45 protein-coding genes (1 of these 45 only partly in view) are annotated in these 57,671 nt (G+C 62.7%); 29 read left to right on the forward strand and 16 right to left on the reverse strand.

Annotation, left to right across the window (positions count from 1 at the left end; all coding sequences use genetic code 11):
* Positions 1–52: 52 nt before the first annotated feature.
* Positions 53–2,680 (reverse strand): sensor histidine kinase KdpD, encoded by a 2,628-nt coding sequence (locus tag V7E00_RS17805; RefSeq protein WP_333573993.1) that lies wholly within the window; start codon positions 2,678–2,680, stop codon positions 53–55.
* A gap of 253 nt (positions 2,681–2,933) precedes the next feature.
* On the opposite strand from V7E00_RS17805, the gene kdpF reads away from it, so the two are divergent.
* From kdpF to V7E00_RS17845, 8 genes are all read left to right on the forward strand, one after another.
* Positions 2,934–3,023, forward strand: coding sequence for a K(+)-transporting ATPase subunit F (gene kdpF / locus V7E00_RS17810; protein ID WP_333573994.1), 90 nt, complete (start codon positions 2,934–2,936; stop codon positions 3,021–3,023).
* Between the two features lie 10 nt (positions 3,024–3,033).
* Positions 3,034–4,737 carry a potassium-transporting ATPase subunit KdpA gene (gene kdpA / locus V7E00_RS17815; protein ID WP_333573995.1) on the forward strand — a complete coding sequence of 568 codons (1,704 nt, stop codon included), beginning with the start codon at positions 3,034–3,036 and terminating at the stop codon, positions 4,735–4,737.
* 12 nt (positions 4,738–4,749) lie between these two features.
* On the forward strand, positions 4,750–6,768 hold the full coding sequence (gene kdpB, locus V7E00_RS17820; RefSeq protein ID WP_333573996.1) for a potassium-transporting ATPase subunit KdpB: 2,019 nt from the start codon (positions 4,750–4,752) through the stop codon (positions 6,766–6,768).
* Between the two features lie 13 nt (positions 6,769–6,781).
* Positions 6,782–7,600, forward strand: a complete 819-nt coding sequence (locus V7E00_RS17825; RefSeq protein ID WP_333573997.1) for a transporter — start codon at positions 6,782–6,784, stop codon at positions 7,598–7,600.
* A 13-nt stretch (positions 7,601–7,613) separates the two neighbouring features.
* Positions 7,614–8,186, forward strand: a complete 573-nt coding sequence (kdpC, locus tag V7E00_RS17830; protein ID WP_333573998.1) for a potassium-transporting ATPase subunit KdpC — start codon at positions 7,614–7,616, stop codon at positions 8,184–8,186.
* Positions 8,187–8,194: 8 nt separating this feature from the next.
* Complete coding sequence (locus V7E00_RS17835) at positions 8,195–8,881, forward strand: response regulator (protein WP_333573999.1); 687 nt, start codon at positions 8,195–8,197, stop codon at positions 8,879–8,881.
* Positions 8,878–9,351, forward strand: a complete 474-nt coding sequence (locus V7E00_RS17840) for an IS5 family transposase (protein WP_443019222.1) — start codon at positions 8,878–8,880, stop codon at positions 9,349–9,351. Before V7E00_RS17835 ends, V7E00_RS17840 begins: the two co-directional genes overlap by 4 nt.
* Before the next feature lie 354 nt (positions 9,352–9,705).
* Complete coding sequence (locus tag V7E00_RS17845; RefSeq protein WP_333574000.1) at positions 9,706–10,497, forward strand: PEPxxWA-CTERM sorting domain-containing protein; 792 nt, start codon at positions 9,706–9,708, stop codon at positions 10,495–10,497.
* 193 nt (positions 10,498–10,690) lie between these two features.
* On the opposite strand, the gene V7E00_RS20115 is transcribed toward V7E00_RS17845, so the two are convergent.
* The 4 genes from V7E00_RS20115 to V7E00_RS17855 form a co-directional block, all read right to left on the reverse strand.
* Entirely contained in the window at positions 10,691–10,801 is a 111-nt protein-coding gene (locus V7E00_RS20115; protein WP_443019217.1) for a hypothetical protein, read from the reverse strand.
* A gap of 24 nt (positions 10,802–10,825) precedes the next feature.
* On the reverse strand, positions 10,826–11,200 hold the full coding sequence (locus V7E00_RS20120) for a transposase (protein ID WP_443019218.1): 375 nt from the start codon (positions 11,198–11,200) through the stop codon (positions 10,826–10,828).
* Positions 11,164–11,475, reverse strand: a complete 312-nt coding sequence (locus V7E00_RS20125) for a transposase (RefSeq protein WP_443019219.1) — start codon at positions 11,473–11,475, stop codon at positions 11,164–11,166. Before V7E00_RS20125 ends, V7E00_RS20120 begins: the two co-directional genes overlap by 37 nt.
* Positions 11,476–11,676: 201 nt before the next feature.
* Positions 11,677–12,714 (reverse strand): potassium channel family protein, encoded by a 1,038-nt coding sequence (locus V7E00_RS17855; RefSeq protein ID WP_333574001.1) that lies wholly within the window; start codon positions 12,712–12,714, stop codon positions 11,677–11,679.
* A gap of 599 nt (positions 12,715–13,313) precedes the next feature.
* On the opposite strand from V7E00_RS17855, the gene V7E00_RS17860 reads away from it, so the two are divergent.
* Together V7E00_RS17860 and V7E00_RS17865 are read left to right on the forward strand one after the other, a co-directional pair.
* Positions 13,314–13,559 (forward strand): AbrB/MazE/SpoVT family DNA-binding domain-containing protein, encoded by a 246-nt coding sequence (locus V7E00_RS17860; RefSeq protein WP_333574002.1) that lies wholly within the window; start codon positions 13,314–13,316, stop codon positions 13,557–13,559.
* On the forward strand, positions 13,556–13,942 hold the full coding sequence (locus tag V7E00_RS17865; RefSeq protein ID WP_333574003.1) for a type II toxin-antitoxin system VapC family toxin: 387 nt from the start codon (positions 13,556–13,558) through the stop codon (positions 13,940–13,942). Before V7E00_RS17860 ends, V7E00_RS17865 begins: the two co-directional genes overlap by 4 nt.
* A gap of 369 nt (positions 13,943–14,311) precedes the next feature.
* On the opposite strand, the gene V7E00_RS17870 is transcribed toward V7E00_RS17865, so the two are convergent.
* Positions 14,312–15,439 (reverse strand): acyltransferase family protein, encoded by a 1,128-nt coding sequence (locus V7E00_RS17870; protein WP_333574004.1) that lies wholly within the window; start codon positions 15,437–15,439, stop codon positions 14,312–14,314.
* Positions 15,440–15,596: 157 nt separating this feature from the next.
* Between V7E00_RS17870 and V7E00_RS17875 the strand changes: the two genes are divergently transcribed.
* Positions 15,597–16,433 carry a LytTR family DNA-binding domain-containing protein gene (locus V7E00_RS17875; protein ID WP_333574005.1) on the forward strand — a complete coding sequence of 279 codons (837 nt, stop codon included), beginning with the start codon at positions 15,597–15,599 and terminating at the stop codon, positions 16,431–16,433.
* A gap of 421 nt (positions 16,434–16,854) precedes the next feature.
* Here V7E00_RS17875 and V7E00_RS17880 read toward each other — a convergent pair whose 3' ends face one another.
* Together V7E00_RS17880 and V7E00_RS17885 are read right to left on the reverse strand one after the other, a co-directional pair.
* Positions 16,855–21,384 carry a putative Ig domain-containing protein gene (locus tag V7E00_RS17880; RefSeq protein WP_333574006.1) on the reverse strand — a complete coding sequence of 1,510 codons (4,530 nt, stop codon included), beginning with the start codon at positions 21,382–21,384 and terminating at the stop codon, positions 16,855–16,857.
* A 538-nt stretch (positions 21,385–21,922) separates the two neighbouring features.
* Positions 21,923–22,834 (reverse strand): LysR family transcriptional regulator, encoded by a 912-nt coding sequence (locus V7E00_RS17885; protein ID WP_333574007.1) that lies wholly within the window; start codon positions 22,832–22,834, stop codon positions 21,923–21,925.
* Positions 22,835–22,928: 94 nt separating this feature from the next.
* Here V7E00_RS17885 and V7E00_RS17890 point away from each other — a divergent pair, with 94 nt between their 5' ends.
* Both V7E00_RS17890 and V7E00_RS17895 read left to right on the forward strand, forming a co-directional pair.
* On the forward strand, positions 22,929–23,720 hold the full coding sequence (locus V7E00_RS17890; protein ID WP_333574008.1) for an SDR family NAD(P)-dependent oxidoreductase: 792 nt from the start codon (positions 22,929–22,931) through the stop codon (positions 23,718–23,720).
* Between the two features lie 7 nt (positions 23,721–23,727).
* The gene (locus tag V7E00_RS17895) at positions 23,728–24,033 is read left to right on the forward strand and encodes a putative quinol monooxygenase (RefSeq protein ID WP_333574009.1); all 306 of its coding nucleotides are present in this window, start codon (positions 23,728–23,730) and stop codon (positions 24,031–24,033) included.
* Positions 24,034–24,604: 571 nt separating this feature from the next.
* Here V7E00_RS17895 and V7E00_RS17900 read toward each other — a convergent pair.
* The gene (locus V7E00_RS17900; protein WP_333574010.1) at positions 24,605–24,832 is read right to left on the reverse strand and encodes a hypothetical protein; all 228 of its coding nucleotides are present in this window, start codon (positions 24,830–24,832) and stop codon (positions 24,605–24,607) included.
* A gap of 794 nt (positions 24,833–25,626) precedes the next feature.
* Here V7E00_RS17900 and V7E00_RS17905 point away from each other — a divergent pair.
* Positions 25,627–26,085 (forward strand): hypothetical protein, encoded by a 459-nt coding sequence (locus V7E00_RS17905; RefSeq protein WP_333574011.1) that lies wholly within the window; start codon positions 25,627–25,629, stop codon positions 26,083–26,085.
* Positions 26,086–26,813: 728 nt separating this feature from the next.
* Here the strand turns inward: V7E00_RS17905 and V7E00_RS17910 are convergent.
* Complete coding sequence (locus tag V7E00_RS17910) at positions 26,814–29,279, reverse strand: PAS domain-containing protein (RefSeq protein ID WP_333574012.1); 2,466 nt, start codon at positions 29,277–29,279, stop codon at positions 26,814–26,816.
* Between the two features lie 784 nt (positions 29,280–30,063).
* Between V7E00_RS17910 and V7E00_RS17915 the strand changes: the two genes are divergently transcribed.
* From V7E00_RS17915 to V7E00_RS17940, 6 genes are all read left to right on the forward strand, one after another.
* Positions 30,064–32,049: a hybrid sensor histidine kinase/response regulator gene (locus V7E00_RS17915; RefSeq protein WP_333574013.1), complete on the forward strand. Its 1,986-nt coding sequence runs from the start codon at positions 30,064–30,066 to the stop codon at positions 32,047–32,049.
* 432 nt (positions 32,050–32,481) lie between these two features.
* Entirely contained in the window at positions 32,482–33,036 is a 555-nt protein-coding gene (locus V7E00_RS17920) for a recombinase family protein (protein ID WP_333574014.1), read from the forward strand.
* Between the two features lie 469 nt (positions 33,037–33,505).
* The gene (locus tag V7E00_RS17925; RefSeq protein ID WP_333574015.1) at positions 33,506–37,006 is read left to right on the forward strand and encodes a GAF domain-containing protein; all 3,501 of its coding nucleotides are present in this window, start codon (positions 33,506–33,508) and stop codon (positions 37,004–37,006) included.
* A gap of 202 nt (positions 37,007–37,208) precedes the next feature.
* Positions 37,209–38,585, forward strand: coding sequence for a methyl-accepting chemotaxis protein (locus tag V7E00_RS17930; RefSeq protein ID WP_333574016.1), 1,377 nt, complete (start codon positions 37,209–37,211; stop codon positions 38,583–38,585).
* 620 nt (positions 38,586–39,205) lie between these two features.
* Positions 39,206–39,673, forward strand: a complete 468-nt coding sequence (locus tag V7E00_RS17935; RefSeq protein WP_333574017.1) for a Crp/Fnr family transcriptional regulator — start codon at positions 39,206–39,208, stop codon at positions 39,671–39,673.
* Entirely contained in the window at positions 39,633–39,935 is a 303-nt protein-coding gene (locus V7E00_RS17940; protein ID WP_333574160.1) for a Crp/Fnr family transcriptional regulator, read from the forward strand. The genes V7E00_RS17935 and V7E00_RS17940 overlap by 41 nt, the downstream gene beginning before the upstream one ends.
* A gap of 93 nt (positions 39,936–40,028) precedes the next feature.
* Here V7E00_RS17940 and V7E00_RS17945 read toward each other — a convergent pair whose 3' ends face one another.
* Positions 40,029–40,307: an HU family DNA-binding protein gene (locus V7E00_RS17945; protein ID WP_333574018.1), complete on the reverse strand. Its 279-nt coding sequence runs from the start codon at positions 40,305–40,307 to the stop codon at positions 40,029–40,031.
* Between the two features lie 295 nt (positions 40,308–40,602).
* Here V7E00_RS17945 and V7E00_RS17950 point away from each other — a divergent pair, with 295 nt between their 5' ends.
* Both V7E00_RS17950 and V7E00_RS17955 read left to right on the forward strand, forming a co-directional pair.
* Positions 40,603–42,843: a putative bifunctional diguanylate cyclase/phosphodiesterase gene (locus tag V7E00_RS17950; protein WP_333574019.1), complete on the forward strand. Its 2,241-nt coding sequence runs from the start codon at positions 40,603–40,605 to the stop codon at positions 42,841–42,843.
* A gap of 540 nt (positions 42,844–43,383) precedes the next feature.
* Positions 43,384–44,364, forward strand: coding sequence for an Abi family protein (locus tag V7E00_RS17955; RefSeq protein ID WP_333574020.1), 981 nt, complete (start codon positions 43,384–43,386; stop codon positions 44,362–44,364).
* Positions 44,365–44,712: 348 nt separating this feature from the next.
* On the opposite strand, the gene V7E00_RS20130 is transcribed toward V7E00_RS17955, so the two are convergent.
* Positions 44,713–45,114: a GFA family protein gene (locus tag V7E00_RS20130; protein WP_443019220.1), complete on the reverse strand. Its 402-nt coding sequence runs from the start codon at positions 45,112–45,114 to the stop codon at positions 44,713–44,715.
* Between the two features lie 280 nt (positions 45,115–45,394).
* On the opposite strand from V7E00_RS20130, the gene V7E00_RS17960 reads away from it, so the two are divergent.
* Positions 45,395–46,588: an alpha/beta fold hydrolase gene (locus V7E00_RS17960; RefSeq protein WP_333574021.1), complete on the forward strand. Its 1,194-nt coding sequence runs from the start codon at positions 45,395–45,397 to the stop codon at positions 46,586–46,588.
* A 969-nt stretch (positions 46,589–47,557) separates the two neighbouring features.
* A complete protein-coding gene (locus tag V7E00_RS17965; protein ID WP_333574022.1) occupies positions 47,558–47,758 on the forward strand; it encodes a hypothetical protein in 201 nt (66 codons plus the stop codon).
* 678 nt (positions 47,759–48,436) lie between these two features.
* Here the strand turns inward: V7E00_RS17965 and V7E00_RS17970 are convergent.
* On the reverse strand, positions 48,437–49,204 hold the full coding sequence (locus V7E00_RS17970; RefSeq protein WP_333574023.1) for an N-acyl amino acid synthase FeeM domain-containing protein: 768 nt from the start codon (positions 49,202–49,204) through the stop codon (positions 48,437–48,439).
* Positions 49,205–49,477: 273 nt separating this feature from the next.
* On the opposite strand from V7E00_RS17970, the gene V7E00_RS17975 reads away from it, so the two are divergent.
* The 3 genes from V7E00_RS17975 (at position 49,478) to V7E00_RS17985 (ending at position 52,878) form a co-directional block, all read left to right on the forward strand.
* Positions 49,478–50,104, forward strand: coding sequence for an FxDxF family PEP-CTERM protein (locus tag V7E00_RS17975; protein WP_333574024.1), 627 nt, complete (start codon positions 49,478–49,480; stop codon positions 50,102–50,104).
* 689 nt (positions 50,105–50,793) lie between these two features.
* Positions 50,794–51,420 (forward strand): FxDxF family PEP-CTERM protein, encoded by a 627-nt coding sequence (locus V7E00_RS17980; RefSeq protein WP_333574025.1) that lies wholly within the window; start codon positions 50,794–50,796, stop codon positions 51,418–51,420.
* Between the two features lie 942 nt (positions 51,421–52,362).
* Complete coding sequence (locus V7E00_RS17985; protein WP_333574026.1) at positions 52,363–52,878, forward strand: hypothetical protein; 516 nt, start codon at positions 52,363–52,365, stop codon at positions 52,876–52,878.
* A 397-nt stretch (positions 52,879–53,275) separates the two neighbouring features.
* Here V7E00_RS17985 and V7E00_RS17990 read toward each other — a convergent pair whose 3' ends face one another.
* Positions 53,276–54,166, reverse strand: a complete 891-nt coding sequence (locus tag V7E00_RS17990) for a DMT family transporter (RefSeq protein ID WP_333574027.1) — start codon at positions 54,164–54,166, stop codon at positions 53,276–53,278.
* An 88-nt stretch (positions 54,167–54,254) separates the two neighbouring features.
* Positions 54,255–55,199, reverse strand: a complete 945-nt coding sequence (locus V7E00_RS17995; RefSeq protein ID WP_333574028.1) for an NAD-dependent epimerase/dehydratase family protein — start codon at positions 55,197–55,199, stop codon at positions 54,255–54,257.
* Positions 55,200–55,289: 90 nt separating this feature from the next.
* Between V7E00_RS17995 and V7E00_RS18000 the strand changes: the two genes are divergently transcribed.
* Positions 55,290–56,183, forward strand: coding sequence for a LysR family transcriptional regulator (locus V7E00_RS18000; RefSeq protein WP_333574161.1), 894 nt, complete (start codon positions 55,290–55,292; stop codon positions 56,181–56,183).
* 242 nt (positions 56,184–56,425) lie between these two features.
* Here V7E00_RS18000 and V7E00_RS18005 read toward each other — a convergent pair whose 3' ends face one another.
* Positions 56,426–57,331: a LysR family transcriptional regulator gene (locus V7E00_RS18005; protein WP_333574029.1), complete on the reverse strand. Its 906-nt coding sequence runs from the start codon at positions 57,329–57,331 to the stop codon at positions 56,426–56,428.
* Between the two features lie 86 nt (positions 57,332–57,417).
* Between V7E00_RS18005 and V7E00_RS18010 the strand changes: the two genes are divergently transcribed.
* Positions 57,418–57,671: the beginning of an aldo/keto reductase gene (locus tag V7E00_RS18010; RefSeq protein ID WP_333574030.1), read on the forward strand. It continues 781 nt past the right edge of the window; 254 of the gene's 1,035 nt are visible here — the first part of the coding sequence; it begins with the start codon at positions 57,418–57,420; the stop codon falls past the right edge of the window.

A 57,671-nucleotide genomic window follows, 5' to 3' on the forward strand; every position in this document is an offset into this window, starting at 1 on the left:
CGTGCTCCTTCCCTAGAACACCGCCGGACTGGAGTATAAGTGCTTCGGTTGCTCATCCCGCGGCAAACGGCGCTAAATCGAGGGAAAAAATCGCGCCGCCGTCTTCCGCATTTGCAGCTTGAATCGGCACGTGCATCGCGCCCGCGAAACCTTTCGCGATCGCCAGCCCTAGGCCACTACCCACAGTGCGGTCGCTGCCGACCCCGCGCGCGAAGGTTTCAAACAAGATGGCTTCTTCGCCGGACGGAAGCCCAGGCCCATGATCACGCACGCTCAGCCGCACTGCTCCGGGTCGGCGCTGGCCGACGATCTCGATCGCCCCGTCGCCGCCATGCACCGCCGCGTTGGAAAGCAGGTTCAGTAGTATGTGGTGCAGCAATCGCGGGTCGGCATTGACCAACGACAAGTCCGGCGGCACGCGCAGCACCAATTCGCGCCCGGCCAGCACATGGCGAAGGTCATGGACTGCCGCGGCTGCGGCATCGGTGAGGTCGATTGGCTCGAGGGTGACCGCCACCGCGCCGGAATCGATCCGCACCATGTCGACTAGATTGTCCAGGAAGCGCCGCAGCCGGGCGACTTCGGCGCGGGCGATCGCGGTCGCCGGCTCGTCTGGATGGGCATGGGCAAGAGCGTCCACTGCCGCTGCGACTGAGGTTAGTGGGGTACGCAGGTCATGGCCGACCGAGGAGAGCAGGGCGACGCGCAGCCGGTCTCGCTCGCGCAACACCGATACTTCCCGCACGTCGTGTTCCAGCCGCAGCCGCTCATGGGCGAGCGCGGCCTGGCCGAGGAGGGTGGAAAGCAGCAGCGCGCGATCGGCGGTGATCGGCTCGCGGCCATCGGATGCGGCGAGGCCGATCACCGCCAGCACACCCAGGCTGGTGCGCAAAGGGTGGAACTGCCAGTCGGCGGCAATCAACGTGCCGGTGCCGACTCCACCGGCCTCGCCGCTGCTCCACGCCCATTCGGCTGCGGCATGATCGACCGCGCCCATTGGCGGCGCGTCTTCCGGGTAGGCTGCTACCCGTTCCAGCGTGCCGTCGCGGCGGACGAGCAGCAGCACCGACACGTCGAGCAGCTGCGCGATCTCCTCGCACACCACGCGGCTGGTCGTCTCCGGGTCGGACGCGCGCGCCAGCGCCTGGCCGAAGGCGGCCACGGCGGCATTCTCCTGCGCGCTGCGCGTGCCGAGCGTGGCGCGGGCGCGCAGCCGGCCTGTCAGGTTGGCGGTGAACAGCGCGATGCCGGTCAGCACGAAGAAGGTGAGCACGCTCTGGGGCTCGCCGATGGTGAAGGTGTAGAGCGGCGGCAGGAAGAAGAAGTTGTAGGCCAGGCCGCCGATCATCGCGGTCGACACGCCCGGGCCGAACCCGGAGCGGAAGGCGATCAGGATCACCGGCAGTAGGAACAGCAGGTCGGTGCCCCCCGCGCCGATCAGCGGCAACGTTACGCGGCCGAGGATCACCGTCAGCGCGACGGCGAGCATGCCCACCAGATGCTCCTGCCAGCGGCCGAGCGCGGGCAGGGCCGGGGTTCGGCGCTCGCCCACCCGCGCCTCGGCGGCGGGCAGAACATGCACCGCCACGCCCTGGCTTGCGCGCAGCATCGATTCGACCACCGAGCCGTGGCGCAGCTCGAACCACCAGCTGCGGCGCGAGCGGCCGATCACCAGTTGCGTTGCGCGCATACCGGCAAGATGGGTACGCAGCCCGTCGATCACGGTGGCGGCAGGCACGGTGGCGACGGTGGCGCCCAGGCTGCTCGCCAGTTGCAGCGTCTCGGCGATGCGGTGGCGCTGCTCGGGGCGGAAGCGTTCCGCGCGCGGTGTTTCTACGAACACCACCTGCCAGGGTGCGCGGAGCGCGTCGGCGAGGCGCTTGCCGGCCCGGACCAGCCCGTCGCCGCCGGGCAGTTCGCTCACTGCCACCAGCACGCGCTCGCCGGCCGCGAAGGTGCCGGGCACCGCCAGCGCGTCGAGATGGTCGAGCATCGCCCGGTCGACGCTGAGCGCCGCGCGGCGAAGCGCCATTTCGCGCAGCGCCGACAGATTCGCCTTGGAAAAGAAATGGGCGAGCGCGCGGCTCGCCTCGGCGGGCACATAGACCTTGCCCTCCTTCAGCCGGTCGATCAGCTCGTCGGGCGGCAGGTCGACCAGCTCGATCTCGGCATCGTCGAAGATCGCGTCGGGCACCGTCTCGCGCACCCGCACCCGGGTCACGCTCGCGACCACGTCGTTGAGGCTCTCGACATGCTGGACGTTGAGCGTGGTGTAGACGTGGATGCCCGCGTCGCGCAGCTCCTCCACGTCCTGCCAGCGCTTGGGGTGGCGGCTGCCGGGGGCGTTGGTGTGGGCGAGCTCGTCGACCAGCACCAGCGCCGGGCGGCGGGCGAGGATCGCGTCGAGGTCCATTTCCTCCAGCCGATGACCCTGATGCTCCACAGGCTTGCCTGGCAGGACCTCGAACGGGGTAACCAGCGCTTCAGTCTCGGCGCGGCCATGTGTCTCGACCACGCCGATGACGACGTCCCTGCCGCCGTGCAGCCTCTCGGCGCCTTCGTGGAGCATCTCGAACGTCTTGCCCACGCCAGGTGCCGCGCCGAGGAAGATCTTCAGCCGGCCACGCGCCTCGCGCCGGGCTTCGCGCAGCAATGCTTCGGGGGAGGGGCGGTCGTTCATCACTGCCTTTGGTAGTGCGGCGGGCCGGCCGGCGCCACGGCCGAGCGCCCGACTATATGGAATCTTAATGCCGGCGGCCCGCTTTCGCCGTCGAAGCTTAACGCCCTGCGGACCTAGATCGCACCCAAGCCGCCACCGGGCGGTGCCATGACAAGGGCCAACCTCATGTCCGACATTCTCTGGCTTGCCGCGCTCGGCGGGCTGTTCCTGCTGACGCTCGCCTTCATCCAGCTGTGTGTGAAGGCCTGAGCGCATGGGCCTGCACCTGATGCTCGCCGGCGTGACCGCGCTTGCCTTGCTCGTCTACCTCGTCGCCGTGCTGCTGCGGCCCGAGCGATTCTGAGGAGGCCCGCATGACACTTCAAGGCTGGGCGTTCATCGCCCTCTTCGTCGCCACCCTCGCGGCCGCCGCCAAGCCGATGGGCCTTTGGCTCTTCGCGCTGTACGAAGGCCGCAGCACCCCACTCCATCGCGTACTCGGCTCCGTGGAGCGTGGCATCTACCGCGCCGGCGGCATCGATCCGGAAGCCGAGCAGGGGTGGCGCACCTATGCGCTGCACCTGGTCCTGTTCAACCTCGCGCTGGCGTTGCTCACCTATGCGGTGCTGCGCCTGCAGCCGGTGCTGCCGTGGAACCCGCGCGGCCTTACCGGCATGGGAGCGGACGGAGCGTTCAACACCGCGATCAGCTTCGCCACCAACACCAATTGGCAGGGCTATGCGGGGGAATCGACGCTCTCCAACCTCTCGCAAGCGCTAGGGCTGGCGGTCCACAACTTCACCTCGGCGGCGACCGGTATCGCCATCGCCTTCGCACTGTTCCGGGGCTTCGCGCGGCGCGAGGCGCGCGGCATCGGCAATTTCTGGGCCGACTTCACCCGCGTGACGCTGTACCTGCTACTGCCGATCTGCATGGTTTACGCGCTGTTCCTGGTTGCGAGCGGCGTGCCGCAAACGCTGGCCAGCAGCGTGGACGCGACGACGCTGGAAGGCGCGCGCCAGACGATCGTGCTGGGACCGGTTGCCAGCCAGGAAGCGATCAAGATGCTCGGCACCAATGGTGGCGGCTTCTTCAACGCCAACTCGGCGCATCCGTTCGAGAACCCGACCGCGCTGACCAACCTGGTGCAGATGCTGTCGATTTTCCTCGTCGGCGTCGGCCTGACCTGGACCTTCGGCAGAGCGGTGGGAGACACGCGCCAGGGCTGGGCGATCCTCGCCGCGATGGCGGTGCTGTTCCTCGGCGGCGTCGCGGTGACCTATGCGGCGGAATCGGCCGGCAACCCGGCGCTGTACGCACTCGATGTCGCGGGCGGCAATCTGGAGGGGAAGGAGACCCGCTTCGGCGTGGTCGGCAGCGCGCTGTTCTCGGTGGTCACCACCGCAGCCTCGTGCGGCGCGGTCAACGCGATGCATGACAGCTTCACCGCGTTGGGTGGCCTGATCCCGCTGTTCAACATCCAGCTGGGCGAGATCGTCGTCGGCGGCGTCGGCGCCGGTATCTACGGCTTCCTGCTGTTCGCCATCTTGTCGGTGTTCGTCGCCGGGCTGATGGTGGGCCGCACCCCTGAATATGTCGGCAAGAAGATCGAGGCGCGCGAAGTGAAGCTGGCGGTGCTCGCCATCGCCGTGCTGCCGCTGTGCATCCTGGGCGGCGCTGCGCTCGCCTCGGTGCTGCCGGCCGGCCTCGCGGGGATCGCCAACAACGGCCCGCACGGCTTCTCGGAGATCCTCTACGCTTTCACGTCTGCGACCGGCAACAACGGCTCGGCCTTCGCCGGCCTGTCCGCCAACACGCCTTTCTACAACGCCATGCTGGGTATCGCGATGTGGCTCGGCCGCTTCTTCGTGATCGTGCCGGTGCTGGCGATCGCCGGCAGCCTCGCCGCCAAGAAGCACGTCGCGGGCGGGGTCGGCGCTTTCCCGACTACCGGCGTGCTGTGGGTGGGGCTGCTCGTCGGCATCATCCTGATCCTGGGCGGGCTCACCTTCCTGCCGAGCCTGGCACTGGGCCCAATTGCCGATCACGTCACGCTGCTCCGCGGCCAGCTGTTCTGAGGACGACAAGCAATGTCTGCACCCAAGTCCATCTTCGCGGCCGAGCTGATCGGCCCGGCCATCGAAGATGCCTTCCGCAAGCTTTCCCCGCGCCAATTGATCCGAAACCCGATACTGTTCACCACCGCGGTGGCGGCGCTGCTGCTAACCCTGCTGCTGGTGCTCGGCGGCGAGCCGCTGCCGCTGGGCTTCCAGGTCCAGCTGATCGTCTGGCTATGGCTCACGGTATTGTTCGGCACCTTTGCCGAAGCACTGGCTGAGGGCAGGGGCCGTGCCCAGGCGGCTTCCCTGCGCGCCACCAAGTCCGGGCTTGAGGCCAAGAAGCTCACCGACGTCGGTGAGACCTGGCACAAGGTCGACGCGCATCTGCTCGAGCGCGGCGACCTGGTGCTGGTCGAAACCGGCGACCTGATCCCGGCCGATGGCGAAGTCGTCGAGGGCGTCGCCTCGGTCAACGAGGCGGCGATCACCGGCGAAAGCGCGCCGGTGATCCGCGAGGCGGGCGGCGACCGCTCGGCCGTCACGGCGGGCACGCGGGTCATTTCCGACCGGATCATCCTCCGCGTGACGCAGGATCCCGGCAAGGGCTTCCTGGACCGGATGATCGCGCTGGTCGAGGGGGCCGAGCGGCAGAAGACACCCAACGAGATCGCGCTGACCATCCTGCTCGTTGGACTGACGATCATCTTCCTGATCGCGGTTGGCACGGTCCCCGCCTTCGCCACCTATGCCGGCGGGGCGATCCCGGTGGCGGTGCTGGCGGCGCTGCTGATTACGCTGATCCCGACCACCATCGCCGCATTGCTCTCCGCTATCGGCATTGCGGGCATGGACCGGCTGGTGCGTTTCAGCGTGCTCGCCAAGTCCGGTCGCGCGGTGGAGGCCGCGGGCGACGTCGATGTGCTGCTGCTCGACAAGACCGGCACCATCACCATAGGCGATCGGCAGGCGAGTGCCTTCCACCCGCTGGCCGGCGTGGAGGAGCGCATGCTGGCCGAGGCTGCGCTGACCGCCAGCCTCGCCGACGAGACGCCCGAGGGGCGCTCGATCGTGACGCTGGGCCGCGAGAAATTTGCCTTCGATGCGGTGCTCGATTGCCCGGCCGAGGTGATCCCGTTCACTGCGCAGACCCGCAGCTCGGGCGTGCGCCAGGGCGACACGGTGATCCTGAAGGGCGCGGTGGATTCGATCCTCAAGATGGATCCGGACGCTGCCGGTGCTGCCGAGCTCAAGCGCATCACCGACGGCATCGCCCGCGGCGGCATGACCCCGCTGGCAGTGACCCGCAACGGACGCCTGCTCGGCGCGGTCGCGCTGAAGGACGTGGTGAAGGCCGGCGTCCGCGAGCGCTTCGCCGAGCTGCGCCGGATGGGCATTCGCACGGTGATGATCACTGGCGACAACCCGCTCACCGCCGCCGCCATCGCCGCCGAGGCGGGCGTGGACGACTTCCTCGCGGAGGCCACGCCCGAGGACAAGCTGGCGCTGATCCGCCAGGAACAGCAGGGCGGCAAGCTGGTCGCGATGTGCGGGGACGGCACCAACGACGCGCCCGCGCTGGCGCAGGCCGATGTCGGCGTGGCGATGAACACCGGCACCCAGGCGGCGCGCGAGGCCGGCAACATGGTCGATCTCGACAGCGATCCGACCAAGCTGATTGAGGTGGTGGGGCTCGGCAAGCAGCTGCTGATGACGCGTGGCGCGCTGACCACCTTCTCGATCGCCAACGATGTCGCGAAATACTTCGCCATCATCCCGGCGATGTTCGTCGCGCTCTATCCCGGTCTCGGCATTCTCAATGTGATGGGCCTGTCCAGTCCGAACAGCGCGATCCTGTCGGCCGTGATCTTCAACGCGATCATCATCCCGTTCCTGGTGCCGCTCGCGCTGAAGGGCGTGACCTACAAACCGATGGGTGCGGGGCAGTTGCTCGCCCGCAATCTCGCCATCTACGGCCTGGGCGGCCTGATCGCTCCGTTCATCGGCATCAAGCTCATCGATCTGGCCGTCGCCGGCCTTCACCTCGCCTGAGGATCTGGACCCAATGTTCCGTAGTTTTCTCTTGCTGGCGGTGCTGAGCGTCCTGGCCGCTCCCGTCTTTGCGCAGGACAGCGTGCCTGCCGCCGCGGCACCGGCCGCACAGCCGCTGTGCACCGATCGCCCGACCAAGTCGAACTTCGCCTGCACTGTGCCGGAAGGCACGGTGCAGCTGGAGACCGATGTCGGCAACTGGACCCGCGCCGACAGCGGCGGCACTCGCGTCGACACGATCCTCTACACCAGCCCGACGCTGAAAGCTGGTCTCACCGGATCAACCGATATCGAGCTGAGCATCGCGCCCCATGAGACCGTGCGCACCCGCACGGCAGAGGGCATCCAGACGCTGCACGGCGTCGGTGACCTGACGATACGGCTGAAGCAGCGGCTTACCGATCCCGCGGGGCAGGTGCAGATCGCGGTGCTGCCCTTCGTAAAGATCCCCACGGCGAAGATGGGCATCGGCGATGGCCGGACCGAGGGCGGGGTGATCGTGCCGGTCAACATCTCGCTCCCCAAAGGCTTCATGCTCACCTTCGGCCCCGAGGCCGACGTGCTCGCCGACGGCGACGGGCATGGCCATCATGCGCAGCTGGTCGGCACTGCCAATCTCGGGAAGGCGGTCACCTCCAGGTTCACGCTGATCGGCGAGTTCTGGGTCGCGCGGAACTTCGATCCGGCGGCCACGATGACGCAAACCTCGGCCGACATCGCCGCGACCTATCTGCTCCGCCCGACGCTGCAGGTCGATCTCGGCGCCAATCTCGGCCTGAACCAGGCCACTCCAGCTGCCCAGGTCTATCTGGGCGTCTCCACCCGCTTTTGAAGAGGGATACGCCATGCATTCCGATCTCGTTTCCGGCCTCCGTCCGGCCTTCCTGTTCACCCTGATCTTCGCGGCGTTGCTCGGGATCGCCTATCCGCTGGTGATCACCGGGGCCGGCCAGCTGCTCTTCCCGGCACAGGCCAATGGCTCGCTGGTTCGCGACGGCGCCGGCCAGCTGCGCGGATCGGCGCTGCTCGGCCAGAACTTCGCCGCTGCCCGCTATTTCCAGGGCCGTCCTTCGGCTGCCGGCAACGGTTATGACCCGCTCGCCTCCGGCGGGTCGAACATGGGCCCCGCGAGCAAGAAGCTGATCGACCGCGTGCGTGCCGACCAGACGCGGCTGGGTGCGAATGCCCCGGCGGACCTGCTGCTCGCTTCGGGCTCCGGGCTCGATCCCGACATCAGCCCGGCGGCCGCTCGCTTCCAGGTGGCGCGTGTAGCCAAAGTGCGCGGGATTGCGGCCGAGCGCATCCGCCAGCTGGTTGAGGCGAACGTACGGCCCCCCCTGCTTGGCATCATCGGTGCGCCGCGGGTCAACGTACTCGCGCTCAATCTTGCGCTCGACCGCCAGGGCGGCGCCCGCTAAGCGGATATATGGCGAGCGCAACCAAGGTCCTGATCGTCGAGGACGACACCCATATCCGGCGGCTGCTGCGCGGTGCACTTGCCCGGGCAGAGCATCAGGTGATCGAGGCGGCCACGGCTCGCGAAGCCATTACCGCTCTTGGAATTGACAAACCCGATGCGGTGTTGCTCGATCTCGGCCTGCCCGACCGTGACGGGATCGAGCTGATCCAGCTGGCCAAGGCCGGCGGGGCCGCGGTGATCGTCGTCTCCGCGCGTACTGACACGAGCGAGAAGGTCGCCGCGCTGGACCTTGGCGCCGACGACTATTGCAACAAGCCTTTCGATACCGAGGAACTGCTTGCCCGGCTGCGCACCGCGCTGCGCCACCGCCTTGCGGGTAACGTCGAGCGCGAGCAGGTGATCGCCGGGACGGTGCAGATCGATCTCCTTCACCGCCGGGTTCGTCGCGCTGGCGAGCCGGTGCATCTCACGCCGAAAGAGTATGGCGTGCTTGCGCTGCTCGCCGGTCATCCGGACCGGGTCATCGCCCATGGCCAGCTGCTTCGCGAAGTCTGGGGGCCGGCGCATGTCCAACAACTCGATTATCTGCGCATCGCTGTGCGCAGCCTTCGGCAGAAGCTGGAGGACGATCCGAGCCGGCCCCGAAAGATCGTCAATGAGCCTGGGGTGGGGTACCGGCTTGTGATATCATAGCACTCGGCTTCGCGAATGCCGCGCTCAGAAAATCGGGTGTCTCTCAAGGGGGCGCGGGCGGCATCAGCCGCGGCGGGCGCAACACCAAGATCCACGCCATCGCCGACGCCGAAGGCAAGCCGCTTGCCTTCCACCTGACGCCGGGTCAGGCCGCCGATTGCCGGGCAGCCGAGGCGTTGCTGTATGGCCTGCCGGCCCGCTGCATCGTCCATGCCGACCGCGCCTATGACACCAACCGCATTCGCAACTTGATCGAGCAACAGGGGGGGGCTGTCCCCAACATCCCGCCCAAGGCCAACCGGCGCTGGAAAAGCTGCTTCAGCCGCAGCCTCTACAAGGAGCGCAACGCCATCGAGCGCATGTTCTGCCGCCTCAAGGACTGCCGGCGTCTCGCTACGCGCTATGACCGCACCGCTGCCGTCTTCCTCGGCAGCATCCATCTCGCCGCCACCGTCATGTGGCTTTTGTGAGTCCCAGCCCTAAGTCGCCAAAACGAATTTATCCCGCGCCGCCTGGGTAGTTCTTGAGGAGGGGTCTCGTGCGATATGATGAGATTAATTCGCCGTTGTAGCCGGGCGCGTCCCCAAATGAGACGATTCCCCCTCATTGATTTGCTAAGTTGTAGCAGACTCTACATTAGTTTGCAAAATTCGGTGGGGAAAAGCTTACAATTCGTGACGTTACTTCTAACGTTTGTGTTGACGGTTTTCCGATCGGGTGGGAAAGTATCTGTCCAGCCCCCCCAGCAGTCGAGAGGGGCGAAAATCGCGGTCGCGACTCGCTCTCAAGATAACCAGGGGATTATCTATATGCTTAAATGGAAAATGGCATCGCTTGCGATCGCCTTGGCGACTCCGGCGATACCGGGCGTTGCGCACGCCGGAACCGTCGCCGTTTTTGGCGACGAGCTAGCCGGCTTCAGCAAAACCACGATCAACAATTTCTACAACAGCTATGGCGGCCACACCTCGACGATCCTGACGGGCCAGCTAGACGCGAACAACCTGAACGGGATCAACCTGTTGTGGGTGACCCAGCCTGCAGATAGCTACACGTCGGCGGAACTTGCCGCGATGGCAGGGTTTCTTACCGACGGCGGGCGGATTGCGTTCATGGGGGAACACGGAACTTTCGCCCCTGCGCAGAACAACCGTATCAATGCGGCACTGAGCTATCTCGGCGTGTCGATGACGATCAACAACCAGTTGGTCGATCCCGGCTTTCGCTCCGCCAGCGTCGCTGATTTCCAGATCAAGAGCCACCCACTCACCGCAGGTGTGTCCACCTACCAATATGCCGCGTTCGCGCCGATCGTAGTTTCGGGCAGCGCCCAGGTCCTGATGACGGGGGAAGTTAACCCGAGCAACGTGATGATGGCCTATCAGAATGTCGGTGCTGGCAGCGTATTCCTAATTACCGACCAGAATGTTTGGGATAACGCACCCAATTTGTGGAACGATTTTGATAACGAAGTGATGTTCGACAATCTGGTGTCGGCTTCCACTGTGCCGACCGGCGTTCCCGAACCTGCATCCTGGGCGTTGCTGATCGGCGGCTTCGGCCTTGCCGGCAGCGCGCTGCGCCGTCGTCGCAGCACGACCGTCCGCTTCGCCTGATCAATCCAGACACGAAGCCGCCGCTCGAAAGACTGGCGGCTTCGTTCCTGCGGCCTTGAATCCGCCCACCAGCAGACGCACCAGTCACCAAACGAAGCGGCGTCCCGCACCAGCGGGTGAAGTAAGCCCCCGGCTCGTTACCACGAATTGCCGCTTCAGTGCGGCGCTCATCAAAGAGGCCTAGGGCTGGGACTCACAAAAACCACATGACGCTGGCGGCGAGGTGGAAGCTGCCGAGGAAGATGGCGGCGGTGCGGTCATAGCGCGTGGCGAGGCGTCGGCAGTCCTTGGGGCAGCAGAACATGCGTTCGATGGCGTTGCGTCCCTTTTAGAGGCTGCGGCTGAAGCAGTTTTTGCAGCGTCGGTTAGCCTTGGGCGGGATGCTGGGAACAGCACCCTGCCGCTCGATGAGGTCGCGGATGCGGTTGGTGTCATAGGCGCGGTCGGCATGGACGATACAGCGGGCCGGCGGGCCGTCGAGCAACGTCTCCGCTGCCCGACAGTCCGCCGCCTGGCCAGGCGTCAGGAAGAAGGCGAGCTGCCTTGGGCGTCGGCGATGCATAGATCTTCGTGTTGCGCCCGCGTCGACTGATGCCGATTGCCTGGGCGTACGCCCCCCTTTCCAGCCAGCTGCCGACCGATGGGCCTTCACATGCGTGCTGTCGATCAGAACCTCAGCCGGTGGCCCACCTGCGGCGGCCATTGCTTCGAATACCGCCTGCCAGACACCCTTTTCCGACCAACGCTTATCCCGATTATACAGCGTCTTGTACGACCATAGGCGCTCGACGCATCCTTCCAACGGCAGCCTGCCTGCAGCACATGGACGATGCCACTGATCACCCCACGGTCGTCCGACCGCGGCACACCTCGCGGCTTGTTTGGCAGCAGCGGTCGCAGCCGATCCCACTGCTCGTCGTTCAGCCAGAACTCTCCCGGCAACTCACCCTCCACACCAATGTGTAGGGTGAAACACATCTCTCCCGCCGAGGGAATCCCATTTATGGGTCCAACCCTAGAGTACCGATGCGGCACCGATCAGCATACCGGCTACGACCGTTATACAGAAATAGCCGCGCACCTGTTCGGGGGTCGCAACCGCAGTAATGCGCAAATCCAGGCAGAAGTCCCGGTTTAGCGCATGCCAGTGAAGTGGGCGAAGATGGAAGGCCACTCAGCTTAAGCTCCGTCTGAAGGGACGACCTCGATGATCGTGTCACCGGACTGGAGCGACCGTGCCTCGGGTTCCCAAAATCCGTAGCGCTGGCCGCCGCGATAAAGGCGCAGACCTGCGCCGGTGGTGATGGCGGACAGCGGCGACCCGAGCTCGCCCGCGGCCACCGCACGTTCGCGGAGCGAAACGGCGCCGTGGAGCCCGGCCAGGTCCATCATATACTCGGCCAAGTGCGGACCGGTCGTCGATCCCGCCAGCAGCAATCCGGCGAAGCTCGCCGGATTGATGACCGTAGTGGCGCCGGCTTGCGCGGCCAGCGCTTCATTGTCCTCTGATCGGATGACGACGCTGATCGGAAGCGTGGGGGCCAGACGACGGGCGGTCAGCACGATCAGGATGGACGTGTCGTCGCGGCCCGCCGCGACGATCATGGCGCTTGCCTTTGCCACCTTCACGGCATCGAGCGTGGCGTTGCGGCTGGCATCGCCTTCGAAGACCATCACGCCTTCGACTTCGGCGCGCGCCACCGCATCGGCGTGCGGATCGATTACCACGATGGCATCGTGCGGCTTTCCCCGCCGGAGCAGCTCCACCACCGCTTCCGTGCCGCTCGTCCCATGGCCGGCGACGATGACATGGCCGTTCAGATCCCGCTGCAGGCTTCGCATTCGCCACTTCTCCCACACGCGCCGCAGCACGAAATCATAAGCCGTGCCGAGAAAAATTAGCCAGACGAACAGCCGCACCGGGGTGACGACGAACGTGTCGAACATGCGCGCTCGGTCCGTCACCGGCACAATGTCGCCATAGCCCACGGTCGTCACCGTGATCATGGTGAAGTACACCACATCGACGAAGCTGACCTTGCCGTCGGTAATGTCGCGCAACCCGTTGCGATCCATCCAGTGGCCGGCAAGCGCGATCCCGATCAGCGCGAGCGCCAGCGCCATGCGCCAGCCGAGCGACACCCAGGCAGGCGTGCGCCCTCGGCGGCGCAGGACGGGCGCTTCTCCGATCCATCGACGAGGATTGCGCCGGGCCATCGGCCGGGGTGTAGCGTGGTCGCGCATCGGGTGGCAACCGCAGCGATGCTGGGCATTTTCGACTGTTACAGAACATTGCTGCAGAGAATTCGCCTGGGGTCTGAACCTGATGCCTTTGCAGGCCAAACGGTTGCGCCGCGGTCGTCCTGCGCTCTCGGGAGAGCTCTTGATACCCGACGTCCCTTCAAGCAGCCGCGCTCTCTTTGGCGGACCGCCCCATCCGACTTGGACCGGGCGGGTGGTCGGTGCGGTGCTGGCGTTGATCGGGCGACTACGATGTTTTTCCCGACACCTCTCGCCATCCGGATCTAAGTGGTCTGCTATACCTGGTCCTCGAAGGCTTAGTCTGTTTTGAGTGGTTTCGAAACGCTTGAAGCACCGGCTCCAGCCCAGTGCTCGAAAGGCATACCCAAACGGCACCAGCCGACGACGGCGAGCTTGATGAGCCAACCCGCCAAGCAGGGCAGCGGAGGGCATCCCGGCAAAGTCAGCAGATTGTGCCACAGGAAAGATTTTGTGTACCGAGCAACGTTCCTTGCCGCTTTAGCCGCAATTCCCTATGTGAGGTTGATCGTGGCAATCTTCCTCCGAGGCGCCCTATGACACTGCAGATCAACATAACTGCTAACGGGCGCATGAGCCTGCCAGCTGACGTTCGCAAGCGCTTGGGACTTACAGGCGGCGGAGCGGTGTATCTGGACGAAACCGAAGATGGCGTCGTGTTGCGGACCGCCAGCCAGGCTGTGGCTCGAGCCCAAGCCTTGGCCAAGCGGTACACCGGCGACAATCCCGATGCGTCAGTGGAAGCTTTCCTAGCGCGGCGCCGGGAGGAGAGCGGGGAGTGAGCATCGTACTCGACGCAAGTGCCATCATCGCCATGCTTCGAGGCGAGCGTGGCGCTGCCAAGGTTGCAGCCGCCATTGCCGAGGCCCGGGTTAGCAGCGTGAACTACGCTGAAGTCGTCACTCACTTCATCCATGCGGGCATGCCAGAGCGAGAGGTTGACGCCATGCTCGACCCGCTCCCAATGACCATCGTTCCCGCCGACAAGGCGCTCGCGCAAATAGCTGGCAGGCTTCGTGGGCTCACAGCGGAAGCGGGCTTGAGCTTGGGTGATCGGTTCTGTCTCGCACTGGCGAGGCGGGATGGCCTACCAGCTTGGACAAGTGACCAGAACTGGAAGAGGGTCGCGGACGCTGTCGACGTCAAGGTTGTAGCTATCCGCTGAGGCACGGAACGGTAGGGCAGGGGAGGGGCCTCTTGCCTGGCGTGAGCGGGCGGAACGCGGGAGGGCAGGGGGAATCTGGGCAGATGCAATCCCCTTCAGCCATTCAGCAGGCAGATGGTTCGCGATCGCTCCCGCGGGGGACCGGAAATGGGACAAACCCGCCGTTCCCCATTCGCTCTTCCAAGGACGGCTTTTGCCAAGAGCGGACGGCCAAGGTCAGGTCGATCTCATTGTCCCATCGAGCCAAGCATGAGCCGCCAGAGCACTTCCGGACGCGAACAGGCGCTCTGTGACCTTGCGCATTCGGAGCTTCCTTTCACGCGCACCTGCTTCATGAGGCTTCGGCGTTGGTCGGAGGTGCGGATACTCTCACCCGCGTCGGCCTAACAGCGTTAAGCCGATCAAGGGCCGTAGCCATCGCACCTTCCTGCCGACGAGGTAGAATATCCAGCAGCCGCCCGCGGTGGCGGCGATCAAGATAGCAAAGCGGCTGAGCGCTCCCGTGGTTGTGCCCAGCAGGCAATATCCGACGACGATGATGATCGTCTGGTGGATGATGTAGAAGGGAAACACCGCCTCCGCCAACAGGGGCCGCCAACGGTGATCGGCATTCCAATACCGGTCGGCGATGCCGATCAGTGCCACGATCGCGCACCAGCACTCTACCGCTCGCGCCGCGTCATAGGGCAGCCACACCCAGTGCGGGGCGACCGTATCACCAGGCCAGGTGAGTTCGACACCCGCCAGGATGAGCCATCCCCCGACAGCTGCGCCGGCAGCCACCGGCCACCAGTGGCTGATGGCACTCCGGAGCGGCTCCGAGGATCGTAGCGCGAGGCCGAACAGGAAGGCGGGCACGTAATTGGCGTGCGCGGTCCAATCTCCGACCAACGCATGGCTCTCCTCCCAGCCACCGCCGAGTAAGTTGCGCGTTCCGTACACCCAAAGGATCCCGATCGGGAGAAGCATCGGGCCGGCTAGGATCCGCTCTGCCGCGGCGAGGCTCGCCTGGCGCCAGCGTATCGGTATCACCAGCAGCAAACCGCAAAGAAGCAAGGTGTAGACCAACAGGTAGGCAACGAACCACAGGTGCATCCAGGTCGGCATCACGACGCCGTCGATCGAATGAAAGCGATAATAGTCGTGGACGAGGAAATAGCCGAAGCTGTGCGGGTAGTCGAAATGCGTCACCAGCCACACCCAGGGCTGCGGCACCACCACCACGGCCATGCCGAACAGCAGGGGGACGGCGAGACGGAGCAGGCGCGATCGCAAGAACGTCGATACCTTAGCCTGCCTCACCAGGAGCGCGGCACTGGCGTATCCCGAAACCACGAACAGCAGTGAAAGCCGCCAAGGGTTGGTCAGGAACATTGGAATGGTCGCCCAGGAGAGACCCGGCGTGACCATCTTCACCTGATAGTCCCATGGCACGAACGCCATGCCGACATGATAGAGAATGAGCAGCTGGAACGCGCCGATGCGCAGCCAGTCCATCCCAAAATGCCGTTGCGGCATAAGCGTACTATCCTTTGTGCTTGTGATCCACCGCTGGCTAGCGACGCCGGAGCCCCTCTGATAAGCGCCGAGGGGTAGAGCGCGGGGCAGCGGGGACATCGTGACGGGCGTGAGGACGAGCGGCGGCGTATGCGGGATGAACGGCGGCCAGCGCAGACTGGCCGCGATCTTGGCTGCCGGCTTTTTGCTGATCCTGGCGACGGTGACGATCGGCAATGCAGAGTCGATGATCAGCGATTTCGCTGCTGCAGGCCTCCACGAGACTCGCGTGCACATCTGGACCTGGGAGCTTACCAGCGTGACCGGATGGCTCGCGGTGGCGCCGCTTCTCTGGTGGAGTGCTGCACGGTTTCGACCGCCTCGGACCGATTGGCGGATAGCCCTGGCGATTGCCCTCGCAGGCCTGCCGCTGGCGTCCGTGTTGCATGTCGCGGCGATGATCGGGCTCCGCCATGTCGCCTACGCTGCCATGGGCGAACATTACACGTTCGCGGGCAGCCTCGCCGATCCGTACCTCTATGAGTTTCGGAAGGACGCCGCGACCTATCTCCAGTTCCTGGGGACGGCCGCGGTGGCGCAATGGCTGCTCGAGCGTGTCCGTAATCCTGGCGGGCAGGATATCGCGCCATCGCCGCCGCACGCACCGGCCATGTTCACCGTGAACGATGGGTCGAAGCGCTTCCTCGTGCCGGTGAGCACGATCGAGCACGTTTCGGCCGCAGGCAACTATGTCGAACTGCACGCGGATGGCAGAACGCTGACGCACCGGGCAACCTTGAGTGGGGTCGAGAAGGAACTCGGTGAAACCTTCGTCCGCATTCACCGCAGTCGCCTCGTGCAACGTGCGGCAATCCGTAGCATCGAGACGGACCGCAGCGGCGATTTCCTCGTCGAATTAGATAGCGGGCTCTCGCTGAGCGGCAGCAGACGGTATCGAGATCTCGTCGTCGGGCAGCCCGTGCCGAGCCAGTAAACGGGTCCGACAGCGCGATCCGTGCGCCTTTCACATCAGACGGCCCCGCCCCGGCTTGGCAGTTTCGAATAACTTGATCGGCAGCTCCCGCCGCGAGCAGACGTTCATTTTAGAAAATCTGAACGGCGCATTCTGGTCGGCAACTGCCTCACTGGTGCCGTCTATGAACGACACCGAGGCGTGAGGCCTTTCTGCCATCTGGGCTGTAAATTCGCCTACGCCCAGATGTCTGCAGCGCCCACCATGCTAAGCCCCGCTCGCGTCCGCTTTCGGGTAGGCCGAGGAACCTGTTGAACATCTGGAAGTGGGCGCGCAGTGGGCGGCCTTCAGCCTGCGACGCCCGAGTTTCTCCGCCCCCGCTGTCATCGAATCTTCCTCGACCTCACGGTTTTCTAGAACGCTGCTGATCACGGCGCTGGGATCAGAATTGCTTGCGCGCCCGAACGCTCGTGGACATCGCCCTCTCGTCCATTGCCCCGCGGAAGCCGAGATTGATCGAGAACTGCCAATCCGCGGGCAGATCTAGATCAATGCCCGGAGCCAACACGAACTGTTCGCGCCCCCAGTTTTGCGCACGCAGCCGGTAAGCGGAGGGGCCGACGATGTCGGCATAATCGACCCCTTGCAGCGACCCGCCCTGGAACTCGTGCTGCCACTCGCCGCGCAGGTTGACCGTCATCGAGCCGCCCGGAAGGAGGGCGTGGCGAAGCGCCGTGCGAACACCAAGCGTTCCCGTGGTGGAGCGGATGGCACGAGAGTCGAAGCGGAGATCGTAGACGCCGGCGCCCTGCTCCACATAGCCGTGAAGCCTGCCGTTGCTCGTAGCCGCCCTCCCATAGATCGACCAGCCCAACGGCCCGCTCGCGCGGTCAATTCCCATGGATAGCGCCACGCTTGTGAGGCGGCCCGAGCGTTCACCCGAAGCGAGCGCTCCCGTCGTCGCGTCGGTGCGGCGCGTGCGGAAGGTCATCCAACTGGTGCTGGCCACGCCGTCGACAAAAAGCCCAGGCACGGGTGCGGCGCTGCCGTAAAGCGCAATCGTTGTGCCCTTGGAGAAAAGGCGCCCCTTGCCTCCATTGATTCGGCTGATGTCCCGGCTGAGACCGGCACCGGCGCCGAGGTACAGCCCGTCGCTCACCTTTGCATCGACACCGCCGCTGAGCCCGCTCGTCGCAGCGGTGATCTTCGCGCGGCCGGTAGCGGCGTCGCGTGTACCCAGTTCCACCGTACCGCCGCTCCAGACGGCCACGCTGCGGCAACCCGTCTCCACGCCATGCTTTGCGTTGGCGCGCTGCTGTTGTTGCGCTCCCTCGGCACGATCACCGCGGCGCATCTCGACTGGATCGTCGCTACGGGGCCTCGCTTCAGGCGGCGCGCCGTCGTGCGAAGCCACGCGCACGCCGTTGAAGGAGTGCCCGCAATCACCGTGCAGCGTTTCGGCACGCCGCAGGAAGTTGGAGACCTGCGCCTGAGAGAAGCGACGCGCAGCTTCGGCTTGCCCGTCGCTGATTGCCTGTACCACCGGATCGGCAGACGGATCGGGTCGGCGGGTGACATTGACCGTCACCATCGCCGGCGCGGACGTTCCGAACGCGTTGGTGAGGGTGTACTGAACCAAGACGGCACCGCTGAAGCGCGCCTTGGGCGTGACACGAACCTTGAAACTCCGGCTGGTGCCGCTGCCGCCAAGCACGATCTCGGCGGTCGCCTGCTGGGCCGGCGAGACGCTGATGATGGCGGCTTCGACGAACGGACCCTCGGTAGCACCCGCAGTAAGGTCGACCAGCACCGGCTGCCCGTCCAGCGTGTTCGCCGTCAGCGCCTGCGCCGTCGGGATCCTTCCAACGACGTTGATGACGACCGAAGCCGGAGCCGATATGCCGCCGGGGCCCACCGCAGCGAACTGGAAGCTGTCTGGGCCATGGTAATTCGGATCGGGCGTATAGATCGCGATTACCTGGCTGGGCAGTTCGAGCATGCCGAACACGGCAAGCGCCGCCATCATGCCCGGAGTACCGCTGGCCCGCATGGCAACCGTGCGGATGATTGCCACCGACCCGTGCTGCGGCTGACGCATGATTCGGATTTCGGTGTACTCGCCGGACACCAGGCTGGTCAGGTTGATCGCGACATTCTGGCCCGCTTTGGTTTCGGTGTTCGCCGGAACGCTTGCGGATGTCGAGTCGGCGGCCACCGGCGGGGGCGGCGGTGCAATTACGATCGAGTAGCGTTGCGCGAGCACTGCACCGTAGGCATCGGTCGCCGTTACGCTGGCTTCAAAGCTGCCTTCCGTCGCAGGCGTGCCGGTGATCGCGCCGGTCGTGGCGTTGAGGCTCAAGCCTGCCGGCAGTCCGGTTGCGGTGAAGCTGTACGGGGCCGTGCCACCGGAAGCGGTGATGGTCTGAGTATAGGCCGCACCCACAGTGCCATTCGGCAAGCCTCCCGGTGCCGGGCTGAACACCAAGGTAGGTGATGAGACCGTCACCGTGACGGTTGCTGGTGCACTCGTGCCGGCAGCGTTGGTGGCCGTATAGGTAAAGCTGTCGGTACCGGAGAACCCGGCATTGGGCGCATAGCTGATCGCGGTACCGGTGACGCTCGCAGTGCCATGGGCAGGCGCGATTGCAACTGCCACGCTCGTGGTAGCGCCGCCAGCAAGACTGAGCGGGACGGCGGTCGCGCTGCTGTTCGCTGCAACCGCGACGGTGGAGGCACCGGCCACGGGCGCCTGAACGCCGATCGCGATCGTGTAAGTCGCGGCCCCCGTCGTACCATGCCCGTCCGTAACGGAGATCGTCACGTTGTAGCTGCCGGCCATCGTCGGCGCGCCGCTGATCACGCCCGTCGCGGCGTTGATAGTGAGGCCTGCGGGCAGCCCCGCCGCGGTGAAGCTATACGGAGAGGTGCCGCCCGTGACCGTGACGGTCTGATTGTAGGCGGTTCCGACGGTGCCGTTGGGCAGCCCACCAGGTGCGGGTGCGAAGCTTAGGGTCGGCGTAGAGACCGTCACTGCCACTGTGGCAGGCGCACTGGTGCCAGCGGCGTTCGAGGCCGTGTAGGTGAAGCTGTCACTACCGAAGAAGCCGGCGTTTGGCGCATAGCTGATCGCCGTGCCCGACACGGTGGCAATACCATGGGCGGGAGCCGCGGCGACTGCAACGCTGGTGGCAGTGCCGCCGGAGAGGCTGAGCGATACGGCAGTCGCAGCGCTATTCGCGACGACGGCGAGGCTCGTAGATCCCGCCACTGGCGCCTGGGTACCGATGTTCAAGACATAGGTTGCGGACCCGCCGGCACCATACGTGTCCGTGGCGGTGATCGCGATGGTATAGTTCCCTGGCGTCGTCGGGGTGCCCATAATCGCGCCGGTGGTAGCGTTGAGCGTCAATCCTGTGGGCAGCCCCGTCGCGCTGAAGCTGTACGGGGCAGTGCCGCCGGTGACCGTGAAGGTCTGAGTATAGGCGGCGGCGACGGTGCCGTTCGGCAAGCCGCCGGGTGCGGGACTGAATACCAGCGTGGGTGCCGATACCGTGACGGTCACCGTTGCCGGTGCGCTCGTTCCGGCGGAGTTCGTGGCGGTGTAGGTGAAGCTGTCACCTCCCGAGAAGCCAGCGTTGGGCGTGTAGCTGATAGCGGTGCCCGAAGCGGTTGCCGTTCCATGGGAAGGGGCTGTCGCGACGGCCACGCTGGTCGCGGCGCCGCCGGCGAGGCTCAGCGGCACGGTAGTTGAGCTACTGTTCGCTGCCACAGTCACGGCAGAGGCACCCGCCACTGGCGCCTGGATGCCGATCGCGACGGTGTAGGTCGCCGACCCCGTCGCGCCATGCCCGTCCGTCACGGAGACGGCCACGGTGTAACTGCCAGCGGTCGTCGGCGTGCCGCTGATCGTACCCGTCGCGGCGTTGAGGGTCAGGCCTGTCGGCAGGCCCGTTGCGGTGAAGCTATACGGAGCCGTGCCGCCCGTGACCGTGATGATCTGGCTATACGCAGTGCCGGCCGTGCCGTTGGGCAGGCCTCCAGGTGCAGGTGCGAAGCTCAGCGTGGGTGCGGCCACGAGGCTCGTGTAGGGCGAGCCGCTGATATTGGTGCCGTCGAGCCTGATGCTCACAGCGTCGGTACCCGCGATCATGGGCGTGTAGCTGAAGCCGTAACTGCCGCCGCCACGATCGGTGATGGCTGAAACCGAGGCGCCGGCGTTGCTGCCTCCTATGCTCGCCGACAATGCTGCTGCCGCACCGCTGATTGGATTGCCGCTGCTGTCTCGAACAGTGATGGTGACGAGGGTGGGAAGACCTGCGCTGCCATTTGGAACTACGGCGCTGGACTGTGCCGGGCTTCGCACGCCCACGGACGCGACGGTCACCGTGGCGGTGCTCGTGAAGGTGGAGCCGTTTGCGGACGCGGTGGCGCTGTAAGTGACGCTGCCCGCGGCACTTGATTGGACGGAGAAGGTCGCCTGACCGCTGCTGTTTGTTACGGCAGAGGCTGGCGAGATGGCCGTGTTCGCCAACGGATTCGCATTCAAGGTGACGTTGGCACCCGCCAGCCCAGCTCCGCTGGACAGCTTCACCGTCACCAGAATCGTAGCCGTTTGCCCGACAGAGACGGTAGCCGACGAAGCGCCGTTCACGCTGAGGGTGGTCTGGCCGGCGTCCGGAGCGGTGGCGTCCAGATACTCGTTCAGCTTTGCGACAACCGAATTGGAGCTGCCATTATAACTGGCGCTAGCGGTGTAGCTGCCGCCAAGGACAAGCAGTCGGTCTCCGCCCGAGTTTGCAGTGAACGCTACCGCGTCGATGACCGTGTTGCCGCCCGGATAACGAGAGTTCAGCACACCGGTTTCTGCGTACTGAACGCCGTTCACGGTATAGTACAGCGTGCCGCTGGTGTTCTGGAACGCACGTTGCGTACCCCCATCGGCAAACCGGATCGAGCCGGGATCCGCGTTCAAGAGAGTGGTCGTAGCGAACGTTTGGCCAGTCAACGTTCCAACGTACGCCCGGTTGAAGCGCAATTCAGCTGCATGCGAGGAGCCCGCCCACCCAAACGTGAGCAGCAGCGATGTCAATAGCGCGGAAAGTGCGAGCTTCAGGAGCTGGCGACCTTCTTCAAACCGCAGGTACGTCATGCACGCCTCAAAACTGAAAACCGTGCGATTGCATAAGCTTGTCTGGTTAATAGGAGTGGCTTGATCGCCCTCCGTTCAAGCACGTAGCGAGGTCAAAAGAACAAGGGTGCTGGTTCATCGAAGCCCCTTTCCGCGTCCCACCATTCGTGCAGAGACCGGCGCATTGAAGACGATTGCGCGCCGAATCACCGCGATGCCCGCTTTTGACATGCTCGCGAGCCCCTTCGAGCGCCAGGAAGTGGGCGCCTTGCTCTAGCCTCCTTTAGAGCACCCAATTGGCAGCTATTGTCAGGAGCTGACTTTCGCGAGGGCTGATCTGAACGACCGACTCTGGTCGGTAGCCGTCGATCACACCCGGCGATCAACTGAACAATGCCGACGCCCTGACGCTCGCTGCCAAATGATCGATGAACGCCTTCACCCGTTGGGGTGGTGGACCACCTCGCACGTATATGGCGTGCACGGGTTCCACGTCTCCAGGGTTGTACTGTTCCAGTAGGGAGACGAGGGCGCCGCGAGCAAGGTCCTCCTCGACATGGAACCGGCCGAGCCGTGCAATCCCAACACCTTCCAGCGCCATCTGGCGCAAGGTCTCGCCATTGTTGACGAGTACCGATCCCGAGACGGGCTGCTCTATGATCTGGGTCCCGACCTTCATGGGCCAGCCGGTGTGCGCCTTGCGGAAATTGAATCCAAGGCAGTCATGCTCTCGGAGGTCTGATGGTTGCGACGGCGTTCCCTTGCGCGCGAGATAGGAGGGTGCGGCACAGACCAGGCGTCGGCTCTCTCCAAGCTTGCGGGCAACCAATGCGCTGTCCGCGAGGTTTCCCATCCGGACGGCAATATCGGCTTTCTGTGTTACCAGGTCCACGATGTCGTCGGTGAAGCTGAGGCTAATCGTCAGTTCCGGGTGCTTGTTCAGGAACGAGCCGATCGCCGGCGCTACCAAGAGACGCCCGAAGGGCAGCGAGGCGTTAATCGACAGTCGGCCGCGAACTGCTCCTCCGGACGCGGTATCATCAGCAACGGCAATTTCCCGCAGAATGCGCTGCACGGCCTCAAAATAGGCCGCTCCCTCCTCCGTGAGTCCGAGAGCGCGAGTGGTGCGCACCAGAAGGCGCGTTCCCAGTCTGCTCTCTAAGCGCGCGACGAGCTTGGAGACGGCGGAGGGCGTGAGTTCCAAGCTCCTCGCTGCGGCCGAGAAGCCGCCCTCGAGCACGACCCGCGCGAAAACCTCCATTTCGCCCGATCGCTCCATCGCTATGCGCGGCATTCGGTCCCTCTGTTCACAAATATTGTTCCTTCAAGGGACATAGCGAGCGAAGCGGCCTGAGCCTAGCTGCTGGGGAGGCAATTGGAGAACACAGATGGACCTCAAGCTCACCAACAAGAAAGCCCTGGTGTCGGGATCTACAGCCGGGATCGGCCTGGAGATTGCACGCAAACTCGCGCATGAGGGCGCAGACGTCGTTCTAACCGGGCGCGATCCAGCCAAGCTCAACGCGGCCGTCGCCGACATCGGCACCGCGCCGGGCACCAAGGTCGCAGGCGTGCTCGCCGACGTCACCACCACCGAAGGTGCCGCGAAGGTCATCACGCAACATGCGCAAGTCGATATCCTCGTTAACAATCTGGGCATCTACGAGAGTAAGCCGTTCGCCGAGATAACAGACGACGATTGGCTGCACTATTTCGACATTAACGTTATGAGCGGAGTTCGGCTCAGCCGCCACTATTTCCCGCGAATGCTAGAAAAGAAGTCGGGCCGGGTAATCTTCGTCTCGAGCGAAACCGGACTCGCCGTCGACCCGGCGATGATACACTATGCGATGACCAAGACGGCGCAGCTGTCGATCGCGCGCGGCATGGCGGGCCTCACCCGCGGCACCGCAGTGACCGTCAATTCGGTGATGCCCGGGCCGACGCGGTCCGAAGGAATCGTTGAGTTCCTGAAGAGCGTGGCGAGCAAATCCGACGCCACCGCGCAGGAAGCCGAGGCCGAGTTCTTCGCGGGCGCTCGCTCGGGTTCGCTGCTTCAGCGGATGATCGAGGCTGAAGAGATCGCCAACCTCGTCGCTTATCTCGCCAGTCCAATTTCGGCCGCTACCAACGGCGCGGCGATCCGTGTTGAGGGCGGGCTCATCAATTCGCTGGCTTGAGGCTGACATGACCGATCCGATCACCATCATCGCCGTGACCGTCGCCGCCGAGGGTCAGGAAACCAGGGTGCGCGAGGCACAGGAACGTCTTGTTATCGAGACCCTGAGCGAGCCTGGGTGCCTACGCTACGAGCTCAACCAGTCAATCGACGATCCGCGCGTGCTGATCTTTACCGAGACTTGGGCGACCGAGGCTGCGTGGCGCGCGCACATGGACGGTGCAGCCATGCAGCGGTTCCAGGCAAGCGGCGCCAGCCGCTTGCTCTCCGACTTCACTCTATTTCGAGCCCGGCGCGTCGCCGGGGCCGGATGACTTGGTTCTACCAGGACAAGCGGCGACCCTCGGGTGGCTGGTAGACCTACCATTTGAAGCGTCGCCTGTGGTCAAGAAGGTGGGAGCTACGGCCTCAGGAGGATGATCGCGGCTTGCCTCGCGGCGAATTGCGCTCAACGGCAGCTTTGCCCATTTTCTTCCCGCGAGCGGGCATGGCCGCATTCCACCCCCTACTTGGCCACCAGGGGCGCCGCGCCCGCACGTCCACGTCCGCTTTAGGGAGGTTAATTGACGGTCTGGATGTCTAAAGGTGGGCGCATCACTGCCACACAGGTACGCACCGAGCGATGATGGGTTTTGGCAGAGGCTGCCGTTCCAAGCGTGACCGACAAACGACGTATTCTGGTCGCAAGCTGCCGGGAGCGCGATCGACCTGTGTTGGGACGAAGCTGCCGTTCCCAACTACTCGGCGGAGCGACGGCTGTCGGAAGGAGCAGACACTGCAGCCGGGCAAAGCGCCGAACTGTCGAGCCCTCGCGGGGAGGCGGTCGTTCACCGGGATTTGGGATGCTTGCCCCGGAGGGACCCGTGCGACTGTCCAGCTGCTCGGTTAAGCCTTCCGCCTTGCCAGCACTCCGAGGGCAAGGAGGCTGGCAATCGCGATAGCCGGCATGCCGATCAGCCAGAAGCGGTCATCTGTCGTCAGGTCCCACGGCGCTCCGCTGCAGCTCGTCGCGCCGGGGGCGTAGCCGCAGGCTAGTTGGACGAGATACCCATAGACGAGCATCGCGCACACGCCCGTCAGCGCCGCAAGCGCGAAAAGGACATTGGATAGCATTCGCATCATCCGGTCGACCGTCCTGGGCTCACCTCCGCGAGCGACATACCCCGCGGCAGGCCAACGCCTCTAGCCGATCCGCAGCGACGTGCAATCGGGGCCGCCGCGAGATATCTGGAGGCAGAGTGAGGCGAAATGGTCCGCCGGTCCGCGCTAGATGCGGTGGCTTTTCGGCCTTGCCAAAGGCGTAGGAACCAGCTGTCTGCCAGACCTGTCCCGCGACACGGAGAAGAATGCTGTTAGTTCGTGCAGTCTTGGTCAGCGCAGCCGCAGTGACCTTAGCCGCGGCGACGCCGCCACAGCAGAGCGCCGTCCAGGCAAGTGCGAAGCGGATGCCCCTTGTGCCGCTGAGCGACGAGGACGCGCAGTCGACGCAGGAGACAGGCTGCACGTTCACGTTCACTGGGGCAGGCCACGACTATCTCCAGCTTGTCGGCAGCGAGCTCATGCTCCGGGATCAGCAGGGCCTACGCTCGTGTCGGTTGACCGAGAAAGAGGGTGAGGACCTGGAGACAGGACGGGGCACCGCTTCCTGTTCGGGTTACCGTCTGCACATTCAGCCCACCGGCCGCTCCACATCGAATGCAGCGACAGATAGCAGCAGCGGTCGCGCGGTTCTTACGGTGGACCAAGGCGGCGTTACCACCAGCATGCGTGGCATTTGGGGAGTCGCTTGCTGAACCCGACGTGCCATCTTGCAAGACGGACCTCGTCTCCGAACGCCACCTGTGATCCCACTTCATCCGCATCGGATCCTGTTCAAGAGCGTTCCCTCGCCGGCCAAGGAGGGTTGGATGCGTACATTTTATCTCAAGCGCATGGTCGGGGTTGCGCTCGGAACGGCTTCCGTTTGCAGTCTGCAGGCACAGGACCTGCCTTCCGATGAACAGCTTCAAAGGGCATTTGGCGCGACCTACAATCGCTTGGGCCTTATTGAATATTGCGTCGCCAAGGGTTTCGCGAACACAGGCGATGTGGCGAACGCGCGGAGGATCGTGGCTGCGACCTTGAGCGGAATGACTGCCACGCCCGCCGCGCGTGCGCAGCAAGAGGTTGGCCGGCGCGGCACCATAGTTGGGCCGCAGGTCATTGGGTTGATGAACCCGGCTGATCCTGCGCATCCCGAGGAGGTCGGCGAGGGCCAGGCGATGTTGCTCGCCGAGAATGCTCGGGCACAGAAACTGTCTGAACGCACGCTCTGCAAGCAGATGACCGAACAAGCATCCGCTGCCGTTGGAGCTGCCGAAAGATAGGTGACTACCCAGCGGCGCGGGGCTGATCATTCCGCCCGCTTTGAACAGCAGGCCGATCCGTGCGGTACGACGCTACTTCCCGTGTTCGGGTAAGCTGCTGTGCGAATTGAGGGCGCTGATGTGGCCGCTTTCTGTGCCGTCAGCAGGGTCTATCAAGCAGTTGACCAGCGCAGGCTTATCGGTCTTGGCACGCGACGGTGTCTCCCGCTACGTTGGCCGGCGTAGCCGAAGCAACGCTGCACGCGTGGCCCAGGCGGGCCGCTGCAATGCGCCAACCGGTCCAATCGGGCTACGGCGCGAAATCGCAGATTCCCGAAATCAGGGTTCTATGCGCGTTTTTGGAGGTGGCTGCGTGCATTCGGTCTACTCATGAACGCGAGAATGGCGAATGCGGGCAAGAGCAGCCGTACGGGCGCTGATCGGCGAACGTCTTGAGTTGGTCGTAAACAGTCGAAGGACCAAGAGTGGGAGCTAAGGAAGCTAGAAGGGTAGGGACGCGATGCCCGATAGCACGAGGCGGTCGCCAGAGCCGATGTCCGCTTGCGCGTCTTCACGATCAAGAGCGGTCTACGGCTCAAGAACCTCCCTCGTCTGCGTCCATGTTGCCGTTCAGGTGAGAGGGCGAGCAACGAACGCTGCAGTCGCGCCGAGTCCGTCCTGATCTGGCTGGTTGCGGGCGACAAGGGTAGATCAATGACGCGCTACCCTATAGGGAACTTTAGAGTGGTTTAGCTTGCCGACCACTTGAGGATGTCGGCGACCTTTATAGACAAAGCCTCCAATGTGAACGGCTTCGTCAACAACTCCATGCCGGGCTCGAGATGGCCGTTGCCGACTGCCGCATTCTCGGCAAAGCCCGTTATGAAAAGCACTCTAAGGCCAGGGCGCAATCGCCGCGCTTCATCGGCGACCTGTCGGCCGTTCATGCCGTTCGGCAGACCTACGTCGGTGATGAGGAGGTCAATCCTGGCGCTCGATTGCAGCACCTTGATCCCGGCCGCTCCATCGCCGGCTCCGATGACGGTGTAGCCGAGATAGTCAAGCACCTCATCAATGAGGTGGCGAATTGTTGCCTCGTCGTCCACGACGAGCACGGTCTGTCTTTCGGTGCTGGAAGCCAAAGCTTTCATGTCCTGCAGTCCGGCATTCTCAGCGTCGCCGTGATAGCGCGGCAGGTACAAGCGTACGGTCGTGCCTTGCCCAAGCTCGGAATGGATACGGACTTGGCCACCCGACTGGCGGGAAAAACCGTATATCATCGATAGGCCAAGTCCCGTCCCCTGACCGATCGGCTTAGTCGTGTAGAAAGGCTCGAATGCTCGCTCGATCGTGGTCGGGGACATGCCCGTGCCATTGTCGGAGACAGCGATCGAGATATATTGACCGGGCGGCAAATCACGTTCGCGGCCAGCACGCTCGTCGATCCACTCGTTGGCGGTCTGGATGGTGAGCTTGCCTCCTTCAGGCATGGCGTCGCGACCGTTGATGCACAGGTTGATGATGGCGTTTTCAAGCTGGCTCGCGTCTATGTTCGCTGCCCAGAGCCCGACTGCCCCGACAATCTCGATCTGAGCCGTGGAGCCGACCGTCCGGTGCAGCATCTCCTCGAGACCGGTGATCAGCTGGTTGACGTCGGTGGGCTTAGGATCAAGCGTCTGCCGGCGAGAAAAGGCGAGCAGGCGCTGTGTTAGAGCGGCCGCGCGGCGACCAGCACCTTGTGCCGCTGTGATAAAGCGGTCGAGATCGTCTAAGCGGCCGCGGGCGACCCGCATTTGAAGAAGCTCGAGATTGCCCATCACCCCAGTGAGTAGGTTGTTGAAGTCATGGGCCAGCCCGCCCGTGAGCTGGCCGACCGCCTCCATCTTCTGTGACTGCCGCAGGGCGTCCTGCGTCAACGCCAGCTCGGCCGCAGCCTGCACCTCAGCTGTGATATCTTTGGCATGATGGAAAGCGCCTACGATTTTACCGGACGCGTCGCAAAGCGGGCTATAAACGATATCCCAAGACGGCCTCTCCAGCGCGGGGTCACCGAACTCTTCGCGGACATTGAACCTCTCGCCCGCAAGCGCGCGCTCCATGAAGCTTTTTAGGATGACGGCCTGCTCGGGCACGAACTGCTCGGTCAGGGAATCACCGACCTGCTGCTCAATGCCGTAGACCCTTAGATAAGCCTCACTGTGCGCCTTGTTGAACGCGATCAGTCTCAGGTCTTTGCCCCAGGCAACGACCGGCGAGGTGTCGGACTCGACGATGTCTCGATAAAGTCGGAGAGCAGCCGCCAGCTCTATCTCATCGGTTACATCTCGGGCGACGCAGTAGAAGCGCTCACCGTCAAGGACGGCCGTCCAGGAAAATGAACGGTACTGCCCGTCTCTACTCCGCAGGCGTTGAACAAACTGGCGGGTACTGCCGCCGCTCGCCACCTCCCTGACCTCAGCCCGGCTCTTCACGACATCGTCGGGATGCTCCATCCACTGGGATGTACGCCCGATCAGCTCCTCCCGGCTGTAGCCAAGCAGATCCTCCCACACCGGGCTAGTGTCGACCCAGCGCCCATCCAGATCGCAGATCACGAAGGGGTCGCGGGAAACCTGCCAGAGCCGATCACGCTCGGCAGCGATGGCGATTATCCGTTCCTGGAGAGTGTCGTTCAGTCCCAGGAGCTCAGCCTCGCTTGCTTCCAAAGCGCGTAATGCGCGTACCCGCTCGGTGATCTCGACCCCTTGGTTGAGCAGACCAACGATGCGACCATCTTCGCCGCGGATTGCTGAGGCGGTGAAGTCCCAGATGGTCTGCTTCAGCGTACCGTCGCGAATGATGCCGATCTGAACGTTCTCGCTGGCGAAACCCTCGCCTGTCTCCATCGCCAAGAGAAAAGGCGGTGCAACCTGTTCCCATGATTCTCCCCAAACTTCAGAAACCGGTCGACCGAGAGCAGCGGGGTGCCGGTCCTGCAACGAGGGAATATACGCGTCGTTGTAAAGGAACAGCAGATCGGGTCCCCAGAGGACCGTACCGAGCAATGGAGAATTCAGGCAGGCTGACAACACCGCCTTCAGCGATAACGGCCAATCTGCGGGAGGGCCTAACGGCGTTGCGGCCCAATCGTGCGATCGCATCAGTGCACCCATCTCGCCGCCCCCGGTGAGGAATGCGGTTGCGGGATCGAACGCAGGATCGAATTCAAGTGGCATGCCCGGTATTTAGCGCCTGGCCGCGAAAACGTCAGTCGGAATGATGCCTCCGAGGCTTTCCGTTCGCCACCCAATCTCGGCGGTCGCCCGTGGCAGGCGGCTCACGTCGCCTGAGGTTTCAAGACGCGATTACGTATCAGCACGTTGGAGCTCTTCGTTGGCAGCAGTCAAGGCCTCAGAGGTGCCGTCTGAGTAGGCGCCGTATGGTCCTCTTCGGCTCAGACTTCAGGAGGACCAAGCCCCCGTTGCCCAAATTTTGTCGCTCGGATTTCGATGCAAAAGCATCGGCCAGAAGTACCGGCATAGGATCGATCGGCGTCGCGGTGCAGGCTGGAGTAAGGGAGGCGGCAAGGGAAGGGGGCGACCGCACCTCGAAAGCGGACCTTCCGCTATCGCTCAACCCAGACGTTCAGACCGGCGCGCTGGCTACCTGCAACGGCTATTACTTAAGCGCGGTTTTTCCCGCAACTCCGTCTCCGACAGACCATGTTGGCAAACGCATTTGGGAACGGATTTTAGGAACCAGGTTACCCGAACGACAGCTGGCGCGGCCGCAGGGGCGACTTTCCAGGTGTGGGTTCGTTTGCGGGAGCAATCGGCAAGGCCGATCACACGGCCCGGTGCTGAGTATGGTCGTCTCGGCCAGCTCAGTCGCTGCCGCCGAGCAACGCGTGCCCTCAAGCGAGGTTGGCCTTAACAATCAGGCTTTTTGGTGCGACCAGGACGTTGCGCATGAGGCCACGGCGGTACAGAAACATAAGCTGTTCAGCGCGTTGAGGACTTTATGCCGGATCAGACTGAAACCGCAGCCGACGTTGAGCAGCGTCTACGGGAAAGCGAATCCCGCCTTGCCCTGCTTACTAAGGCGAGTTCGGACGTCCTGTACCGGATGAGCCCTGATTGGGGCGAGATGAAGGAGCTTGACGGGGGCGGCTTCCTCCCCACCACGCCATCATCCCATCCCAATCGATCGTGGTTGCTGGCCTACATTCCAGAGAGTGACCAGGAAGCGGTCACGGCGGCCATCGAAGACGCGATCCGGGAAAAGAAGACGTTCGATCTGGAACATCGCGTCATTCGTGGGGATGGCACGGTGGGCTGGACGCTGTCCCGTGCGGTGCCGTTACTCGATAATGCAGGCGAGATCGTCGAGTGGTTCGGCGCCGCCAGTAACATCAGCGCACGCCGCGAGATAGAAGCGGCACTGCGCGAAAGTGAGGCACGTCTTCGCGACCTTAATGAAAGTTTGGAACAGCAGGTCGTCGAGCGCACAGCAGAGTTTAATCGATCATGGCAGCTTGCTCAGGAACTGCTAGCGATCACCTCGCCAGACGGACTGTTTCAGAACGTCAACCCGATGTGGACGTCAGTTTTGGGCTGGAAGCGGCACGAACTGATCGGCAAGCCGTTCACGGACTACGTGCATCCCGACGATCTTGAACGTTCGCTCGTCGCGTTCGGCGATATCATGGCGCGCCCGATGGTGATCCCGTACGAAAACCGCTATCGGCATAAGGACGGATCATATCGTTGGTTCGGCTGGACGGCTACGTTCGAGAGCGGCAAGGTCTACTGCTCGGGACGACACGTCACGGTCGAGCGGGAACAGGGTGAGGCGCTGCGCCAGTCGCAGAAAATGGAGGCGGTCGGGCAGCTCACGGGCGGGCTGGCCCACGACTTCAACAACCTGCTGACCGGCATGATGGGCAATCTCGAACTGCTCCAGTCTCGCGTTGCACGCGGCCGGATCGATGACCTGGATCGCTTCATCACCGCGGCACAAGGCGCCGGGCGGCGTGCCGCCAACCTCACGCAGCGTCTGCTCGCCTTCTCTCGCCGGCAAACGCTCGATCCCAAGCCAACCGACGTGAACCGGCTAATCATGGGGCTAGAGGAGATGTTGCGCCGCACAGTCGGAGCGACAGCCGATATCGAGATCGTCGGAGCGGCAGGACTCTGGCCAGCAGAAATCGATGCGGGCCAGCTTGAGAACGCCGTGCTGAACCTGTGCATCAACGCTCGCGACGCCATGCCCGAAGGAGGGCGGATCGTCATCGAAACCGCAAACAAGTGGATCGACGGGCTCACCTCCAAGACACGCGATCTGCCACCCGGGCAATATATCTCGGTGTGTGTGACCGACACCGGCGTAGGCATGACGCCGGAGGTGATCGCCCGAGCATTCGACCCGTTCTACACGACCAAGCCTATTGGGCAGGGCACAGGGCTCGGCCTGTCCATGATCTATGGCTTTGCCCAGCAATCGGGTGGTCAGGTGCGCATCTACTCGGAGGTCGGGCAGGGCACGACCGTCTGCATCTACCTACCGCGGCATCATGGAGAAGCGGACCATGACGAATTCGATTTTAAGGCCGCGGCGATGGAAAGCGCTTCGGGCCAAACCGTTCTGGTGGTCGATGACGAGGCCACAATCCGGCACCTGATCGACGAGGTGCTTGATGGTCTCGGCTACACCGTGATTGGAGCGGCTGATGGCGCGGCCGGCATAAAGGTTCTGCAATCCGGGGCTCGCATTGAACTGCTGATTACGGACGTGGGTCTACCCAATGGTATGAACGGTCGACAGGTGGCCGACGAGGCGCGCCGGCTTCGCCCAGGGTTGAAGGTGCTGTTTATCACCGGCTTCGCCGAGAACGCAGCGGTTGGAAACGGTCACTTGGAACCAGGCATGGAGCTGCTGACGAAGCCTTTCACGCTCGAAGCTCTCACAAACAAAGTTGGGGACATGATGAAAGCGGTGGCTGCCTAAGTGATCAGGTACCAAATGGCTTTCCTGCTTCACCATCCTATTGAAAAGAAACAGGAGGGCAGGTCAAACGGTGTGAGCCGCATGTAGCCCGTAGGTAGCAGCAGCTTCAGCAACAGCATGGCCGCGCAGAGCAGCACGGATTGCTTTCACTCCTGGTTACTTAGGTGTGCTGATTGGAAGTGTCACTGAGGCAATCCGCCCCACCGTGCTTTCTCACGAACATCCGGCAGACGGTCTGCGCGACACGTCTCGCCTTGCGTTCTGAGGTCAACAAAATCGGTGTCGCCACCAAGGTCGCTTGAGGCATACCCGGACAGGACACTTCGACGTATACACAACCTCCGTTCAAACAGGGTCTCCTGCAGGGATATTGAACAGTTCGCTGCAAGGGTCTAGAGGCTGACTGAACAGTTGAGGCTCATATGGCATTTTTTGGTTACGCACGCGTATCGACGGTCGATCAGGCTCAGTATCCAGGAAGAAGCTCTACGCGCAGCAGGCTGCCAAACGATACGCTCTGAGAAGAAGTCCGGATCTGCACGAGGTGGGCGCACCGAGTTGCAGACGCTCCTCGACTTCCTGCGGCTCGGCGACACGTTGGTAGTGACTCGCATCGACCGGCTCGCTCGGTCGATGAAGGACCTGCAAGACATCGTCCATGAATTGAAGGGCAGGGGGGTCACCCTCAAGGCAACGGAACAGCCAATCGACACCGGCACCGCTGCTGGCAAAGCATTCCTGGACATGCTGGGGGTCTTCGCTGAATTCGAGACCAACCTCCGGCGCGAGCGACAGGCTGAGGGGACCGAGGCCGCGAAAGCGCGCGGAGTTTACAAGGGTGGCAAGGCGCATATCGACCCCGATGCGATCAAGGCGCTGCTGGCTGACGGCGTGAAGCCTACCCACGTTGCAAGGCAACTCGGCATCTCCCGTGGGACCGTTTACCGCTTCCGACCGGCCACGGCTCAGGGGCAATCTGCGACCTGACGCTGAGTTGAGCGATCGGCGGTCTCATTTAACACAGTCTTCAAAGGCGTAATCTCTTTGAATTGAGCGTGGCTCAGCGGTTCTGTCTCGCTCTCGCGAAGCGGGATGGCCTACCCACGTCGACGAAAGGTCAGAATTGGAAAAGATTGCTGATGCTGTCGCCGTCAAAGTAGTTGCCATCCGCTGAACGCAGCAACAGAGTGTAGGGCAGGGGCCTCTTGCATGGTTTTAGCGGGTGAGCCGCGGTAGGGCATGGGGAGCCTGACCAGCTGCGTGCCCACTTCCTGCCGCGCACGACTCCTGAAGAGCTTCTACGAAGCCTACGTCAGTAGGACGGCAGGCGACTGCCGCTCTCCGCCGCCGCACAGGACCGTTTCGGGCACGAAGAATTGAGAGACGCAGCGACGAACATCCTCTAAGGGTTTCAAATGCCCGTCGTTTCATCGATCTATTCAAGCGGTCTCGTCAAATGAGCGATGACGGTACCGAACAGGGAAGCGACACCGGCTTGGACGCCTTGCTTCAAACTGCAGAACGGCTCGTCGCAGCCCGTTCAACAGAGGATGTCGTGGAGGTACTGCGCGCCACCGCGCGTAACCTGGTCGGTGCTGAAGGCATTACGGTTGTCCTGCACGAGGGCGACCAATGTTGCTACGTCGCGGAGGATGCTGTCTCGCCGCTCTGGACGGGCCAGAGTTTCCCAAGCGCTTCCTGCGTTTCCGGCTGGGCCATGCGTCACGGCAAAACGGTCGTGATCGAGGACGTTCTTCTCGACGATCGCGTGCCTCAAGAGGCGTACACTCGTACGTTCGTTCGCAGTCTGGTGCTCGTCCCGATTGGTCGACCGAAAGCCACTGCTGCGCTCGGGGCCTATTGGGCAGAGCCCAAGCGACACGCAGCCCACGTCATCGACAAGCTGGAAAGCTTAGGTCGCCTAGCTACCTTGGCGCTTGAGAATGCCCGTCTGCAAAAGGCTCGTGATCGTGCCGCCAAACTAGGCGCGGTACAAAGCCGGGTCCTAGAGCTTGCCGTAGAGGAGGCCCCGCTTCCCGAGACTTTAGCCGCCATTGTGCTCGAGATGGAGGAGCTCGCCAATTCTGGCATGCTGGGATCCATCCTCCTGGTAGACGCAGATGGAAAGCATCTTCGTCATGGAGCCGCTCCCAGTCTGCCTGCGGCTTACAATGAAGTGGTGGACGGGATCGAGATTGGACCGTCCGTAGGATCGTGCGGAAGCGCGGTCTGCCGCAACGAGCCGGTGTTCGTATCCGACATCGCGTCCGATCCCCTGTGGATGAACTATCGGGACCTTGCCGCCGAGCATGGGCTGGCGGCTTGCTGGTCGATCCCGATCCATGCTCCAAGTGGCGCCGTTCTCGGCACGTTTGCCATGTATTACCGCCAGCAGCGGTCCCCTTCGGAGGCCGACCTCGAGATCGTTGACTTCGTTGTCCGAACCGTTGGCCTAGTTCTTCAACGTGCCATGACGCACGCAGAGCTCCTAAGAGGGCAGGCGCGATATCGCCAGATCGTGGAGGGAGCCGACGACTTCGCTATCGTCACGCTTGACCGTCATGGGCTTGTCACCGGATGGAACGCGGGCGCCATCCAGATCGTCGGCTACTCGCGCGAAGAGATTATCGGAAGACCCGGCGCAATCATCTTCACCACCGAAGACAGAGAGGTGGGTGCACCCGAGGCGGAGATGCGGCGCGCCGGTTTGGAAGGCCGTGCGCAAAACGAGCGTTGGCACGTGCGGAAGGATGGCAGCCATTTTTGGGGCTCGGGCGTGACAATGCCGCTCGCGGCCGATCATGGCGGCTTCCTCAAGATCTTCCGAGACCGCACTCTGGAGCACGACGTAGAGGAGGGGCTGAGAGAAAGTGAAGGGCGGCTGCGCTTCCTTGCGGAGCTCGATCAGCAACTGTTCGGGGCTGCAGACGCCGCGGCGGCAATGCAGACGGCCACCAGGCTTTTAGGCCAGATGTTGGAAGTCTCCCGCTGCGCGTACGCCGACGTGGACGCAGACGGCGATCGCTTTTGGATCCGCGCAGACTACAGTGCGCCGGGTGTCTCGACATCTGCCGGCGAGTACAGCCTGGACCTGTTCGGCACGCGCGCAGCTATAGGCTTGCGCGACGGAAGGGTGCTTGTCGTTTGCGATGTCGATCGCGAGCTTGCTCCTGGTGATGGCCGCGACATGTTCCAGTCCATCGGGATCCAGGCAATCGTCTGTTGTCCCCTGATCAAAGACGGTCGTCTCACGGCAATGATGGCGGTTCACCAAAACACGCCGCGCGAGTGGACCTCTGCGGAGCTCATGCTCGTGCGCGAAGTGGTCGATCGCTGCTGGTCGCATATCGAGCGGGTGGGGGCAGAGGCCCGCCTGCGAGAGAGCGAGGAGCGCCTACGCCTTGCCGTGGAGCATGCTGAGGTAGGCTTCTGGGATGTGGACATGATCGGCGATCGGCTGATTTGGCCACGCCGCACCAAGGAGCTGTTTGGCATCTCGGCCGACGTTCCCGTTAGCATGCTTGATTTCTACCAGGGCCTTCACCCCGATGACCGTGACGCAACAAGTGCAGCCTTCGCGGCAGCGACTGACCCAGCTCTCCGGGCAGTCTATGACGTCGAGTATCGGACGGTAGGCAAGGAAGATCGCGTTGTCCGCTGGGTGGCGGCGAAGGGCAAGGGCGTTTTCGATGAGCTCGGACGTTGTGTTCGCGTGACGGGCACAGCTATCGAGATTACTGCGCGTAAGCAGGCGGAAGCAGCACTGAAGGACCTAAACGCCACCCTGGAGGCGCGGGTGGCAAGCGCCGTTCAGGAGCGCGAACAGGCGCAGGAAGCCCTGCGGCAGAGCCAGAAAATGGAGGCAATGGGGCAATTGACCGGGGGCGTTGCCCACGACTTCAACAATTTGCTGACACCGATAGTGGGTACACTCGACATGCTACAGCGCAGGGGGCTCGGCGGCGAACGCGAGCAGCGCCTGATTGCGGGCGCAGTGCAGTCGGCCGATCGCGCGAAAACGCTGGTGCAGCGTCTACTTGCTTTCGCCCGCCGTCAGCCGCTTCAGACTGTCGCTGTAGACCTGACGGTGCTGGTTGGGGGCATGGCCGAACTGGTGGCGAGCACAACCGGCCCGCAGATCAGGGTTGTGGTCGATGTGCCAAACGATACGCCTGCGGTACGTGCAGATCCCAACCAACTTGAGATGGCGCTGCTAAACTTGAGCGTCAACGCCCGCGACGCTATGCCGGATGGCGGGACCCTTCGGATCTCGGCGCGTACTGAGGATGTGAGCTCAATCGACCGCCCTGGGTTGCAAGCGGGCGTGTATGTCCGCCTTTCTGTCTCGGACGATGGATTAGGCATGGATCCGGTAACGCTCGCGAGGGCCGTCGAGCCGTTCTTCTCGACCAAAGGGGTAGGCAAGGGGACCGGTCTGGGGCTGTCCATGGTACATGGACTTGCTTCCCAACTCGGCGGAGGACTGTTCATCCAGAGCAGGCTTGGCTTGGGGACCAATGTTGAGCTGTGGCTGCCTCGGAGCGACGCCGCCGCGGCCATCGCCTCAGAAACGCCGGCGCTCGCCTCGCCCAGCTCTCCGCGTGGGAAGGTTCTGTTGATCGACGATGAAGAAGTCGTCCGCGACAGCACGGCGGCCATGTTGATCGATTTGGGCTTTGCCGTGATCGAAGCAGCCTCTGCGGAAGAGGCAACGCTGAGAATTGAGAGGGATCCAGTAGACCTAGTGATAACCGACCATCTCATGACTGGGATGACCGGCACTCAATTCGCGCAGCAGCTTCGAAATACTCATCCGCACATACCTCTCCTTTTGGTATCAGGATATGCTGATCTCGATGGCGTAGACTCGAGCATAAGCCGGCTCGTAAAGCCCTTTCGGCGAGATGAGCTTGAAGCATCTATTGCAAGCCTGTTTTCTGTGAGAGACGAAGCTTGATGTGGCGACTGCTGCCGTTAGCGGATTTGCGCCCACTTTATGCCGTTCGGCAACTCCAACCGGCTTCCAAAGGCCGCCGCCTAAGTGCTGTTCCTCAACACGCGCAGGTGAAATACCTATGCGCTGAGAGGAAGATTTCTCAACCAGTCGTCTCATAGACCTCCCGAAACGTCTCTCACGGGACGGCCGCGGGAGGTTGTCGATGATGGAATGGTTCAAGGTCGAGCTGCCGATCAGGAAGAAGCTGATGCTTGCCTTTGGCGCAATGATCGGAGTCATGCTGCTCCTGGAAATCGTGTCGCTCTTTGACGCTGGGTGGATCCGGATCGTTGTGGATCTGATCGCCATCGCCGCGGCCGCTGCCGTGGCATCGAAATTCCGAGCTGCCATCGCTGATCCATATGTGGAGACCGTGGTTCGAATGGAGGGCCTTGCGGCGGGTGACCTTCACAGCCCTATCGCCTTCACGCACTATAAGGATTGCGTCGGCCGGATGACTACGGCCATGCTGACGTTCCGCGACGCGGCCGTCGAACAGAAACGGCTGGCGCAAGAGCAAGCGGAGATCGTCAAGATCCTGGGTGAGCGCCTGCGGCTTTTGCGCGCCGGCGATCTCACCGCGTCCATCGACCAGCAATTTCCGCCAGCATATGCAGGCCTGCGCGACGACTACAATCTTACCCTCGAGGCCCTCCGCGAGCTCATTAGTGCTGTCTCTACCAGCGCCGACACCATCGACACGGGCGCCCAGGAAATTGCGCATGCATCGGAAGATCTGGCCAGGCGGACCGAGGCAAATGCCTCGAACTTAGAGGAAACAACGGCTGCAATCGCGCAGATGGACCAGCGCCTGAAGCTGACGGCTGCCGCCGCTGCTCGCACGGTCCAGCGCGCAGACGCAGCCATTGCCACCGTTTCTGGAGGCCGAGAGACCGCTGACGACGCAGTTTCGGCCATGAGCCGCGTCTCGGATAGTGCCAAGGGGATCGACAGCGTCATTGAGGGCCTCGACAAGATCGCGTTCCAAACGCGGGTGCTGGCCATGAACGCCGCTGTAGAAGCTGGGCGGGCAGGGGAGGCGGGCCGTGGTTTCGCCGTGGTGGCCGACCTCGTGTCGGCACTGGCAATGCGAGCGGAAGAGGAAGCAGGGCGAGCACGTGATCAGCTCACCACGACTCAGACGGAGATCATCTCCGCGGTCGAAATGGTGCGGAAGGTCGACGGCGTGTTCGCTGGCATATCGGGAGACGTAGCAGAGGTTCACGGGCTGCTAGGCGACATGGCTAAGGACAACAGCGCCCAGGCTAGTGCGATCACGGAGATCAGCTCCACCGTAACCGCGATGGACCAGACAACTCAGAAGAATGCCGCCATGGTCGAGCAAACTTCAGCCGCTGCCCGCAGTCTGTCGGTTGAAATCAATCAGCTGACGCAAGCTGCGGCGAAATTCAACACGGGCCGTGTCGGTGCGCCGAAACCCGCCACATCAAGCTGGAACAAGTCTCCGATTTCCAGCCCCAGAGTGGCTACAAGCAGCTATAAGGCTGCCGGCCATCTCGAAGAATGGACAACGTTCTAGTTCGAAAGGCACCCAAGCTGACCTAAGCTGAGCGTTCGCGAGCGATATGGGTGCCGCTTGTCTGCGATAGGCGCTTGCAGGCTGCAGGTTTAGAAACTGATCAGTTGCCGGTCTACGGGTTCGCGGCGCGCAACCTAGCGGGCAGCTCCCGGACTGAGCAGTAGCGATATCCCGTGTTCCCTTCTGAGCGCATGGTGAGATTCAGCGCTTCGAAGTCACGACCGGTTACCCGATCCCGTTTCGTCATTTATGGATAACTGACTGTTAACGAGGCAAGCCTTATTACCTGCGGTGAAGAAGCGTGAGCAGAGCCATGGATTTGGTAGATCTCGAGAACTTCGCAGCGTTGCGAGCGTCGTGGGCTTCCCGGGCCGCGAACGATAACGACCATATTTCGCCGCGCACTACCCACTGGGTACGGCCCGTCTAAAATCGATAGGGCAGACGGAGCCTGGGCTGCACATCGGCTTTGGCCAGCAGCTCAAGAACGCTCGTTACCGCTGTCGGGCGGAACTCTCGTCCGGCGTTAGGCGTCGACGTCCTTGCACCACGCCTCCAGTTCATTAACATGGGCTTCGGCTCACACCCTGACATAACGGCGGGACGCGGATGGAAGTTCGTTGACCTATTCGATCCACCGGTATCAAGCGCTCGCCCACCTCACACCACGAGAAGAAGCCGCGCTGCGAGCCCTGGCGCAAACTGAGACGCACCGTCGGCGCGCAGAGACCTTTCAACGTGAAGGCGATAAGCACACCGGATTTCACCTGCACATTAAGGGCTGGATTGCCTCATCAATAACCCTGCGGAGCGGCAAGCGCCTGATCCAGAAGGTGCACCTACCAGGCGACATGCTCGGCACTCCCAGCATGGCGCTGCCGACAGCGGCGGACACACTGAGTTGCATCACGCAATCCGTGACCGCGTTTGTGCCTTATACGCGTTTCCGCGACCTCTACCGGAGCGAGCCGCGGCTCGCCGCCCTGTTCACTATGGCTGTGCAGGTCGAGCGGATCACGCTCATGGATACCCTAGCCGCAGTTGGCCATGCTACGGCAAGGGAGCGGCTGTGTCGGGTCCTTGCTTGACCTGCATGCACGGCTCTCGCTGCTTGGCCTCGTAGAAAATGACACCTTCGACCTGCCGCTCACGCAAGAGGTTTTAGGAGACCTGCTGGGCCTCACCTCGGTGCACGTCAATCGGACGATCCGGAGCCTCGAGGCGGATGGTCTGATCGCTAGGTCCGACCACCGAATCAGATTGATCGACATGGCAGCGTTGCGATCAACCTCGCCGCTTGCTAATAGGCATATCGCGTTCGAACCCGCTTGCCTGCCGTCAGTCGACTAACAGCTCCACAAGTGACACTATCAATGATCCGGGTGCCTGCTGACCCGGTCGCAGCGGAGTGTGGGCACGCGAACCAAGCTGGGGTTGGACGCTTCACACATTGAGGCGCTGACGAATCTCCTTGCCTGGCTTGAAGTGGGGCGTGCGGGTGGCGCTAATCTCAACCGGCTCTCCGCTGCGGTGATTTCGCCCAACACGGGCAACGCGGGCACGCGTTGAAAATGCACCGAAATCGCGTAGCTCGACTCGGCCGTCATAGCTGAGTTTGGGAACGATCTCGTCGAAGAAAACAGTAACAATGTGCTCCACCTCCTGCGTAGTCAGGGCGAGATTGTCTCTCATTAGGCAGTTCACCAACTCAGAACGAACCAATCAACTGGCCTCCCACATTCCCAGGTTGGCGTGCTTAGGGACTCATAATGGCAATTCCATGAGCGCAGCCTACCGTGGTTATACCGGGGCCAAGCCGATGTGCTCTCCTCGGGTGCTCGTGGCTGAGAGGCTGAGGTGGCGCCACAAGAGAAGCTACGCCTGTGAAACCATGCTGGAACGCGCGTGCAGCACACGTTGCCCCCGTGCTCCACGACCTTCTTTTACCAGCCGGCATCGGTCGATTGCGTAAGGAGGAGTTCACGCTTGATTAGCGCATCTCCCGCAATTTGATTTCATGGCAAATTTCTCAGCGGTAGTCGGGAGAAGCCTCGACGCTGTACGGCGCATCGTGCACGCTGTCGGGCGGTCAACGTCGGCGCTGCTTGCAGCGCTGGTGTGCCTTTCCGTGCTGACGTCGGTCCTGGTAGTAGGTTCGTTGGCGGTAAACGCCGATCGGAATGCAGACACGCTGATCGCCTCCTCCATTGCTGGAGCGGTCGACCGAGAGCGCTCCCGGATCAGCAACGAAGCCTATATCAACTCCCATTGGAATGATGCTGTCGTGCACGCCTACGGTTCGATGAGCGACCCGTGGGTCTCCTCGCAGTGGGGCACGCCGATCGGGCGGAGCTACGTGATCGACGCGCAGGGGCACACGCTATTTGCTCATTTACCCGAAGGCCATGAGCCCCCTCTAAAGCGCCTGATCGGGGCACCTGCGCTGCGAGCTCTTCTTGAGCGAGTGCCCCCGACCGAAGCGGCGGTTCGGAAACGCGCTAGCGCGAACGTAATTTTGGGGATAGTCCAGGGCCAGCCCGCTTTGATCGCGTTCTCGCCTATCGTCCGCGAAACCGGCGCGCCCATTCTCAACCGCTCATCGTACCGCATCTTCGTCGACATCCGCCTGCTCAACCATAGCTTGCTCGAGGAATGGGCGCGAGGGTTTGGTTTGCGGCGTTTGTGGTGGGAGGCTGGGCCGCCCACTTCTTCTGAAGTCGCAACGACGGAGGTCCGGGGCTGGTCGGGTAAGCGGGTCGGAGTCATCGCATGGTCGCGCCTCAAACCTGGCACGGCCGCGGTTCGCGAGCTGACACCGATTTTCCTCACCTTCACCGGCCTTTTTCTCGCGATTGCCGCGTTGATCGCTCGGCGTGTGCAACGCCTGAACAAGCAACTGGCCGAGCATACTTTAACCGCGGCAGAGGCGGCACGACAGGAGCAGGAAGCGCGGCTGCTCGCCGACAGCGACGGCCTAACTGGTCTCTACAATCGCCGCCGCTTCTATGCTGACCTCCGCTTAGCCGCCGTAACTTCCAATATTGGACGGGTGACGGTCGGGTTGATCGATCTTGACCGCTTCAAGCCGGTCAACGACACCTTCGGTCACCACATGGGCGACCAACTGCTTATTGAGATCGCAAAGCGGCTTCGCAAAACGGCAGGTGACGACGCCACACTCTACCGCATCGGCGGCGATGAGTTTGCCATGATCATGTCGCTTGGCGCTGACCACGCGTCGCAATTGGCCGATAAATTGTGCCTGGCCGTTGCTGCACCGGTTAGGGTCGGCGACCGGCAGGTAAGCGTAGGTGCGTCTATCGGTTTGGGTGCCTACGCAGATTTAAGCCTCCAACCTCAAGAGGTTGCAGAACGTGCAGACCAGGCATTGTACCAAGCCAAGCGGGAGAGGACCGGAAGAGCAATTCTGTTTAATTGCGAACTCGAGCGCAGTGTAAAACGTGATCATCGGATTGAAGTCGAGTTACAATCTGCCTCATTCGAGAGCGAGTTACGCTTTGAAATACAGCCGATCGTGTCCGCGGCGACGGGCGGAATTGTAGGAGGCGAGCTACTGGCCCGCTGGACCAGCGCCCGACTTGGGATAATCAACCCCCAGCAGTTCGTCGAAGTCGCGGAGCGCAGCGCACAGATCCACAAGCTGACACGAAACGCGGTGCGTTCGGCTCTGAAGCTCCTTGAGGAGCTTCCGGGCAAGCAGATCCTCTCCGTCAACGTGTCTGCTTGCGACCTGCAGCGTGCCGAGACTGTCGACGAGTTGCTATCTCTGGTACGCCGCTCCTCGGTCGATCCAGCACGCCTGTGTATTGAGGTAACAGAAACCGCAGTAATGCGGAATCTGGATGCAGCCGTTAATGCGTTAGGGCGTTTCCGCGCGATAGGAATGGAAGTCGCACTAGACGATTTTGGCACCGGCTACTCTAGCCTCAGTAACCTGCATCGGTTGCCGCTTGACAAGGTCAAAATCGACCGTAGCTTCGCGCTTGATCTTCATAACCAATGTAGCGCGTCGATTGTCAACGCCGTCATAGGTCTTTGCAAGTCTCTCGGGTTATCATGTATAGCCGAGGGCGTGGAAACCGCGGAACAAGGTGCGGCACTCCGCGCGGCAGGGTGCGACCTGATGCAGGGATATTATTTCGGGCGCCCCGCCGATCCCGCGGACTTTACGAGATTGTTAGTTCAGCGCAGATCAGCAGAAAGAGACACTCTCGCGCTCCGCCGCGCTCAACGCTGAACCTCGAGACGTGCATTCGGCGCTTCGTCGGACCTGATCACTGCCGAAAGAGCCAATCGCCAGTGGTCGACTCCACTCTCATGACTGCCGATGTAGGGTTGATCACGCCCAATTCCAGACATTCAGCACGCCGATTGAACACCCAAAAGCGGACGCACACGACCGAGCCTCAGATCCGGACCGCGTGGGGCTGGAAGTGGGACAAAGCCGCCATTCCCAAGTTGCGGCCTGAACGTCAGGTGTTGCCACGAGCCGACATCCGGCGAGCGCCGGGGCGGCTTCCCACAGCGGCCGCAACTGGGCTGTAAGCTGCCAGGCAGCTTTTGGGCCTGGAAAGGCGAAAGCGGATGTAGGCTTGCAAGCGCAGACTCGTGCCTATCGGTAGTGACCTCCGGCTTTTGGCATTGCCCATTCTCGCGGGGTGATAGCTGCTCAACTTTTTGTTGAAATGGTAACATCTCGCGCCTATATCGCGCTCAACACGGCCGGCCCCCTCACCTTTGGGTGTGCGCGGGCCGGTTTTCGTTTAGGGGTATCCGCATGCCCCTGCCCTATACGAAATCGTTTCTCGACATTTCTGGACAAGCCGCCTTGCTGCAGGGCCGGGGCCTCGACCTCGGGGACCCTGCGGCCGCAGAACGCTTGCTCGCCCAATATGGATATTATCGTCTTAGCGGCTATTGGCACCCTTTGCGCAAGACCACGCTTGGCTTTGATCGCGCAGGTAAGCCCGCGGTCATCTATTCTGACGAGTTCGTGGCCGGCGCGACCTTGAATCAGGCGATCGGGCTTGCCGAGTTTGATCGTCGCCTCCGCGCCTTGTTTCTCGAAGCGGTAGAGCGAATTGAAATCGCTACGCGCGTTTCCGTGGCTTTGCTGTTGGGACCGCACGGGCCGTGGGCGCACCGTCAGGCTGCTCATTTCTACCCCAAGTTCGCGATGCAACCAAACACCTCGAATGGGATAATCCCCTTCCAAGCATGGCTCGCCAGGCTAGATGAGCATGAACAGCGATCAAAGGAGCAGTTCACCACGCACTACCGCGATAAATATGGCGGCCCGCTCCCTTTGTGGATCAGCATCGAAGTATGGGACTTTGGCATGCTTTCCAAGCTGGTTGGTGGCATGACTGTTGCTGATCAGCAGCAGTTGGCCAGCCACTTCGGTATTTCCCGCAGGCCTCTGCTCCCCAGCTGGCTGCGTGCCATCAATCATATTCGCAATGTTGCTGCCCATCACTCGCGACTATGGAACCGCTCGCCGGCGGACCAGCCTATTCCGCCCAAGCCCGGTGAGTTTGCCCTGCTGGAACACCTTGCTGGAGACGTTTTCGCGCACAGCCGACTCTATGCCGTTGCCGCGATCATCCAATATTTGCTGCGAACGATCGATCCGAATGCCGCCCTAGAATGGGCAAATCGCCTCAAAGCCCATTTTGCGACGTTCCCGGTGATCCCGGGCGTTGTCGTCGGCAACTCCGGCTTCCCGGTCCGATGGGAAACGCTCGAGCTCTGGAATTAGGCGGAGGGTAGCCTTCCAGCATCTCGACCCGAAGAAGCAAGCGTCGCGTCCGAGCTACTGAATTTAAGAGCTGCCGTGACGCTACAGCTTCCGCCTTCCAGCCTTTTTGCCAGCCTCGAAAACTGGGATGCTTGGGACATTCCTGCCGTTCCTGCGTGAGGTGTCTAACGGCAGCTCTCGCCAAAACCTGCCTCTTAGTCGGCGTGAAACCGCTTGGCAGGTCCGCGCCCAGTTTCGGACATTCAGGAGGCCGATCGACCTTCCCGAAAGCGGACGCAAACGGCTCGCATCCAACACCCGCGGCTGGCGGCTGGAAGTGGTGGAAAGCGAACGTTGCCAGTCGCCTTGTTAGAACCAGAGATCGCGCACTGTTTTCCCGTCAGATGGGAGATCATCGAATGTATCGAGGCCGTCAAAATGATCAATCGGCAGGTGGCCAACCTTATCAACTGACGACAGACGCACGTTGACGGCCATACGCCGGCGACCATCCTCGTCCAGTCGCAACCCCCTCCAAGCGAGCACGCCAGCGCAGGACGGACAAAAGACAATCTCTAGCGCGGGATCCGTCTTGCCTGGACGGCGAAAACTCGCTGTCTTACCGGTGACGGCTACACGCTCACCCTCGAAATCGTACGCCCATAAGGCGCCATAACGGTGACACAGCGTGCAATTGCAAGCCGTTATGGGCCCAGGGTCGCCCGCAAGGGTCCACCCTGCTGCCCCGCAGTGGCAGGTTCCGCGTAGCATCCATCCCTCCTACTGACGCGCGTACTTTCACGTTGCCGTTACAATTCGCAACATGGAACTTGAAGATGTTCGTGCGATGAGAGCGGCGGCCGAGAGTGGTGGAAAGCGGAAATTTCGCTTACGGGAATGCGGACGTGCATCGCCGACCTGAGCCTAGCATCCTTTCCCTCAAACGATCGTCTTCGAGGGAAGCACTGACAATGACCACTGGGGCTATCAGGGTGGGCCTTAACCGATAGGATGCGCTGGCAGCATCACGCTGCAAGAGGACGCGATCCGAATGCAGGTCTTATCACGCTTGTCCGCCTTCGGGCTTCTGATCGCCGCGCTGTGCGGCCAGTCGGCGGTCGCGCAACAGGCACCTTCACGCCCGGCCGCAAGTTCGTCGACTCCTGACGACCCGTTCGGCCCTGCCCGCGCGATCATCGCCGACGTTCAGCGGATCGTCGCGCCGAACGGTATCGACGAAACGCTGACCCTGACGCTCGGCGGGGCACGGCAGGTAGTCAACATCCGCGGCGCCGATCGGCGCAACCCAGTCCTCATCTACATCCACGGCGGTCCCGGCTCGGTGGAGATGCCAATGGCCTGGACCTTTCAACATCCGTGGGAGGATTTTTTCACCGTCGTGCAGTGGGACCAGCGCGGCGCGGGCCGCTCCTATCCGCTAAACGACGCCGCCACGATCGCGGCAACGCTGACCTTCGATCGCTATCTCGACGACGCAATCGAGCTGATCGAGCAACTGCGCACCCGCTTCGGCCAACCCAAGGTGTTCCTACTCGGGCACAGCTTCGGCTCTACGGTGGGGCTAGCGGTCGCGGAGAAACGACCTGATCTGCTATACGCCTATATCGGCATGGGCCAGTTGATCGACACGCGCGAGAACGAGCGTGTCGGCATGGCACGGACGCTGGCGGCCGCTCGCCAGCGCAAGGATGCCGAGGCGGTGCGCGCGATCGAGGCGCTGCGTCCCTACCCTGACGCCGGTCCCTTTACGATCGACAAGGCCGATGCGTGGCGTGCTTATGCCAACCGCTACGGCTCGCTCGCTGGCTACCGTTCGGACGCCAACTTCTACTTTGACTCAACTAAGCTTTCGCCACTCTACACCCCCGCCGACCGCAAAGCTTGGAACGAGGGTAGCGCGTTCACCGTGACCACGCTGTGGCCGCGGATCGCCGACCTGTCGTTCTCCGCGCTCCACCACCTCGACGTTCCCGTCATGTTGCTGCTCGGCGAGCGCGACAATACGACTCCGTCCGACATCGCCGAACGCTGGCTGGCCCATTTGGCGGCACCTGGTCGGACCGCTTGCCGCTTTGCCTATTCCGGGCACCTTCCAATGATCGAGGAGCCGGGCAAGACGCTGCTCGCGCTTCTTTCCGTTCGGCCGCGCGCGCGGCCCGCCGAGCCGGCAACGGTCCCGACCTACTGCGAGCAGCTTGGATTAGCAGGACGCCGAAAACCCTGACGTTCTACTTGGGCAGCAGGTAGAACTTTCCCAACCTGTTCCTGAATACCCTTTCCCTAAACGGCTCATCGGAGACGGAGAAACGGGAAAGCTCGCGCTGAACAAACGGTCGATCTCGGCAACTCGCGCTCCTCTCTCGAACGGCCGTAATTGGCGCGGTAACGGTCGCCCGGAGGAGGGCAGGGGCGCCAGGCAGCTGCGCGCCCCACTTCCGGCCGTTAAGAGGTGCTCGACGTCTTCCCAGAAGCGGACATGGCGGGAGCCTGGTTCGCAGTTACCTCCGATGATGCGCCGGGAGACGAGTCGCGGACACAAAAAAGGCCGCCTCGAGAGAAGCGACCTGGAATAAGGTTTAGGAGAGGATGCCTGAAAGGCAGTTGGAATGTGCAGTGCAGCAGAGCCTTTCGCAAGTGCGAAAAGCGCATTCCTGGATGCAGCTTTTTTCGGTCCGGGAATCAGGCACACGTCTTAGCACGAGACCCTTAGTCGGATTTTGTCAGCTGAGGTCGAATTTAGCCGCTGCGCGCCCACTTTGAGCCGTTAGCAGTTACCCAAGGATTTCCCAGAAGCGCACATGGTGGCGGTTTGGCTCGCAATACGTCCCGACCCTCGGACGGAGAGGGAGCACCCATCTGCGCAGCTACTTTCAGACGCCAGCGGGGCGATTGATCAGCCCAAATGCGGACGCGGACGAACGGCCCGCAGGCCCGCATTGATGGGACGAGAACGGCACATTCCTGCCGTTCCCATGACGGGTCTAAACGGCAGCTCTCGCCAGAACCTGCCTCGATCGGCTTGAAATCGCTTGCCAGCTGCAAGCTGAATCTCTGTAGTTCAAGGTCACAGGAGAACTTTCCGGACGCGGGCGCTCGCAGGCGAGGAAGCAAGCTTGGCGCTTGCAAGCGCCAAGCTGGCTTCAGAGGAACGGAACAGCTAAACTAAGCTTAGGACGTTACCACTGGAGCATCTGTGACCCGCGAGGAAGAGGCCAGAGCGTTTCTGATTGCCCATGAGCTCTTTGAGCAACATGGCGACGCCGCTCGAAAGTTCCTGGAGCAGAGGATCCGCGAAACACAGTCGCAGGGAGACATCGATCAGCTGGAAGCCTGGCTGGTGATTCGTGAGGCCGCTTTGACGGTGCTGGACGCATATTCACGGCCGTTGCACTGATTGCCTCGAGAGAGACGTTACGTTGATCGCTGGCATTTCTGCTGGAGTGGTTCCGCGGCCCGCCCAGTAATCCGCCGATGATTTTCGGGCAGGAACGCCAAAGTAATTTAAGCTTTTTTTGACTGATTTGAGGTTTCGAATATCGCGTCGCTCGAACGGAGAGCCGACGAGCCGCGGGAGGGCCGACGCTTGGATAACTGAGCGCCCACAGCGGCACGTCCGGGAGCGTAGATGTTTTCCGAGAAGCGGCAATCAGAGCGCGCTGATCGTTTTTCCGCAACGCCTTCGGGAACTGAGTGGCCAACGGTTGAAGCGACCGCAAAAAAATGCGCGTTCAAACGGCTACAGCGCGTTGGGTAATGGACCTCGAGCTGGAATGGCCCGGCGACTGACGGATGAGCGTCTCGTTCTGCAAGGGACGGGCAAAGGACCGTTGCTTAACCCCCTCTAACTCCGGAACCTTTCCCGACGAGGTTCGTTTTTCGATTCCCTGACAGGATACTAGGTAACGCAGTTGGTGGGCTCTCGCACCCCCCGTCCGCCGACTGGTAGAAGAGTCCGCCGAGCTTCGCAGCCGGCGGGCTCTTTTGCGTCATCACGAAGCGCTTCACGTAATGACCGATGCCTTCGATATTCGATAAAGCCCGGTATCGCGCCCTGGCACAACGTGGGTGCAGATTATGCCTGCCCTGCGGGTTGTCGATCGATGGCGCAAGCGCCCTCAAGGTCACGGAAAGCTGTGGCTAGCGATGCTTCTTCGCCTTCCCGCAGAAAATAGGGGTACAGTGACCGCGGATTGCTCTTGCCCGCTTCCCTGTGACTCCTGATGTTTGCTCTTATCGCATCGACGCTGAGCCAGAGCAGATGGGAGGGCGCCTGAACACTTACATTTGTTCGAGCGTCTGCCACAGGGCGAAAGCCTAGCATCGCTTCGTAGAAGGCTCGGTGCCGGGGATGCACTTCAATGAAGAGGTCTGTGCATCGGTGCTTGGACGATCCGTAAATCAGCACAGCATGGAACAGGTGTGCCAAGCGGGGTCGAGCCGGAGTAGACGCGTCGAACGCGAACTTCGTCAGCTCACAAATGCTGGAGCCTGGAGCGGCACGGAAAGTGTCGAGGATATCTTCAAAGGTGCGGTCAGCGGCAAGGCCAGCGGCCCCGTCGACGGTCAGGGTCAGCGTGCCGACCAGCCCTTCGGCCGAGGCAGCAAGAAAGGTGGTGCAAGCTTCTCCCTCAGGAATTTTATGATCGCTGCCATAGCCGCGCCACCCGTACATTCTGTTGAGAAGCTCCGCCGCCTGCGATCGCTGTTGCCGATTTGACGCGACCTGGATTCCGTAATCCGCAAGGGCTGCACGCGGATTGTGGTGCAGACACTCCGTCGCCAAGGATCCAGCGCCGGCTGGCGTACGTCCGGCAGCCGCGTTCACTACGTCTAATGTCATGATTTGCCCCGTCATTTTGCTCTCGACCCAAGCTACGGGTACCCCGAGAACAAAACATTTACGCTAAGGGTTACCCGCATTTAGGCCTGTCCGTTCCGAAAACGCGGCGGAATTTTGGCCTACGTGGAACGATCTGGCTGGCAGCGATGCGGGGCAGGCCGGTTAGCTCGGTTCACCGCAAATTTGCTGAATGGAACCAAGCACTTGGCTAAGCGTTCGGCACTGCGGCCGAACATCCTTAACGGCCTAGTACCTTTTCAGGGAGACTACTGTATGAAGCGCTATCTCGCGGCCGTTGCCGCCATTTCGGCGGGCCTTCTTGGCACGACCGCAGCCCAGGCTGCAACCACGATCATCACCCCGAGCGTGCAGCCGAAGGGCACTACCTTCGTCGTGTCGGGCGACCCGTTCTCCGGTCCGGTCGCGGCAACGTTCGGTCACACCGGCATCGCCAAGGGCGCTTTCACGGACATCTTCCAGTTCACGCTCGGTCAGGACGGCACCGGCAGCGGTTCTGTGACGACCAGCGTCACCAAGACTGGCTTCCTGAAGTTCACTGACCTCGACATCACTTCGGTCGTCTTCAACGGCCTCGCTGCGAGCAGCACGCTGTTCGATCTCGGCGGCAAGGTTTGCTCTACCCGCGGTGTCGGCAGCTGCGGAGCCAGCGAGTCCTTCGCTCTCACGGACGCTATGGTGAAGGCCGGCGTGCTGAACACCATCACCATCACCGGCGTCTCGCGCGGTCTGGGCTCCTATGGCAGCAACGCAACCTTCGATCCGTCCGCAGTTCCCGAGCCGGCCTCGTGGGGCCTTATGATCGCCGGCATCGGTGCGGCCGGCTTCAGCCTGCGCCGTCGTCGCTCGAGCAGCGCTCGCCGTCCGGCTCAGGCAGCCTGAAGTAATCTGCGCTTCTAGTACTGTTGCTTCTTATGGAGCAACAGCATTAGAGTGGGTCGGCTAAGAAATGCTGACCACGGGGCGACAAAGGCAAAAGGGCCCAGGTAGACACCCCTGGGCCCTTCGCTTGCCGGTCCACCTGAAATGCAGATGGCGGCTAAGATTGTTCCATAGCTAACCGCAGGCGCTAGTGAACTTGACGCGAACGTTCGCAGAGGTCAAGTAGGTTAGCGTTATAAGGAGCGATGCCGAGCGTGGGCGTCTGAAAGTCACAAGCAGCTCGGCGAGTAGAGGCGTCAAGAAGCGCTAGAAGGGGTAGGTCCCTTCTTCACCCCAACGAAGATGGTGGGCGTTGGCAGCTGTTCGTCTTCCACGTGTTCGACAGGCCAATCAGCCTTTCCAGAAGTCGCCGCCTCACACCGCTAGAGCGGCGCTGCGGGCGACTTGAACTGAATGGCTTGCTGCCATTCATCGGCCAGGGCGCGCGCATTCAAGCGTTTACGCGGACGTCAGCGATGGTGAGAAAAGGCGCAGCGGCTCAGATCATTTATAGCCATGTCCCAGCTGCTCCATTTCGGGACAGATCCTCGCCAAGCTGCAATCCTAGAGTTGAAACCAACGGCGATGCCGACCGTTCCGCCGCCACCAGGCTCGTTAATGGTCTGTTAATGTGTGCAGGGAGAGTTTGTATGAAGCGTTATCTTACGGCTGTTGCCGCGATCTCCGCAAGCATCCTCGGCGCGACTGCAGCCGATGCTGCGACCACGATCATCACCCCTAGCGTCCAGCCTGCTGGAACAACATTCGTCGTTGCCGGCAATCCGTTCTCCGGCCCTGTCGCTGCGACCTTTGGCCACACCGGCATTGCGGCCGGCGACTTCACCGACCTCTTCCAATTCACGCTCGGGCAGGATGGCACCGGAAGCGGTTCGGTGACGACCAGTGTGACCCAAACTGCTTTCCTGATGTCAACGGATCTCGACATCACCTCCGTTCTCTTCAACGGCTTGAACGCAGAGCGCACGCTTTTCGATCTCGACAACAAGGTGTGCACCACTCGTGGCGTCGGTAGCTGCGGCGCCAGCGAATCTTTCGCGCTCACTGACGCGATGGTGAAGGCCGGCGTGCTCAACACCATCACCATAACCGGTGTGTCGCGAGGCCTGGGGTCGTATGGCGGTAATGCCACCTTTGATCCTTCGGCAGTTCCTGAGCCCGCGTCATGGGGCCTTATGATCGCTGGCTTCGGGGCTGCAGGTTTGAGCCTCCGGCGTCGCCGCTCCAGCGGCTCGCGCCGGCTTGCTCAGGCGGGCTGAGGCCAGACCTACGCGCCCCCATGTCGCCGGATGGCATGCGAACGGCAGCGGAGCGCGGGATCTGAACGCTCTCATAAGATAGTAGCACTGTTAGAGGGGCTCAGGTGGACGAACCTGGGCCCTTCCCTTATCGGTTGCTCCAAAGCTCCATGTTGCGCCCAGCGCACATCCCGAAGTTCGATCGATAGGTACAGATCGCGCCGGGAGAGGAGGGCGAGCGGCAGTGGGGTGGAGGGCACCGCGCAAGTTGAGCGCCCACTTCCGGCCGTTAAGAGGTGCTCGACGGCTTCCCAGAAGCGGGCATTCGGTTCAAGCTGGCTACGGTCGCAACGATCGTCTGGCCAGATGATGCTTTCGTTGACAGGCAGACAGCGAAGGCTCTCTTCGAGGTCGCTTCGGCTAGTCGGCGAGCCGTTGGCTAATCCGCTTCCGGCAGCAGCCCGAGTGCGCTACCCATAGTGCCGCCGGGGGAGAGGACCCTCCCGAGATTGAGCGGGGCGGGTATGATAGGTTCGACACTGCTGGCGATCGCTGCCTTCACGCTTACCGAAAACATCCCGCCACCGGTCGACCCATTGGCCGCTCAAATAGAGACGGGCGATGCAGACCGGTTCGCGGCCCTGTTTGAGCGCACAAATGGCCGACCAACTGCAGCACAGCTCCAGCATGAATATCTAGATCAAGGCAGTTAATGCCGTCAGGGTTTTTACACCTAACCGCATTCGCGATGCGTCGTACCTCGCGTCCAGAATAGCAGCGAAGCCTGACCTATATGCTAAGGCGATCCGAACCTGTCTTCCGATTGCCAAGCAAACTACATCGGAACTTCGCGCTACGTATCTAGCCTTTCATGGGCTTCTTCCAGAGCGAGCGCTCCCGCGTATATATTTGGTAGTCGGAGCGGACAATTCGGGCGGCACCGCTGGGCCGGGCGCTCAGGTGTTGGGCCTCGAGACGCTTTGTCGCATATCGGAGACCCCCGAGCAGCTCCGCACGATCCTTCGTGGCTTTTACGCCCACGAGACGGTGCACGTATTCCAGTCCGATGATGACGGGGATAAAGGGAACGCTCTGCTACGCGAGGTTCTGACCGAAGGCGCAGCCGACTTCGTCGCCATGCTCGTCACTGGGCAGCAGATGGATCCAGCACGCGCTGCTTGGGCGAAGCCTCGTGAGGCGAAGCTATGGGAGCAGTTCCAAGCTGACCTCAAAACGACGGCGGGCCTACGAATTAACGAGATGAAGCCAGGAACGCCGGCAGCCGAGAGCGTTCATCGGTGGGTGGCTAACTATGGCAGTGCCCCGGCGGGATGGCCGGGGGAGGCTGGCTATTGGTTGGGACAGCGAATCTGGGAGCGCTGGTACAACCGGCAGCCGGATAAAGCGGCAGCGATTCGAGCTATGCTGGAATTAGGGGACCCAGAAGCCGTTCTGGCAACAGGGAGCTTCGTGAAGTAGCAAAGGACTCGATTATCCAGCGAAGCCGTACCGCGACGTTCTGACGGCAGCGCGCCCAAAGTCGGCCATTAGAAGGTGCTCGACGGCTTCCCAGAAGCGGACATGGCGCGAGCCTGGTTCGCAGTAGGTCCGACGCGCGGGCAGGGGAGGGGGTACCCAGCTGCGCAACTACTCTCAGACGGCCAACAAGGCGACTGATCAACCAAAAAGCGGAACCGGGCAAACGGCCCGCAGATCCACCTCGCCAAGGACCGGAAGTGGGACGAAGCGGTCGTTATCGGTTGGTACGACGAACGACAGCTCTTGTGAAAAGCCGACACTGAACGGTGGCTGGAGAAGCGTTGCAAAAGCCATGAGCACCGACCTATGGCAGTTTTCTGAGCCCCTCATAGGCAGATTACCCAGCCGCCTCGTTCGGCGGTCCTGCTGTCGGTCGGCTTCGGGCCAGGATCACGCCTCCCAGCGCTGCGGCGAACCCCAGCAGCTGCAGCGGAACAAGTTGCTCATTGAAGATCAGCCAGGCTTCGACCGCCGCTAGCGGCGGGACGAGCAGGAGTAGCGCGCTGACCCGCGTCGCGCCCTGCGTACGGGTCATCCAAACCAGCAGGGAAACGCCAACAACCGAAAGCCCCAGCACAGACCAGCCTAGACCAATCCATAGCGGCGGCACGTTGATCCAACGGTCCTGTCCGAGCAACAGCGCAGCCGCTCCGCAAATTAGCGCCCCCGCCATATTCTGGACTGCACCAGCAACGAACACCGGGTCACTCGCGGCCTTGCCACGCTGGATCATCGTGCCGGCAGCCATGGCGATGATCGCACCAACGGCCGCGGCCAGCGCCAAGGGCGTGATGGGCTGCCCTCCGCTACGGCCGAGAATCGGATAGAGCACCAGCACCACTCCGGCTAATCCGATTGACAACCCGAGCCACGCGCGCAAGCGCAAGCGCTCGCCCAGCAGCACGAACGACCCCACCGCAACGATTAGCGGCTGAAGTGCTCCCAAGAGCGCCATGACGCCCGCAGGCATACCGTTGCCGATTGCCCACCAACTTGCCCCTAGATACACGCCGTTCAGCAGCCCGCCTGCCGCAAAGTGGAGCGCCAGACCCCGCCATCGGGGTAATCGCTGACCTGCCAACAGGGCGGCGACGCCCAGCAACAACGCCGTGAGGAGAAGGCGGGCAGCGAGTACGAGTTCCGCGTCCGCATAGGGCGTCGTCGCCCGCGCCACGATGAATCCGGTGGACCAGATCAGAACGAAAAGTATCGGCGCTAACAGCTGCATGGCGTCGCCCTTTGCAGATCGAAGGTGCGTCAGTCGAGGGTAAGCATGAAGGTATCGGCACGCCGCCGACCGCCACGCCCCGGCGGCATCAGATGCATTGCAGATCGGTCAGCGTTGTGCGCACCGCTTCCAAGAGCGGCGTATGGGGCTCGCCGCCGAGCGTCGCCACGAGCCGGTCGTTGAGCAATCGAACCGGCTGCCGCCAGAGATAGCGCATCTCCATCATCTCGCGCGGCGTGGTCGCCACCAGCGCCGCGAGGCGAAGCAGCCACCAGGGCAGCGGACGGATCGGCACGGCCGGATCCCCGAGCACACGGGCGATGGCCTGCACCATCTGGCGCCCGTCAGGGTCCCAGTGCCCCTCCATGTGGAACGCGGCGAAGGGCGGCAGGTCCGCGCGCTCCAGCAGCCGCACCATGGTTTCCGCGACGTCGGGCAAGTACGCCCATTGATGGCCGACGCCGCGCGTGCCCGGATTGCGGATGACCTTGGGACGCGCGCCAGGAATCACCAGACCCTGCCCGAACCAGTTGTTCGCCGCACCGGGGCCGAAAAAATCGCCCGCCCGAACAATGAGCACGCTGCACTTACCTTGTTCCGCCGCGGTGCGGAGCCGCTGCTCCATCTCCACCCGGATCAGGCCTTTCCGCGTCTTCGGCGTCTGCGGTGCGTCCTCGCGGATGTTCGGGAACACGTTCGGCCCAAAGTTATAGACCGTCCCTGGCAGCAGGATGCGGGCGCCGCTCGCGGATGCGGCGCGGATCGTGTTCTCGAGCATCGGCAAGACGAGGCGATCCCAGTCGCGGTAGCCCGGCGGATTGACCGCATGGACGACGACCGACGCGCTCTCGGCAGCGGATGCGACAGACTCCGCATCCATCGCGTCCCCTATCACAGCCTCGCATCCTGTCAGAAAATCGGCAGTGGCACGGCGGGTCAAAGCCCTGACCGCCCAACCGCCAGCGATCAGACGACGCATCACGGCACCACCGACGCCACCCGACGCGCCCAGAACCAACGCTGTTTTCTTCATCGTTCGCCTCCTTCTTTGTCCGGAGGAAGATGACGCCGACGATGATGAACGAGAATTGTCGTATTGTGTGCAGCTGCTATACGAAAATTGATGAGCAAGGAACCGAGTTGGGATGTTTACCGCAGCTTCGCAGCGGTGCTGCAGCAGGGCTCGCTGTCGGCTGCGTCGCGCGCGCTCGGCCTGACCCAGCCGAGTATTGCCCGCCATATCGATGCACTGGAGCAGGCGATCGGTGGCACGCTGTTCGTCCGTTCGCAGCGGGGTCTGTCTCCCACCGATCGGGCGTTGGCGCTAGGCCCACACGCCGAAGCCCTTGTCGCGGCGGCGGAAGCGCTCCGCAGATCCGCCGAAGGTGCGCCGGGGATGCCAGAGGGCACAGTGCGCATCACTGCCAGCCAGGCAGTGGGGGCACACCACCTGCCGGCAATCGTGACGGGCCTCCGCCGCGCGCAACCCAGGCTGCACTTCGAACTGGCGCTGACCGACGATCTGGACGACCTGCTGCAACGTCAGGCTGACATCGCCATACGCATGGCGCAGCCCGAGCAGAAATCGCTGGTGGCCAAGCGCGTCGGCGCCGTGCGCCTCGGCTTCTACGCACATCGCAGCTATCTTAGGCGAAGAGGCGTGCCCAGCCGGCTCGAGGATCTCGCCGAACACGACCTGATCGGCTTCGACACCGAGACACCGTTCACCAGGGCAGGCATGCGCCATTTGCCGGGGATCGACCGTTCAATGTTCGCCTTGCGTGTAGACGATGCGACAGCGCAGTTCGAAGCTATCCGGGCCGAATTCGGCATCGGTATCTGCCAGACCGCCGTGGCAAGGCGGGATCCGGATCTTTGCCGTGTGCTGAAGGACGTCTTCGATCTGCCTCTTCCGGTGTGGATTGTAATGCATGAGGACCTACGAAACGGCAGCCGCTACAGGTTCACCTTCGACGCGCTCGTGCAGGCATTCGCTGAGATTACGCGAGCTGCGTAAGGCGCGCATCATTCTAGGTTGGCGGCGGAGTTGGGCCCGGTTTTCCAATCAGGTCCCCTCAAGTGGTTCGGAAGCACCATCGTGCGCTACGCCTGACCGTCGGGTTTCAGCCCTAGCCGCCGTTCCACCCGCTTATGGGCACGGCTTGAGTTGGTCGGCGGCTGCCGAACGTTCTTGGTCGTAATCTGCTAGAAGGCTTCTGAGCGCAGAACGCCGCAGCGTACTTGGCCTTGAGCAAGACGCTATCGGAGGTTGGCGGCGAGGAAATCTACGAATACCCGTACCCGCGCCGGCACATTCGAGCCGCCCACGAACACCGCGTGGATTTGCTCGACGTCGCCGGGGTTGAACGCCTCAAGGAGCGGCACAAGCGCGCCGCTTGCGATCTCCTCGGCCACGCTGAAGGCACCCACCCGCGCGATGCCAACCCCGATTGCCGCCAACTGCCCGAGCGTCTCGCCATTATTGGCTTCGACTCCACCGCGCACCGATAGCGCGAAGTCATGGCCACCGCGGCGGAACGGCCAAACGGGTTCGGAACGACGAAAGCTGAAATTCAGGCAATTATGGGCGAACAGGTCCTCGGGCACCTGCGGCATTCCGTGGCGCGCGAGATAGTGCGGCGCGGCGACGATCACCCGCCGGGTCTCGCCAAGCTTGCGGGCGGTAAGCGAACTGTCCGGCAGCGGTCCGAACCGCACCGCGACATCGGCCTGCCCCGCAGCGATGTCGACCAGAGTATCGGTCAGCGCGATGTCGATCAGGATATCGGGGTAGAGCGCGGCGAACGTGCCGAGCAGCGGCACCACGCACAGCCGCCCGTGCGATAGCGCTGCGCTGACCCGCAATCGCCCCCGCGGGCTGCCCTGATCGGCGATCTGCTGCTCCGCATCGTCGAGATCGGCGAGGATCCGCCGCGCCGCCTGCAGATAGGCGCGGCCCTCGGCGGTGAGCGAGAGCGCCCGGGTGGAGCGCAGCAACAGGCGCACGCCCAGCCGCGCCTCGATCCGGTCGACCGCGCGCGCCACCGCCGATGGGCTCATGCCCAAATGCCGCGCCGCAGCCGAGAAGCTGCCCTGCTCGATCACCGCAGCGAACAGCGCCAGCGCATGCGCCCGGTCGCTGCCGCTACTCAGCTTTGCGTCCATTGCACAAATCCTTCGCGTTCGCCCCAGCTACACCGCCGCTGCCAGGCCGTCCATCTTTGCCCGGACTAAGCAACAGGACGGTGATCATGGAATATCGGCAATTGGGACGATCGGGGCTGCGCGTGCCCGCGCTCAGCTTCGGCGCAGGCACCTTCGGCGGTCAGGGGCCGTTGTTCAGCGCCTGGGGCCAGAGCGATGCGACCGAGGCACGCCGGCTGATCGACATCTGCCTCGATGCCGGCGTGACGCTGTTTGACACTGCCGACGTCTATTCGGGCGGCGCCTCGGAGGAAATCCTGGGCTCGGCGATCCGCGGCCGCCGCGACGCGGTGCTACTCTC

Origin of the sequence: Sphingomonas sp. (assembly GCF_036731925.1) — a bacterium.
Lineage (GTDB): Bacteria > Pseudomonadota > Alphaproteobacteria > Sphingomonadales > Sphingomonadaceae > Sphingomonas.

Excerpts from the sequence above, each read along its gene's own strand:
- V7E00_RS17925 (WP_333574015.1), top strand. The coding sequence starts at position 33,506 with ATGAGCGATGACGGTACCGAACAGGGAAGCGACACCGGCTTGGACGCC.
- V7E00_RS17950 (WP_333574019.1), top strand. The coding sequence starts at position 40,603 with ATGGCAAATTTCTCAGCGGTAGTCGGGAGAAGCCTCGACGCTGTACGG.
- V7E00_RS17885 (WP_333574007.1), bottom strand. The coding sequence starts at position 22,834 with ATGCCGCGCATAGCGATGGAGCGATCGGGCGAAATGGAGGTTTTCGCG.
- V7E00_RS17960 (WP_333574021.1), top strand. The coding sequence starts at position 45,395 with ATGCAGGTCTTATCACGCTTGTCCGCCTTCGGGCTTCTGATCGCCGCG.
- V7E00_RS20120 (WP_443019218.1), bottom strand. The coding sequence starts at position 11,200 with ATGGCCGCCGCAGGTGGGCCACCGGCTGAGGTTCTGATCGACAGCACG.
- V7E00_RS17975 (WP_333574024.1), top strand. The coding sequence starts at position 49,478 with ATGAAGCGCTATCTCGCGGCCGTTGCCGCCATTTCGGCGGGCCTTCTT.
- V7E00_RS17940 (WP_333574160.1), top strand. The coding sequence starts at position 39,633 with ATGCTACGGCAAGGGAGCGGCTGTGTCGGGTCCTTGCTTGACCTGCAT.
- V7E00_RS20125 (WP_443019219.1), bottom strand. The coding sequence starts at position 11,475 with ATGTGTTTCACCCTACACATTGGTGTGGAGGGTGAGTTGCCGGGAGAG.
- V7E00_RS17895 (WP_333574009.1), top strand. The coding sequence starts at position 23,728 with ATGACCGATCCGATCACCATCATCGCCGTGACCGTCGCCGCCGAGGGT.
- V7E00_RS17910 (WP_333574012.1), bottom strand. The coding sequence starts at position 29,279 with ATGCCACTTGAATTCGATCCTGCGTTCGATCCCGCAACCGCATTCCTC.
- V7E00_RS17905 (WP_333574011.1), top strand. The coding sequence starts at position 25,627 with ATGCGTACATTTTATCTCAAGCGCATGGTCGGGGTTGCGCTCGGAACG.
- V7E00_RS17845 (WP_333574000.1), top strand. The coding sequence starts at position 9,706 with ATGGCATCGCTTGCGATCGCCTTGGCGACTCCGGCGATACCGGGCGTT.
- V7E00_RS17860 (WP_333574002.1), top strand. The coding sequence starts at position 13,314 with ATGACACTGCAGATCAACATAACTGCTAACGGGCGCATGAGCCTGCCA.
- kdpC (WP_333573998.1), top strand. The coding sequence starts at position 7,614 with ATGCATTCCGATCTCGTTTCCGGCCTCCGTCCGGCCTTCCTGTTCACC.
- V7E00_RS17990 (WP_333574027.1), bottom strand. The coding sequence starts at position 54,166 with ATGCAGCTGTTAGCGCCGATACTTTTCGTTCTGATCTGGTCCACCGGA.
- V7E00_RS20115 (WP_443019217.1), bottom strand. The coding sequence starts at position 10,801 with ATGTTCTGCTGCCCCAAGGACTGCCGACGCCTCGCCACGCGCTATGAC.
- V7E00_RS17805 (WP_333573993.1), bottom strand. The coding sequence starts at position 2,680 with ATGAACGACCGCCCCTCCCCCGAAGCATTGCTGCGCGAAGCCCGGCGC.
- V7E00_RS17890 (WP_333574008.1), top strand. The coding sequence starts at position 22,929 with ATGGACCTCAAGCTCACCAACAAGAAAGCCCTGGTGTCGGGATCTACA.
- V7E00_RS20130 (WP_443019220.1), bottom strand. The coding sequence starts at position 45,114 with ATGCTACGCGGAACCTGCCACTGCGGGGCAGCAGGGTGGACCCTTGCG.
- V7E00_RS18000 (WP_333574161.1), top strand. The coding sequence starts at position 55,290 with ATGAGCAAGGAACCGAGTTGGGATGTTTACCGCAGCTTCGCAGCGGTG.
- V7E00_RS17995 (WP_333574028.1), bottom strand. The coding sequence starts at position 55,199 with ATGAAGAAAACAGCGTTGGTTCTGGGCGCGTCGGGTGGCGTCGGTGGT.
- kdpF (WP_333573994.1), top strand. The coding sequence starts at position 2,934 with ATGGGCCTGCACCTGATGCTCGCCGGCGTGACCGCGCTTGCCTTGCTC.
- V7E00_RS17825 (WP_333573997.1), top strand. The coding sequence starts at position 6,782 with ATGTTCCGTAGTTTTCTCTTGCTGGCGGTGCTGAGCGTCCTGGCCGCT.
- V7E00_RS17835 (WP_333573999.1), top strand. The coding sequence starts at position 8,195 with ATGGCGAGCGCAACCAAGGTCCTGATCGTCGAGGACGACACCCATATC.
- kdpB (WP_333573996.1), top strand. The coding sequence starts at position 4,750 with ATGTCTGCACCCAAGTCCATCTTCGCGGCCGAGCTGATCGGCCCGGCC.
- V7E00_RS17855 (WP_333574001.1), bottom strand. The coding sequence starts at position 12,714 with ATGGCCCGGCGCAATCCTCGTCGATGGATCGGAGAAGCGCCCGTCCTG.
- V7E00_RS17875 (WP_333574005.1), top strand. The coding sequence starts at position 15,597 with ATGAACGGCGGCCAGCGCAGACTGGCCGCGATCTTGGCTGCCGGCTTT.
- V7E00_RS17870 (WP_333574004.1), bottom strand. The coding sequence starts at position 15,439 with ATGGACTGGCTGCGCATCGGCGCGTTCCAGCTGCTCATTCTCTATCAT.
- V7E00_RS17900 (WP_333574010.1), bottom strand. The coding sequence starts at position 24,832 with ATGCTATCCAATGTCCTTTTCGCGCTTGCGGCGCTGACGGGCGTGTGC.
- V7E00_RS17970 (WP_333574023.1), bottom strand. The coding sequence starts at position 49,204 with ATGACATTAGACGTAGTGAACGCGGCTGCCGGACGTACGCCAGCCGGC.
- kdpA (WP_333573995.1), top strand. The coding sequence starts at position 3,034 with ATGACACTTCAAGGCTGGGCGTTCATCGCCCTCTTCGTCGCCACCCTC.
- V7E00_RS17930 (WP_333574016.1), top strand. The coding sequence starts at position 37,209 with ATGATGGAATGGTTCAAGGTCGAGCTGCCGATCAGGAAGAAGCTGATG.
- V7E00_RS17980 (WP_333574025.1), top strand. The coding sequence starts at position 50,794 with ATGAAGCGTTATCTTACGGCTGTTGCCGCGATCTCCGCAAGCATCCTC.
- V7E00_RS17955 (WP_333574020.1), top strand. The coding sequence starts at position 43,384 with ATGCCCCTGCCCTATACGAAATCGTTTCTCGACATTTCTGGACAAGCC.
- V7E00_RS18005 (WP_333574029.1), bottom strand. The coding sequence starts at position 57,331 with ATGGACGCAAAGCTGAGTAGCGGCAGCGACCGGGCGCATGCGCTGGCG.
- V7E00_RS17915 (WP_333574013.1), top strand. The coding sequence starts at position 30,064 with ATGCCGGATCAGACTGAAACCGCAGCCGACGTTGAGCAGCGTCTACGG.